The organism is Paracoccus sp. SY, from assembly GCF_002901215.1.
GTDB classification, from domain to species: domain Bacteria; phylum Pseudomonadota; class Alphaproteobacteria; order Rhodobacterales; family Rhodobacteraceae; genus Paracoccus; species Paracoccus acridae.
On record NZ_NWMQ01000013.1, the window covers coordinates 1 to 55,213 of the forward strand.

Annotated in this window: 57 protein-coding genes, 2 tRNA genes and 1 pseudogene (1 of these 60 cut by a window edge); 35 read left to right on the forward strand and 25 right to left on the reverse strand. The window is 63.5% G+C overall.

All coding sequences use genetic code 11. The annotated features are described in order from the left end of the window. Positions 1-386: 386 nt before the first annotated feature. Positions 387-701, reverse strand: coding sequence for a hypothetical protein (locus CK944_RS23625; protein ID WP_192877756.1), 315 nt, complete (start codon positions 699-701; stop codon positions 387-389). On the opposite strand from CK944_RS23625, the pseudogene CK944_RS11705 reads away from it, so the two are divergent. After that, positions 609-1,117 (forward strand): annotated as a pseudogene (locus CK944_RS11705) (transposase); the annotation flags it as partial. The gene CK944_RS23625 and the pseudogene CK944_RS11705 sit on opposite strands and share 93 nt — an antisense overlap. 160 nt (positions 1,118-1,277) lie before the next feature. Here CK944_RS11705 and CK944_RS22890 read toward each other — a convergent pair. After that, a complete protein-coding gene (locus tag CK944_RS22890; RefSeq protein ID WP_146038647.1) occupies positions 1,278-1,748 on the reverse strand; it encodes a hypothetical protein in 471 nt (156 codons plus the stop codon). Positions 1,749-2,423: 675 nt separating this feature from the next. Between CK944_RS22890 and CK944_RS11715 the strand changes: the two genes are divergently transcribed. The 15 genes from CK944_RS11715 (at position 2,424) to CK944_RS11780 (ending at position 12,109) form a co-directional block, all read left to right on the forward strand. Continuing rightward, complete coding sequence (locus tag CK944_RS11715; RefSeq protein ID WP_103173248.1) at positions 2,424-3,680, forward strand: site-specific integrase; 1,257 nt, start codon at positions 2,424-2,426, stop codon at positions 3,678-3,680. Next, complete coding sequence (locus CK944_RS11720; RefSeq protein WP_103173249.1) at positions 3,677-4,312, forward strand: hypothetical protein; 636 nt, start codon at positions 3,677-3,679, stop codon at positions 4,310-4,312. Before CK944_RS11715 ends, CK944_RS11720 begins: the two co-directional genes overlap by 4 nt. Positions 4,313-4,426: 114 nt before the next feature. After that, complete coding sequence (locus CK944_RS11725) at positions 4,427-4,645, forward strand: AlpA family transcriptional regulator (protein ID WP_103173250.1); 219 nt, start codon at positions 4,427-4,429, stop codon at positions 4,643-4,645. 1,072 nt (positions 4,646-5,717) lie between these two features. Further along, entirely contained in the window at positions 5,718-6,152 is a 435-nt protein-coding gene (locus CK944_RS11730; RefSeq protein WP_103173251.1) for a hypothetical protein, read from the forward strand. A gap of 96 nt (positions 6,153-6,248) precedes the next feature. After that, positions 6,249-6,563 carry a hypothetical protein gene (locus tag CK944_RS11735; protein WP_103173252.1) on the forward strand — a complete coding sequence of 105 codons (315 nt, stop codon included), beginning with the start codon at positions 6,249-6,251 and terminating at the stop codon, positions 6,561-6,563. 1 nt (position 6,564) lies between these two features. Beyond that, entirely contained in the window at positions 6,565-7,119 is a 555-nt protein-coding gene (locus CK944_RS11740; protein WP_103173253.1) for a hypothetical protein, read from the forward strand. A gap of 160 nt (positions 7,120-7,279) precedes the next feature. Beyond that, complete coding sequence (locus CK944_RS11745) at positions 7,280-7,777, forward strand: hypothetical protein (protein WP_103173254.1); 498 nt, start codon at positions 7,280-7,282, stop codon at positions 7,775-7,777. Then, positions 7,770-8,051, forward strand: coding sequence for a hypothetical protein (locus tag CK944_RS11750; protein WP_146038648.1), 282 nt, complete (start codon positions 7,770-7,772; stop codon positions 8,049-8,051). Before CK944_RS11745 ends, CK944_RS11750 begins: the two co-directional genes overlap by 8 nt. After that, positions 8,048-9,109, forward strand: a complete 1,062-nt coding sequence (locus CK944_RS11755) for a S49 family peptidase (RefSeq protein WP_103173256.1) — start codon at positions 8,048-8,050, stop codon at positions 9,107-9,109. Before CK944_RS11750 ends, CK944_RS11755 begins: the two co-directional genes overlap by 4 nt. A 2-nt stretch (positions 9,110-9,111) precedes the next feature. Next, a complete protein-coding gene (locus tag CK944_RS11760) occupies positions 9,112-9,510 on the forward strand; it encodes a hypothetical protein (RefSeq protein ID WP_103173257.1) in 399 nt (132 codons plus the stop codon). 2 nt (positions 9,511-9,512) lie between these two features. Next, on the forward strand, positions 9,513-9,875 hold the full coding sequence (locus CK944_RS11765; RefSeq protein WP_103173258.1) for a head decoration protein: 363 nt from the start codon (positions 9,513-9,515) through the stop codon (positions 9,873-9,875). A gap of 4 nt (positions 9,876-9,879) precedes the next feature. Then, positions 9,880-10,173: a hypothetical protein gene (locus tag CK944_RS11770; protein WP_103173259.1), complete on the forward strand. Its 294-nt coding sequence runs from the start codon at positions 9,880-9,882 to the stop codon at positions 10,171-10,173. After that, a complete protein-coding gene (locus CK944_RS11775) occupies positions 10,170-11,417 on the forward strand; it encodes a hypothetical protein (RefSeq protein ID WP_103173260.1) in 1,248 nt (415 codons plus the stop codon). Before CK944_RS11770 ends, CK944_RS11775 begins: the two co-directional genes overlap by 4 nt. After that, a complete protein-coding gene (locus CK944_RS24195; protein WP_256388121.1) occupies positions 11,417-11,542 on the forward strand; it encodes a hypothetical protein in 126 nt (41 codons plus the stop codon). The genes CK944_RS11775 and CK944_RS24195 overlap by 1 nt, the downstream gene beginning before the upstream one ends. Positions 11,543-11,608: 66 nt before the next feature. Next, on the forward strand, positions 11,609-12,109 hold the full coding sequence (locus tag CK944_RS11780) for a hypothetical protein (RefSeq protein ID WP_146038649.1): 501 nt from the start codon (positions 11,609-11,611) through the stop codon (positions 12,107-12,109). A gap of 67 nt (positions 12,110-12,176) precedes the next feature. On the opposite strand, the gene CK944_RS22895 is transcribed toward CK944_RS11780, so the two are convergent. The 3 genes from CK944_RS22895 to CK944_RS23210 all read right to left on the reverse strand — a co-directional run bounded on the left by CK944_RS22895 (position 12,177) and on the right by CK944_RS23210 (position 13,404). Continuing rightward, positions 12,177-12,395, reverse strand: coding sequence for a hypothetical protein (locus tag CK944_RS22895; RefSeq protein ID WP_146038650.1), 219 nt, complete (start codon positions 12,393-12,395; stop codon positions 12,177-12,179). Between the two features lie 30 nt (positions 12,396-12,425). Then, positions 12,426-12,641: a hypothetical protein gene (locus tag CK944_RS11785; protein ID WP_103173262.1), complete on the reverse strand. Its 216-nt coding sequence runs from the start codon at positions 12,639-12,641 to the stop codon at positions 12,426-12,428. A gap of 586 nt (positions 12,642-13,227) precedes the next feature. Beyond that, on the reverse strand, positions 13,228-13,404 hold the full coding sequence (locus CK944_RS23210) for a hypothetical protein (RefSeq protein ID WP_158247994.1): 177 nt from the start codon (positions 13,402-13,404) through the stop codon (positions 13,228-13,230). A 174-nt stretch (positions 13,405-13,578) separates the two neighbouring features. On the opposite strand from CK944_RS23210, the gene CK944_RS11795 reads away from it, so the two are divergent. Next, the gene (locus CK944_RS11795; RefSeq protein ID WP_103173264.1) at positions 13,579-13,944 is read left to right on the forward strand and encodes a hypothetical protein; all 366 of its coding nucleotides are present in this window, start codon (positions 13,579-13,581) and stop codon (positions 13,942-13,944) included. 68 nt (positions 13,945-14,012) lie between these two features. On the opposite strand, the gene CK944_RS11800 is transcribed toward CK944_RS11795, so the two are convergent. The 3 genes from CK944_RS11800 to CK944_RS11820 all read right to left on the reverse strand — a co-directional run bounded on the left by CK944_RS11800 (position 14,013) and on the right by CK944_RS11820 (position 17,414). Beyond that, positions 14,013-14,978 carry an Abi-alpha family protein gene (locus CK944_RS11800; RefSeq protein WP_103173265.1) on the reverse strand — a complete coding sequence of 322 codons (966 nt, stop codon included), beginning with the start codon at positions 14,976-14,978 and terminating at the stop codon, positions 14,013-14,015. 1,441 nt (positions 14,979-16,419) lie between these two features. Beyond that, positions 16,420-16,494, reverse strand: a tRNA-Asn gene (locus tag CK944_RS11815). 59 nt (positions 16,495-16,553) lie between these two features. Next, complete coding sequence (locus tag CK944_RS11820; RefSeq protein ID WP_103173268.1) at positions 16,554-17,414, reverse strand: MBL fold metallo-hydrolase; 861 nt, start codon at positions 17,412-17,414, stop codon at positions 16,554-16,556. A 34-nt stretch (positions 17,415-17,448) separates the two neighbouring features. Here CK944_RS11820 and CK944_RS11825 point away from each other — a divergent pair, with 34 nt between their 5' ends. The 5 genes from CK944_RS11825 to CK944_RS11845 all read left to right on the forward strand — a co-directional run bounded on the left by CK944_RS11825 (position 17,449) and on the right by CK944_RS11845 (position 23,249). Beyond that, positions 17,449-18,795, forward strand: a complete 1,347-nt coding sequence (locus CK944_RS11825) for an ATP-binding protein (protein WP_103173269.1) — start codon at positions 17,449-17,451, stop codon at positions 18,793-18,795. Positions 18,796-18,940: 145 nt separating this feature from the next. Then, positions 18,941-21,355 (forward strand): endopeptidase La, encoded by a 2,415-nt coding sequence (lon, locus tag CK944_RS11830; protein ID WP_103173270.1) that lies wholly within the window; start codon positions 18,941-18,943, stop codon positions 21,353-21,355. A 102-nt stretch (positions 21,356-21,457) separates the two neighbouring features. Further along, positions 21,458-21,850: a DUF2147 domain-containing protein gene (locus CK944_RS11835; RefSeq protein WP_103173271.1), complete on the forward strand. Its 393-nt coding sequence runs from the start codon at positions 21,458-21,460 to the stop codon at positions 21,848-21,850. Positions 21,851-22,035: 185 nt separating this feature from the next. Next, a complete protein-coding gene (locus CK944_RS11840; protein ID WP_103173272.1) occupies positions 22,036-22,755 on the forward strand; it encodes a cytochrome c oxidase assembly protein in 720 nt (239 codons plus the stop codon). Beyond that, positions 22,752-23,249 (forward strand): CopD family protein, encoded by a 498-nt coding sequence (locus CK944_RS11845; protein WP_103173273.1) that lies wholly within the window; start codon positions 22,752-22,754, stop codon positions 23,247-23,249. The genes CK944_RS11840 and CK944_RS11845 overlap by 4 nt, the downstream gene beginning before the upstream one ends. On the opposite strand, the gene CK944_RS11850 is transcribed toward CK944_RS11845, so the two are convergent. Beyond that, positions 23,237-23,758: a DUF2231 domain-containing protein gene (locus tag CK944_RS11850; RefSeq protein WP_103173274.1), complete on the reverse strand. Its 522-nt coding sequence runs from the start codon at positions 23,756-23,758 to the stop codon at positions 23,237-23,239. The genes CK944_RS11845 and CK944_RS11850 overlap by 13 nt on opposite strands. Here CK944_RS11850 and CK944_RS11855 point away from each other — a divergent pair. Genes CK944_RS11855 through CK944_RS11865 form a run of 3 tightly spaced genes read left to right on the forward strand, consistent with a single transcriptional unit; the run spans position 23,699 to position 27,263 of the window. After that, the gene (locus CK944_RS11855; RefSeq protein ID WP_239986052.1) at positions 23,699-24,448 is read left to right on the forward strand and encodes a cytochrome c oxidase subunit II; all 750 of its coding nucleotides are present in this window, start codon (positions 23,699-23,701) and stop codon (positions 24,446-24,448) included. The two genes, CK944_RS11850 and CK944_RS11855, sit on opposite strands and share 60 nt — an antisense overlap. Further along, on the forward strand, positions 24,445-26,952 hold the full coding sequence (gene ctaD / locus CK944_RS11860) for a cytochrome c oxidase subunit I (RefSeq protein ID WP_239986053.1): 2,508 nt from the start codon (positions 24,445-24,447) through the stop codon (positions 26,950-26,952). Before CK944_RS11855 ends, ctaD begins: the two co-directional genes overlap by 4 nt. Beyond that, positions 26,952-27,263, forward strand: coding sequence for a hypothetical protein (locus tag CK944_RS11865; protein ID WP_103173276.1), 312 nt, complete (start codon positions 26,952-26,954; stop codon positions 27,261-27,263). The genes ctaD and CK944_RS11865 overlap by 1 nt, the downstream gene beginning before the upstream one ends. A gap of 7 nt (positions 27,264-27,270) precedes the next feature. Here CK944_RS11865 and CK944_RS11870 read toward each other — a convergent pair whose 3' ends face one another. Next, complete coding sequence (locus CK944_RS11870; RefSeq protein ID WP_239986054.1) at positions 27,271-27,753, reverse strand: Lrp/AsnC family transcriptional regulator; 483 nt, start codon at positions 27,751-27,753, stop codon at positions 27,271-27,273. Between the two features lie 115 nt (positions 27,754-27,868). On the opposite strand from CK944_RS11870, the gene hppD reads away from it, so the two are divergent. The 7 genes from hppD (at position 27,869) to CK944_RS11905 (ending at position 32,463) form a co-directional block, all read left to right on the forward strand. Next, positions 27,869-28,981, forward strand: a complete 1,113-nt coding sequence (gene hppD, locus CK944_RS11875) for a 4-hydroxyphenylpyruvate dioxygenase (protein ID WP_103173277.1) — start codon at positions 27,869-27,871, stop codon at positions 28,979-28,981. Between the two features lie 48 nt (positions 28,982-29,029). After that, positions 29,030-29,383 (forward strand): Rieske 2Fe-2S domain-containing protein, encoded by a 354-nt coding sequence (locus CK944_RS11880; RefSeq protein ID WP_103173278.1) that lies wholly within the window; start codon positions 29,030-29,032, stop codon positions 29,381-29,383. 60 nt (positions 29,384-29,443) lie between these two features. Continuing rightward, positions 29,444-29,731, forward strand: a complete 288-nt coding sequence (gatC, locus tag CK944_RS11885) for an Asp-tRNA(Asn)/Glu-tRNA(Gln) amidotransferase subunit GatC (RefSeq protein WP_103173279.1) — start codon at positions 29,444-29,446, stop codon at positions 29,729-29,731. Beyond that, positions 29,728-31,209 (forward strand): Asp-tRNA(Asn)/Glu-tRNA(Gln) amidotransferase subunit GatA, encoded by a 1,482-nt coding sequence (gatA, locus tag CK944_RS11890; protein WP_103173280.1) that lies wholly within the window; start codon positions 29,728-29,730, stop codon positions 31,207-31,209. The genes gatC and gatA overlap by 4 nt, the downstream gene beginning before the upstream one ends. Before the next feature lie 28 nt (positions 31,210-31,237). Continuing rightward, complete coding sequence (locus CK944_RS11895; RefSeq protein ID WP_103173281.1) at positions 31,238-31,591, forward strand: hypothetical protein; 354 nt, start codon at positions 31,238-31,240, stop codon at positions 31,589-31,591. Further along, positions 31,588-32,253, forward strand: a complete 666-nt coding sequence (locus tag CK944_RS11900; RefSeq protein ID WP_256388122.1) for an N-acetylmuramoyl-L-alanine amidase — start codon at positions 31,588-31,590, stop codon at positions 32,251-32,253. The genes CK944_RS11895 and CK944_RS11900 overlap by 4 nt, the downstream gene beginning before the upstream one ends. Positions 32,254-32,388: 135 nt before the next feature. Then, positions 32,389-32,463: transfer RNA gene (locus tag CK944_RS11905), tRNA-Glu, on the forward strand. A gap of 274 nt (positions 32,464-32,737) precedes the next feature. On the opposite strand, the gene CK944_RS11910 is transcribed toward CK944_RS11905, so the two are convergent. The 5 genes from CK944_RS11910 to CK944_RS11930 all read right to left on the reverse strand — a co-directional run bounded on the left by CK944_RS11910 (position 32,738) and on the right by CK944_RS11930 (position 37,999). Then, complete coding sequence (locus CK944_RS11910) at positions 32,738-33,583, reverse strand: ATP-binding cassette domain-containing protein (RefSeq protein ID WP_103173282.1); 846 nt, start codon at positions 33,581-33,583, stop codon at positions 32,738-32,740. Further along, the gene (locus tag CK944_RS11915) at positions 33,580-34,419 is read right to left on the reverse strand and encodes an ABC transporter ATP-binding protein (RefSeq protein ID WP_103173283.1); all 840 of its coding nucleotides are present in this window, start codon (positions 34,417-34,419) and stop codon (positions 33,580-33,582) included. The genes CK944_RS11910 and CK944_RS11915 overlap by 4 nt, the downstream gene beginning before the upstream one ends. Before the next feature lie 3 nt (positions 34,420-34,422). Then, the gene (locus CK944_RS11920; RefSeq protein ID WP_103173284.1) at positions 34,423-35,322 is read right to left on the reverse strand and encodes an ABC transporter permease subunit; all 900 of its coding nucleotides are present in this window, start codon (positions 35,320-35,322) and stop codon (positions 34,423-34,425) included. After that, the gene (locus CK944_RS11925) at positions 35,319-36,326 is read right to left on the reverse strand and encodes an ABC transporter permease subunit (RefSeq protein WP_103173285.1); all 1,008 of its coding nucleotides are present in this window, start codon (positions 36,324-36,326) and stop codon (positions 35,319-35,321) included. The genes CK944_RS11920 and CK944_RS11925 overlap by 4 nt, the downstream gene beginning before the upstream one ends. Positions 36,327-36,397: 71 nt before the next feature. Next, on the reverse strand, positions 36,398-37,999 hold the full coding sequence (locus CK944_RS11930) for an ABC transporter substrate-binding protein (RefSeq protein ID WP_103173286.1): 1,602 nt from the start codon (positions 37,997-37,999) through the stop codon (positions 36,398-36,400). Positions 38,000-38,582: 583 nt separating this feature from the next. On the opposite strand from CK944_RS11930, the gene CK944_RS11935 reads away from it, so the two are divergent. Further along, positions 38,583-41,918 carry a M10 family metallopeptidase C-terminal domain-containing protein gene (locus CK944_RS11935; protein ID WP_103173287.1) on the forward strand — a complete coding sequence of 1,112 codons (3,336 nt, stop codon included), beginning with the start codon at positions 38,583-38,585 and terminating at the stop codon, positions 41,916-41,918. 61 nt (positions 41,919-41,979) lie between these two features. Continuing rightward, positions 41,980-42,360 (forward strand): hypothetical protein, encoded by a 381-nt coding sequence (locus CK944_RS11940; RefSeq protein WP_103173288.1) that lies wholly within the window; start codon positions 41,980-41,982, stop codon positions 42,358-42,360. A gap of 59 nt (positions 42,361-42,419) precedes the next feature. On the opposite strand, the gene CK944_RS23630 is transcribed toward CK944_RS11940, so the two are convergent. The 5 genes from CK944_RS23630 to CK944_RS11960 form a co-directional block, all read right to left on the reverse strand. Beyond that, on the reverse strand, positions 42,420-42,587 hold the full coding sequence (locus CK944_RS23630; protein WP_188714023.1) for a hypothetical protein: 168 nt from the start codon (positions 42,585-42,587) through the stop codon (positions 42,420-42,422). A 4-nt stretch (positions 42,588-42,591) separates the two neighbouring features. Further along, positions 42,592-43,950, reverse strand: coding sequence for an amidase (locus CK944_RS11945; RefSeq protein WP_103173289.1), 1,359 nt, complete (start codon positions 43,948-43,950; stop codon positions 42,592-42,594). Continuing rightward, positions 43,934-45,358 carry a TRAP transporter large permease subunit gene (locus CK944_RS11950; RefSeq protein WP_103173290.1) on the reverse strand — a complete coding sequence of 475 codons (1,425 nt, stop codon included), beginning with the start codon at positions 45,356-45,358 and terminating at the stop codon, positions 43,934-43,936. The genes CK944_RS11945 and CK944_RS11950 overlap by 17 nt, the downstream gene beginning before the upstream one ends. A 45-nt stretch (positions 45,359-45,403) precedes the next feature. Further along, positions 45,404-45,988 (reverse strand): TRAP transporter small permease subunit, encoded by a 585-nt coding sequence (locus CK944_RS11955; protein ID WP_103173291.1) that lies wholly within the window; start codon positions 45,986-45,988, stop codon positions 45,404-45,406. A 67-nt stretch (positions 45,989-46,055) separates the two neighbouring features. Beyond that, on the reverse strand, positions 46,056-47,192 hold the full coding sequence (locus tag CK944_RS11960; RefSeq protein WP_103173292.1) for a TRAP transporter substrate-binding protein: 1,137 nt from the start codon (positions 47,190-47,192) through the stop codon (positions 46,056-46,058). 204 nt (positions 47,193-47,396) lie between these two features. Here CK944_RS11960 and CK944_RS11965 point away from each other — a divergent pair, with 204 nt between their 5' ends. Beyond that, positions 47,397-48,362 (forward strand): D-glycerate dehydrogenase, encoded by a 966-nt coding sequence (locus tag CK944_RS11965; RefSeq protein WP_103173293.1) that lies wholly within the window; start codon positions 47,397-47,399, stop codon positions 48,360-48,362. Between the two features lie 23 nt (positions 48,363-48,385). Here CK944_RS11965 and CK944_RS11970 read toward each other — a convergent pair whose 3' ends face one another. The 5 genes from CK944_RS11970 to CK944_RS11990 all read right to left on the reverse strand — a co-directional run. After that, positions 48,386-48,709 (reverse strand): cytochrome c, encoded by a 324-nt coding sequence (locus tag CK944_RS11970; RefSeq protein ID WP_103173294.1) that lies wholly within the window; start codon positions 48,707-48,709, stop codon positions 48,386-48,388. A gap of 54 nt (positions 48,710-48,763) precedes the next feature. Beyond that, positions 48,764-50,125: a PQQ-dependent sugar dehydrogenase gene (locus CK944_RS11975; protein ID WP_103173295.1), complete on the reverse strand. Its 1,362-nt coding sequence runs from the start codon at positions 50,123-50,125 to the stop codon at positions 48,764-48,766. 268 nt (positions 50,126-50,393) lie between these two features. Beyond that, complete coding sequence (locus tag CK944_RS11980; protein WP_103173296.1) at positions 50,394-50,921, reverse strand: sterol desaturase family protein; 528 nt, start codon at positions 50,919-50,921, stop codon at positions 50,394-50,396. Next, on the reverse strand, positions 50,918-51,643 hold the full coding sequence (locus tag CK944_RS11985) for a fatty acid desaturase (RefSeq protein WP_205049026.1): 726 nt from the start codon (positions 51,641-51,643) through the stop codon (positions 50,918-50,920). Before CK944_RS11985 ends, CK944_RS11980 begins: the two co-directional genes overlap by 4 nt. A gap of 360 nt (positions 51,644-52,003) precedes the next feature. Continuing rightward, positions 52,004-55,213, reverse strand: partial view of a vitamin B12-dependent ribonucleotide reductase gene (locus CK944_RS11990; RefSeq protein ID WP_103173297.1) — the 3' portion only. Its footprint extends 378 nt past the window's final position; only the last 3,210 of its 3,588 coding nucleotides appear in the window; its start codon lies beyond the right edge, outside the window; the stop codon is at positions 52,004-52,006.

Sequence of the window (55,213 nt, forward strand, 5' to 3'; positions counted from 1 at the left end):
CTGAAAACGAGGGCGCCAAGTTCAGGACACTCCCCCTGCATCCCCTGCCTGTTGTGCTGCAAGCAGCCGCCCGGATGACAGGGGTCACATCTGTCGGCTGGTGTAACTCTCGGATTGCCCATCGATCCTGAACCAAGCCGTGGTGTCTCGACAGCTATCGCATATAATGCATCGTTCGCGACCGCTGAGCGGGAACTGGGAGCATCTCGGAGGGCCCTAAGCAAGCGCAACGTGCGGGCACAATCTTTCTTCAGCTAAGAGTTTCTCGAACTCCCGTTTTGCCTGGGGAGCCTTCTTATCCAAGATGCGCTATATCAGAAACACGTACGAACTTGATCGAGTTCGGGTGTTCAACACGGATTATGAGGCCTAATCGCGCTTCATGCTCAAGCCTGTTCGCCACAAACCAAATCCTGACCTACAACCAGAAATCCCATACTTTCCCCAGCCTCCCGTAACAGGGAGGCTTTCTGATGTCCGAACACATTCTCCGCACCCACTCCCAAGTCCAGGATCGCCGCAAGCAAACCAACAAGCTCAATGTGCTTGACCTGCTCTCGGAATTCCCTCGCCGTCATGTAGAGTCTGTCCCCTGAAGAGCAGACGAAATAAGGAAAAGCCGGTTCACCGAGGCGCAGATTATCGGGATGATCAAAGAGCAGGAGGCTGGTTTGCCCACTGCTGATCTCTGCCGGAAACATGGAATCAGCCCCGCAACCTTCTACAAACTGAAGGCTAAATATGGCGGAATGGACCTGTCCGATGCCAAACGGCTGAAGCAGCTTGAGGACGAGAATGCAAAGCTGAACCGCCTGCTGGCCAATGCCATGCTCGATAACGTGGTGCTGAAGGATTTGCTGGGAAAGCCCGTACGACGCCGATGCAACGGCGGGGCGCAGTGTTGCAGGCAGTGCGCGATTATCCGATTTCTCAACGCTGGGTTTGCGTACTGATCGGCGTCGATCCGAAAACGGTACGGCGCGAACAGCCGCCCGATAAACCGGAGATCCGTGAGGACATGCGCAAGATCGCCGAGAAGCGTCGCCGCTTTGGCTATCGGCGCGTACCCTGTCTGCTTGACCTCGAAGTAGAGCGCGAATTCCTCATCGACAGTCATCTCCCAGGGGTTGAGCAGGCGTTGTCGCGCCTGATCCGTCAGAACGTCGAGGTTGATCCGCGTGATTGTTGGCGCACTATTCATGCTTTAGAACCCAGCAGTCGCTGCTGTCGGAACCAAACCGCCGGGCGGAAACGCGATTTTCTCGCCCATGGGGCTTTCAGACGCTTCTATCCTGGCAGCTTTCGGGCTGAAGCGCGGGGCATTCTCGCAATGTGCTGGTGGAGGAACGTGTTCGAGACTCTGCGGCACGGGGGGAGTCTAGGGGTCCGTCGAAGGCATCGGCCAGCACATTCTGCCTGGGGGGCGTCAAGAATGCGTCGGTCGGGAGCGCGTCAGGCACGTCCCTGGCAAGTTCGGACAGGATCGAGGCGGTGCCGTAGTCTCCAGTCTCCCGGCGTGCGCGTTCTGCGCTGACTTCCATCAGGAGGCGGTTGGTCTGGTGCGCGAGTACCCAAGTATCAGGATCGGAGTCATGCAGGTCGATGTTCAGGGCCTCGGCAACCTGTTTCAGAACATTCAGGGCTGGTTCGCGTTCGCCCAGAGCAATGGCCTGGCGCAAGGCGGCCTGAATTTCAGCTTCACGATGCTGGGCGGCACAGATGTCAGATGGTATGCGGGCGGGAGCCATGGCGCGCGCCCTCTTATGGCGGCGGATCTCCTGATCCCGCACCGCTCTGAGAATCGTCACAATGGTTTTCGCCGATATTGGCATGCCTGTCGCCGTCCTCGCGGCGAAGAGCGCATCGCTTATGGCGGTCAGCCTGTGAGCACGGTTCTTCGCCTCGCGGACGAAGTGAGTCTCCAGCGACAGGCAGACAAAAAGTTTGGGAGCGTTTTTTTTGACCGAGCCGGGTCTGCGGATGGCCGGCTCAGCGCTACAGGCAGGCGACAGCGGAAATAATATCCGGTCGGGCGGCGTTCAAGATAGGGGTAGGCGGCATGGGGTATGCCAGGGACTCCGCGCCGCACAAGTGCCGAGGTTGCGCCGAGGCCTGTGTCAGAGTCTGTGCCAGAACGCGAAAAGCGGCCCCAGCAAGGCCGCTTTCCGAATGATCTCAAAGACTTGCGAGATATCTGGCTCCGGCGGTAGGGATCGAACCTACGACCAATTGATTAACAGTCAGCTTCCCGGCCAAAACTTGGCATAACAATGTAAAACTATCTGAACTGACGACGCCCTGTATCTCCTTGCCGTAGAGAGAAACGTTGGGCTATGTTAGTAACGCCGGGTAACGGTAGCTATCTTTGGATTGCGTTACCCCTGTGTTACCCGGCTGATATTTTGACCGTTGAAAGTGTGTAGATGGCGAAGGCGCTGACGACCAAATCTGTGGAGAACGTGAAGCCTGATCCTGCCAAGCGGTTGGAGCTTCCTGACGCTGCCCTGACGGGCCTTTACTTGGTGGTTCAGCCAAGCGGCGCGAAGTCCTGGGCATTGCGATACCGCCATGCCGGCAAGCCAAAGAAGCTTACCCTAGGCAAGTGGCCAGTCATGGGGCTGGCTGATGCACGCGCTGCGGCATCTGAAGCAATTGAGGCGGTAGAGCATGGCTGCGATCCGTCTGCGCAGAAGAAAGCGACGAAGGCCGCAAAGAGGAACGCCGAGCTTTCGGAGCGGGACAAGGTTAAGACGCTGATCGACCAGTTTGACAAGCGGCACCTCTCCGGTCTCAAGAGCGGCGATCATGCGCGGCAGTTCCTAATCCGCTTCGTCATTCCTGCTTGGGGTGATCGAAACATCCACGACATCACACGCCGGGATGTTCTCGACCTGCTCGACCGGATCGCTGACAGCGGCAGGCTGACAACGGCGAATCGCGTATTGGCGCACGTGCGCAAGTTCTTCAACTGGTGCGTCGAGCGCGACGTGATCCAGACCGCCGCGACCAACGGCGTTAAGCCTGTAGCGAGAGAGGCCAGCAGGGACCGTGTGCTGACGGACGACGAGATCCGGTGGCTGTGGCAAGCCTGCACCCAACTGCGGCAGCCGTGGGGACCAATGGGCCAGATGCTCTTACTGACCGGGCAGAGGCTTAACGAGGTTGCTCGGATGACCAGGGGCGAAGTTCAGGCGGATTTGTGGCGCTTGGCGGCGAGCCGCACGAAAAACGGCCGATCGCATGACGTGCCGCTGTCCCGTGCAGCACAGGACGTGCTGGCAGGCGTGGAGCGGGTCGAGAATAATGCCGGGTACATCTTCACCACAAACGCCAGAACGCCTGTCAGTGGCTTCCACAAGGGACGGGAGCACATCGCCAGGCAGATGGAGGCGTTTGCGGCAGAAGAACGGGGTGAACCTGTCCAGATACCGAAATGGGGCTTCCACGATCTACGGCGGACGGCCGCCACAGGCATGGCTAGGCTCGGGATCCCCGTGCGCGTAACTGAGGCTGTACTGAACCATGTAAGCGGCACCGGCGGCGGGATTGTCGCAGTCTACCAGCGCCATGATTATGCGGACGAGAAGCGCGCTGCCCTTGAGGCTTGGGCACGCTTTGTCCTGCAACTGGTCGAAGGCAAGGTCGATAACATCGTGTCGATCAACGAGGCGAAGCGATGAACGAGCAGGATGATTGGCTCCGAGCTATCTTGCGCGCTTCGGCACCACAGGCGATTCCGCTGATCGAAGACAATGTAGCGATGGTCGAGATAAAGGCTGTCTATTACCCATGGGCATTGTCGGTCATGTCCGCAGACCAAGCCCCCCGCGTTACAGCCGCCGCACTCTTTGGCTCCTCCAAGGGAAGCGATCGTAAGAAGTCCGGTGCCCTTTCGCAGCTGGAAGAGATGAAGCGGCAACTTGAACAGATCGAGAATCTAGCAGCCGAGACACGAGCATCGTTTGCATGGGCCAGCAACGATTTTATCACACCGCTTGCATATCAATTCCACGCTGCAATAGCCGCGGCGCGCGATAATGTCGCGCAGGCTCTTGCCGCCTTGCTGGTGATCGATGACGAACTGGCGAAGACAAAGAAGAAGTTTGGTCCCGGCTCACTGGCTGACAAGCAGCGCGGGTCGTTCGATGAGGTCGCGCGCGAAGTTATGTTCCAGTGGCGCCGCATGGATCTCCCAAAGCCCGTCGGCAACAAGCGCGACGGTGGGTTGATCGACTTATTGGATGCGTTACATCAAGAAGCCGGAGCTGGTCCGCTCAAATCGATCCCAGCGCTCATGGCGAAGCTGCGGTAGAAATCGGAATATTTCCGATTACCCCCCCATCTTGGGGGGACTTCGCGTATTTTCTGGATCGGGCTTCTAATGTGAGAGAAATGGTTAGGCACCGTTTCAATCACAGGTGCCAACATGAAAGACCACCAGGAAGAACCCGACCGCCTGATGCCCGCCACCGAGGTGCGCGAGATATTCGGTGTGTCGGATATGTCCATCTGGCGCTGGCTTGCCGATGAACGAATGGCATTTCCTAAACCGATCATGATCCGCCGTCGCCGGTACTGGCGTCGCGGCGACATTGTTGCCTTTCAGCAGCGCCAGGCGAATGCCGATCAATCGGCAGTGTCGTGAGGTGTCGTCATGCCACAGAACAGAAACGCCGCCCTGCCGGGGCGGCAGGGCGGCGGTGATAGGCAGGGGCGCGGCGATTATCACCACGATCAAGAGAACCAGGCAACTCTGCATCCGAGTATTTCCGATTGGCTGAACCGTGTCGAACTCGCGGCCGGAACGGGCAATGCTGCCCGGTCGGAGCGGCGACTTGGCCGAGCGCTTGTTGATCTACTGCCGGATGGTCGTGACAGCGTTGTGGCCTCCATACCTGACATTGCGGCCGCCGCAGAGTTAGGCCCCGATGCAGTTCGCGCGAGCCTTCGACGTCTTGTGGAGAAGAGGCTGATCTTCTTCGACAGCCAGCCTGGGCGAGGTCTGCGGACGGTCGTCAGCTTGCGGCTTCAGGGGAGCCGCAGATGACACGAACAGTCCGGGACCAGGTTCGTGTCGGCAGTTTCTGTTTGCACTGGCTGCGCGCTCTGCAGGATGCGATTTCGCGCGCCGGGCATCTGCGAGCAGCAGCCCGTAATGAAGGCAAAGCCGTAGACGGCCCTGATCGATTGCTGACAGCAACGGACCTGCAGATCTGCGTTGCTGCCACCAGGTGGATTGTCGATGACAGCCTGACCTTCTTTCGGTCGCAAGATGACTTTGCCGCCGACTGCGGCATTACGAACAAGGGCGCTGCCAAGTGCCTGCACCGTATCATTGAGAACGGATTTCTTGTGGAAGTTCCCGGCTTGAAGCGAGACGACTTGAAGGGCCGTCCGGCAAAGTCATATCGGGCGCAAATTCCGGATACTCTCCGTAACGGCCGTTCCGGAAAGTCCATATCACCTTTCAGGAACGGCAGTAGGGGAAAGCATGGGGACTTTCCGGAACCACGAGGTGAGAAAGGTCAGGGGGTACTTTCCGGAACCACGGTAGGGGGACTTTCCCCTACCCGGGTATCCCCCATCTTGAGGGACTATACGACAGAGGTAGCCGACGCGCCCTCGGGCGCGCGTCGGCCTGCACCATCACCGGATCCTGACACGAGGTCTGACAGACATCATCGCGAGGAGGCATCAGCAGTTTCAGAGGATGAGCCATGGCGCTGAGGTTGGAACAGTTTCAGGCTGCGGCTGATGTCCTGCTGCGCCAGAACGATCATGATGCGCTTGCGGTGGGAGAGGCTCTGGCTGGCTGGATCAATGGCGGCGGGCAGCGGGCGGCATGGGCCGCCCTGGCCCCGCTTGTGCAGCGTGGTGGCGACCTTGGACGGGGAGACGCGATTGCCGAGTCGGAGACGATCTTGCGAAAATGGCGACGCAAGCGGGAAGATCGTTCTGATACCGGCTGGGCGATGGACTTCCGGCGCGACGCTTGCAGATATTTATACGAGAACTTTCTGGATAATCAGGAAAGCGGAAGCATTCCCGAAGATGAATATCTTAGAGATATTCATCGCATGATTGATGGCGGCGCGATCTTTGTTGGCGGAAAGATCATTTCCGACACAACGATTATCCGCCGCCTCAAGTAATCGGAAACCCTCCTATTCAATCATTAAAAGGTTGAATGCCGAATTGTCGGCTTCTGGACACCGGATCATGTTCGCCCGAACCACAAGAGGTGGAACATGCGCCAGACCTTCAGGAAATCAAAACTGCCAATCGACCGTGATCGCCTGCGCCAGGTGATCGCGGATGGCATCTCCGCTCAAACAATGCTGAGAGGCCGTGACGCGGCCTTGCTCATCGAGACAGACATGGGACGCATCTCTCCGTCGATGCAGCCGATCGGACCCGATACTCCTATGCCTGATGAGCAGCACGCAGCTGCTATTGCCCGCGTCGCAACAGCCCGACGCTGCGCCATCTACGCCGATCAGCAAGGTGTCCGCGTCGATGGTTCGGACCGGTTTATTCCGAACGCAACCTGGCAGGGCTTCTGACATGGCAATCTTGGAAAAGTTCCGTAAGGCTAAGGCGTCGGCCAGCCAAGCATTGACGGCCGCACGTTCTTCTCTGGCGGATATTCGCAGCCAAATAGCTTCAAAGCAGACCGAATTAGAAGGTCTTGACCAGCGCCCTGTTGCGTTTGCAGAAGCCGTTGCCGCGCTGGATACCAAGCTTCGTGAGCAGTGCGAGATCGGTGAATATGCTTTGAAGCGGATGGCACATGATCTGTCCGGCCGTATCGATGGATACAGCGTCTTCCGCACCACTCACATTGAAGGCCGCGAGATCGCTCTGCAGACACTGCTTGCCGGCTCAGCTTTCCGCGACGCACTGATTGCTCAACTCGAAGCGGTCTACGGCAATGATCCTGGCCTGACCTCGGAGGAGCGGGCGGCGGAACGTGAGCGCATCGAGGGTGAACTCGATGACCTCGAAGCCATGGAGGAAATGCTCATCCGCGAGGGAGCGAAGGCGGGCATCCCCATTGCCCGGCGCAAGGACGCGCATCCGGGCGCCTTGCTGGCACCCGACAGCGCGCTGCCAGCATGAGGGGCGGAGGCGATCAGCGCAGCGGTCCGATGGGAGGTCCCCCCTTAGGGACCGAACTCCGGCTGCATCCTAAGCGGGGGCGCGGCTCCCCGGGTTTTGAGCGTGTTCCTGATTTTTCAAAATCGGTTTCGCTTCGTTTCGGCAGTGGGATTTTCAATCAATGACAAAGAAAATCGATCCCGATCTAACGCTCAGCGCTGCGGAAATCGCAACCATGACCGGCCGCACCGTCCGCTGGGTCCAAAGCATGGCCAAGGACGGTTACTTCTCGAAAGACGGGCGCGGTCGCTACCGACTGGAAAGTGTCATCCAAGGATTGCTTCGCCACGAGGAAGACCAAGCCGCGAAGGGTAACCAGGCAGCCGCCGCTTCTCGGGCCACCGACGCTCGGACGCGTGAAATTGACCAGCGGATGGCAATCCGGGATCGTCAGCTGATCCCGATCGAGGATGCGATCATGGCGCTCGACACCGTCTGTGGTGTCGTGAATACCCAGTTGACCGGTCTTCCGGCCCGGATCAGCCGCGACCTAGGGATCCGCCGCAAGGTGGAAACTGAAATTCACCGGGTGCGGCAGGCGATCAGTGACGCACTGGCCGAAATGTCGAGAGCTTCCAAGACCGGCGTTGGGCTGGATGACGGAGGCGCCCATGGCTGACCTGACCGGCATCCCGCTGCGTGAGCCTACCGGGGCCGACGTCGATGCAGCCGTCCAACTGGCCACGGAATACGGATGCCAGATCGGCCTGCGCCGCGAGTTGGTTCAGCTCCTGGCGGCACCCGGGGTCGACATCGATGACTATCATGACGCCATCGTCGAAGAGGCGGCAGACGCTGCAGAGCACGCGCTCTGGTATCGGCTTGAGACCGACCTCGCGGCCCGCCGGGCTGAGACGGGCCCGATCCGCAAGCCGCGCAGGAGGCGCAAATGACCCATTTGCTTCACTTGGCCGATCGCGCGCTGAATCGCCCTTTGCTTATTCATCCAGACAAGGCTGCGATCATCCTCGAGGTTCTGGCCGGCCGGATCGGGATCGATGCTTCGCCGCTCGTGCCCGCTGCGAGCCGCTTCGCCGCGCGCAGTCGCGCCGGCGAGCGGCAGCTCGTTCCGGTTTCTGGTGGCGTCGCGGTCATTTCGATCATCGGCACGCTGGTGAACCGCGGCGCTTGGGTTGGGGCCAGTTCCGGCCTCGTGTCCTATGAAGGCATCTCGGCGCAGCTGCACGAGGCCGCAACGGATCCTGCCGTACATTCTGTAATCCTCGACCTCGACACTGGAGGCGGAGAGGCGGGCGGCATCACTGGCGTGGCAAAACAGATCGCGGCTCTCGCGAAGCAGAAGCGAGTGGTGGCCGTGGTGAACGACACAGCCTGCAGCGGTGGCTACTGGATCGCATCGGCCGCGAACGAGATCGTGGTAAGCGAAACCTCGATGGTAGGCTCGATCGGCGTCGTCGTCCTTCACGTCAATCGCGCTGGTGAGATGAAACAAAAAGGCTGGGAGCCGACCTTCATCTACGCCGGCGCACACAAGGTCGACGGTCACTCGCTCGCTCCCTTGTCGGACAGCGTGCGGGCTGACGTCCAAGCCTCGATCGATGCGCTCTATCGATCGTTCTGCCAGGGCGTCGCCGTTGGACGCGGCTCGCGCCTGACAGAGGCCGCCGCGCGAGCCACAGAGGCGCGCGTGTATCTGGGCGCTGATACCATAGCCGCTGGGTTGGCAGATCGTGTCGATAGCTTCGATGCCGTGCTCCGCTCCCTACAGCGAGCCGTCAGCGCCCCTAGAGGCCACCGACGCACACAGGCAGGGCCTGCCACCCAGCGCCCACCAAAGGGCGCTGCAGCGGTTGCTCCGCCGGGATGGTGCGCGACGGGGGTCAAGCTACTGCCGCTAATCGGAAAGCAAGCTTCGGCAAAAAAGGAAGACGTCGCTGCAATTCTTACGCGGTCGATAGAGAGAATTAATCAGCAAAGAAACAGGAGCTAAACATGTCTTTCACCCAAGAAGAATTGGACTATGCCGTGAAAACCGCCCGCGCCGAGGGGGCAACGGCAGAGAGGCAGCGCATCGCCGGCATCATGCAGTGCGACGCCGCCAAGGACCGTCCGATCGCTGCGAAGCAGATCGCGATGGCTACCACAATGTCGGCCGAGGACGCCGCGATCTTCCTCGCCGGCATGCCCGCTGAGAGGCGCATGTCTGGTGGCTATCGCAACTTCGCTGAAATGGCAGATGACCAGATCGCGATCGGTGCCGCAGCCGAGGCCGCCGCCCAGAAAGCCTCGTTGGCTGGGCTGCCGCAGGAGGCGCAGGATCAGGGCGTTGACCAAATCAACCATGCCCGCAGCGGCGACGGCTTCACCGCCGGTCCTATTTGGGAGAACTGATCATGGCACCTCTCATCGATACCGGCATCCGTCCACTCGCTTGCCTTCTCTCAGAGGCGTCCGGGCACCGCTCGCGCGAGAACATCGCGCTGAAAGCTGACAGTGGCATGATTGCGCCCAACACCGTCCTGGCAGAGGACGCAACAGAGCCGGGCAAGTATGTTCCGGCCGCTGCTGGCGCGACCGCGATAGGCATCGCGCTTTACGGTGGTGATACGAGCGAAGGTGAGGTGTTTGTTCCTGGCCTCATGCGAGATGCTGAGGTCAACGTTCACACCCTGATCTTCGCGCCGGATGTCGATACTGCTGAAAAGCGGGTCGCGAAGATCGCCCAGCTGCGCGCTGTCGGCATCATCGCGCGGTGACGACATGGCGGGCTTCGCAACAAGGCGATCGAAGGCCAAGGGCAGCACGCGCGAAGTCCGCACCATCGAGCGGCGCCTGCGTGCTTGGCTGCGCAACAACTTCCCCGATCGGAACTGTGACGACCTGATGGATGCGGTTTGTTCTCAAGCGCTGACCGCAGCGCGCAATGGTGTTCGCGGCACCGGTGCAGACGGCGCGGCCGCCCGCGCTGAGGGAAATTGGTACTTCGCAGATCTGGCGACGGCGATCACAGCGGCCATTGCCGCAGGTATAGGCCTGAAGGAGGCGCAATCATGAGCTCGGATATCGTTGCGGGCGTTTCCGCTCTTGCGGCGGCTATGGGCGCCGCAGTGGGGAGCGTGGACGCAAAAGTGTCCCAAGCGAAGGCTTCCGCAGGCCCTGGCATAGCCGAATACGACAGCCTTGCCGCAGCCGTTGCCGCCAATCCCAATGGGTCGGTGCGGATCAACTACGACGAACAGGCATTGCCAGCCGACTTTGCGGGCGTGCTGCTAGAATACACCAAGCAGTCACAGAACCTGAACATACAGCAGACCGGGCTTGGACCCTACAAGTCGATGCGGTTGCTGCGAGGTCAGTTCCCCAAGGAACATACTGGCTTCCAGATGAACGGTTTCGGCATCGAGATGCTGTCCCATGGCAGCGGGGTAAACGGCCCCACGACCGTGGAAAACGGCATGGCGATCAACGTGGCTAAGAAGGGCTTTGCCACCGGCAATGCAAAAAGCGGGGCGATCAATTGCCTTTACCTGTTCGGGCGTCAAGACGGCGACAAGGGCTTGCCGGTCAATGATCCAGGACGCAGCGACATTGGCGGTGTCATCGCAGGCCTGACGATTGTCGAGGACGCGGGCTGGTGTGGGGTATGGGAAAGCACCACCACGCAGATCAACGGACCTGTCGCCAAGAATGGCTATGCCGCACATGAGCAGATGCGGCAGTTGCAGCTTGCTTTCGGCGTCATCTACAGCGCGGTGGATCGCGGCGACCGGGCTTATGGCTTCTCGGTGGTCGCCAATAAGGGCAACGACTTGACCGCCGCGTTCTACGCAGGCAAGGCCAGCACGGCTTCGTGGGACGCGGTTCTGATGGGGCAGGATGTCGTCAAGATCGACGGCAACGGCAATTACAGGTCGTTGCATCACGCATGGCCGGACGGGGCGCTGAACCTAGAACGTGATAAGGTTCTGGCGAACGGGAACGCCACGCTCCTCCATCGTGGGACGGGTGCCCTGCGCATCCTTGCGCAAGAGGGTGGAACCATCGGCTTCGGCACGGGCGGAGCAATCCGCGTGCGGCTGGATACCGATGGCGCACTGATCCCTGCGACCGCAAAAGGGAACGGACTTGGACGCCCTGCTGCCCGCTTTAGCGGGGGCTACTTCGGGGCGCTCGATGCTGACGGTGCCGTCATCTTCGGTAGCCTGCCCGTTTACGCCGACAATGCAGCAGCCTTGGCCGGTGGCCTGACCTCTGGCCGCCTTTATCAAACTCCTTCCAAGCAAGTGATGATTGTCTGATGCACGAATACACCTTGATCCTCGACGACCAAGACCTCGCCGCGATCAGCGCGGCTCTGGGCAAGATGCCCATCGAGTTGGTGGTTCTTACCTTCAACAAGATCGACCAGCAGGTGAAGGACTAGCAGAAGCCAGCGGAGCCTGCCGTAGAATGACGGCCCGCCACGACCTGCTTGCCATCCCGAGGCTGCATGTTTGATCATCGCCCAGCGCCGCTGCCCCCGCACACCTGGACATCCCGGCTGGTCAAGGACGTGCTCCTAGAAACCATGACATGGGCGCATTTCACCGCCGGTCAGGTTGGCCCCAGAGGCTTCGCGCGTGTCGCGCAGCTTCAGTGGTCTCCCACGCTCGAAGATCATCTTAAGGAGGGCTGGGGACTGCCCGAGAAGACCGATGAGACCGAGGTCGAGGATCGGGCTATCCCGACCTTCAGCCAGGCGCAGATCAAGCTTCACAGCCAGGCGATGCTGTGGCAGGCCCGATACCTCTACCCGGACAATGTCGGCTCATCACGCATGTTGGCGCTATGGCTGCGCACTAAGGTTCGGCGCGGTGCTTTCGATCGAGCAGTAGAGAAAATGGGCGTAAGCCGTGGCCACGCCTATCGATTGCGGGACCGCGCATTAGGCCTGATCGCCGCAGGCCTGACGGCAGATCGCGTGTCGGTCCCGGCGCCTGTTAGCCTATAGCTTCCACCGAGCGTATGATCTTCACGGCTAAGCGCATTTTAGCGCACGCGAAAGCCTGAACGTGACCTCAGGAGAAAGTCACTTGTCCAGGCTTGCGCATAGCGATGCCTTGAAGTTCAAGAGCGCTGAAGCCGGCACAATTGTGAACCCGCAAGGTGGCTCCCGTTGTCAGACGCATCGCAACACCTTGCAGTTCGAGAGCAGAATAGCGCGCGCCGTCGACTTCTAGGCTACCGCCCCTCATAGCAATTCCTTGCAGCTCAAGTGCTGATAAATGGTTGATCATTTTGAGTAATCCTTGAACGGCTACAGCGCCTTAAAAAATTCGTGCGGTTGTTGTGCGCGGCTTGGTCTCACCTGCATGCGCTGTTTGTGCGGCTTCAATCAGAAGGTTCAATTCAGCTATTTGACGTCCGGCATCCTCGGCGGTCACCTCTTCGCGCCAGAACTTCCGCAGGATGTCGCGGCGGCGCTCCTTCAGGATGTCGCGTAGGTTCTTTGAGATGTTCTCGTAATCAGGTTCGTCGCTCATGTCTCATCCTCCGGAGATGAGGGAGCGTTGCAACCTAAGCGGCGCGAGTCAAGCGGCGGCCATGAACAACAAAGGTCAGATCAAAACTCAGCCGAGGGTGCGTGTCAGCCAGCTTTTCCCATCCGGCTCGCCAACCTCAAGGCTCAGATAGTAGACAGCCTCTTCTCCCGGCTTAGCTGTCAGATCAACACGAAACATTCGGCTTCTAACTTGGCAGAATTGCCTGTGCGCCTGGTCAAGCTCGAGGACAAGAATGTCGCCAACTTGCGGAACGAGCTCGCTCTCAAACTCTTGCAGGGGTTCCCTACTGCCGCCTTCAATAACTCGGATGTACATAGTATTTCTTTCCTCGGCCCGTGGTTACGCGAACGGTAGGCTTACTGCTCCAAAACAGCCATGAGAATGGCAAAGCCGAGCATGAACAGCCCGGAGATGATGACTACTACCAGCGCTGCGTCTCGGTCTTCACCCTTCGGAATTACGACTGGTCCGCCGCATTTAGGGCAAGCGCGGGACACGTTCTTCAGAGCGCGCTTTGATCGCCAGCCGCAGGACGTGCAGACGCAAGCAAAGGTCGGACGGCCGCTCATGTGGACCTTCTAGCCTCAATAATCTGGCGGATGAACTCGGGCCGGGACGGCTCGGGGTCGAGCTTTGCCCGCTCTGCGTCGAGCCATGACAGCAGGTCCGGTGCGAGACGAAGATTGATCGACGTTGAGTTGATCGGCGGTCGACCAACCCTCTTCTTTTCTTTTTCAGGCACCAGAAACTCCTTGACGGCTGCCCGTTTACGGTGCCAGAAATAAAACGGGCGGACAAGGTGGTACCCACACCAAGCCGCCCTAACCACAACCCGATCTCAGGAGGATCGAGAATGGCTGAGAATTGCCATAACACCCCCGGCATGCCTGGGGAAAGAGCATCTGCGTCCGGCAACATGAACCGCCGCGGCATCCTGGCTGCCCTGCCTATGGCTGGCGCGGCGCTGGTCTTACCGGCCCCGGCGGATGCAGCGCCTGGCGGCGACACGCCGATGATTGCAGCCTATCGGGAATGGCGCGCCGCCTATGACCGCATCGGAGAGACCCAGGGGGACAACGCGTACGAAGAAGCCTGCAACCGCTTGGACCCGATCGAAGAGCGCATGGCGACATTGCCTTTCTGGAACGCCATGGACGTCTTGGCCTTCCTGGCCGCAACAACACGCTGGGGTGACCTAGACCGGAGCTGGCGCTATGACATGCCCGCGCAAGGGTTGGCGTTGGTCGAGGCGGCGCTGGGGCCTGAACTGCTCAAGACCTGAGCGACGGGGGGATGGGGAGGCTGATGCCTCCCCATGGGCTTAGAACGGCCTCTGTCGGTCGTCCAGCCTTAACCCTCGCTGATATCGCCCGTGTCTTCCTGGATTTGTTTAATCAGCTCCGCGGGAGCTTTGATCCTACATGCCTCCACAAGACGTATGCCTCTGGGGGCTAAGTGAAATGAGAAGGTCGGAAGTCGTCCGGGTGAGTATTGAATAGGGCGCTTCTTCCATTGAGCCATCTCCTCAACGGGCAGGGTAATCGCTCCAATAATGTTTCCAATGATGGCCATGGGATCGGACCTTGGGTGCATTGCTAGTTTCTTCAAGGCGTCATTAGTTCGCCTTTGATCGCCCATTTCTATTAATCCAAGGCTCAATAAGTTTTCGACTGAAACGACATGGCGTCCTTCTGATAAGAGCGGACCGATCTTTTGATCGACAAAATCTATACTAGGCCTCAAAACCGCTTCGCTCCTTTCCTGCAGGATCTTTAATGCTTCTTGCAGGACTGGGTCATCCATCTTCCGATTGATGGGCACTGTCTTGGTGAGCCTACGCCCCCTGGCCTCGGCCGCACTCTTGATTTCACTAGAAACAACGTACGCGTTCAGGAGCAGTGCATCTTCTTCGGTCATACTTCTCAGTGTCGCGACCAGGTTCTTGTCTGCTGTTCGCTCGTTCTTGGGGTTCATTGCGTCAGTAAGGAGGCCTGCCCAAAGCTCTGCCAACTCCTCCTCATCAACGTCCGAAATACCTGCGATGACTTCAGTAACCTCGCGCATAGGGAGAGGCTTCAGCTCATCCGTCGAGATACCTTCCTCGCGCAACTGCTGCACAACCTTGTGCGCAATACGTACTCGACATTTGTGGCGGTAGGCCTTCAAGCGGTCGCCCAATAAACCGAAGGTATCCGCCAGGATGCCACCCGCTTCATCAGCTGCACCGCCCAGCGCACGGGTCAACACCTCAGCAACGGCCTTGTCGATTTCGCCACCAGGCAGCCTTGTCTCAACTTTGATAAGGCCTTCTGACATATTTTCTCCTGCTTAAAAGGTCAGTTCAGCGCTGGCCCATTCTGTCCATAGGTGCCATGCTTTCCGCAAGCTCCAGCCGTCGTCTTGGCGGCAGGTGGTCAGTCGGACGGTGCACCGCGAAACAACCCCGACAGCACGCGGCCTTCGCTCCTCGAGGACGCGGCGCGCGGAGCCCCGGCCGCAAGTCCGGGGCTCGACCACGTGAGCCGGCCAGTTCTTGGTGCGACCGTATGCCTGGATGCCAAGGCATGAAAAAGCCCCGCCGGAGCGGGGCCTGTGCCAGTGGCGATCCGACTTCAAATCTCAAGAAGTAGATCAACAAAAGTCCGCTTTCGGGTGGTCTGCTGCCGTATCTGTTTGGCGGCTTCTTCTGAGTCAATCTTATGATCCCGAAACTGCTTGTAGACGTCGCGCGACACGGCCCGCACATTTGCGAGATCCAAGTCATCTCGGGACGCTCCCCGCTTGGGCCTCTTACAAACATTCGAGTGAAAGTGCATCGTAACTCCTCCTCACAATGATTCGTTGATCATCTCTATGATCGAGTTGCAGTTTCCGATGATCGCCCGGCTTCGGTTGCCGTAGAAGGCGAACGGCTGTTGGGCGTCTATCGATAAGAATCCTACCATCCTTTTCTCGCCGTTGCGCGATGTTTCGAGTGGTATGATTAAAAAAGACCTATAGCTTGGCGATGACTCGGTAGGGCTGCGCTGAAAGTGCTTCTGCATTCGGCTCATGTCATGCACCACCTTAGGACCAGTCCCTTCTTGGCAGGCTAGATGCCCCAAAACAGTATCGATTGGGGCGTTCAGCAGGCCAACGCGCCGACCGTTGCCTACGTTCCGATGTCTGATCTGCATCCGAGTTTTTGATGATCCGCAATATGTGCAGACGCTGACAGAAACCGTGTGTGGGGGAAGCTTGGCAAGTACTGAGACATACTGCTGAATCAGCCCTAGGCCCGAGCAGATGGCGGTATCCTTATCTCGCTGGTTCGCCGGTGCCCGCATCATAGCAATAATCTCGCCTGACCGAATGGCAATCTCACCGGGGCGCGGATTGTTCTTAGACCTCTGACGCCGCAGGTTCTCGAGCAACGACAGGATAAGATGGCCAGAGAGAAGCGCTAGGCTGCCATAGACCGCATACTCAAAAAGGTCTTTAGGGGCGTCCGGATTGCGCTTTGTGGTGTAGTACGCAACTAGCGGCCCGCAGGCCGCCAAGCTGATTCTGAGAGCCTCACTAAGGACTGCCAGCGGCCTAAAGGATCGAGGGATCCTGTTGTGCCAAATCGCCAGAACTTTCTCATAGAAAGCATCTGGGTGATCAACCCAACTGGAGACAGAGCCACCTTCTGTTACCCCGCTTGTTACCCCACTGGCTGAACGAGACGCAGAACGAGCCACAAGCAATCTTATCTTGCTGAAAGATATTTATAATTTGGCTCCGGCGGTAGGGATCGAACCTACGACCAATTGATTAACAGTCAACTGCTCTACCGCTGAGCTACGCCGGAACACGGGGGCCGTATAGCAATGGTGTTCGGGGTCGTCCAGAGGGAGGATGACGATTTTTTCACAAAGGCATGAATCTTGTGCCCGGACCAAGTGGATCAAGCACAGCCACGGCGCCGAGATCGGCCAGGGCCAGAAGATGCGCCAGGACGTTGCGCGTGGCGGCGGGCATCAAGGCAGGGGCTACCTCATAGATGCGGGCTGCCAGTGTTGCGGCGTCGGCAGGGCCGTCGCGCAGGGCGGCCAGGATCTGGGCGCTGCGCTGGCGCCGGTGGGCGGCCAGGTCGGTCAGGCGGGCCAGCGGATCCTCGATGGGATCGCCGTGGGCAGGAAGCAGACAGCGCGGCCGCGATTGCGCCAGCCGGTCCAGGGACCGCAGGTAATCGCCCAGATCGCCGTCGGGGGGCGAGATGATGGTCGAGGACCAGCCCATCACCAGATCGCCGCAGAAGATCTGGTCGTCCCACAGCAGGCTCAGATGGCCGCCCGCATGGCCGGGGGTATGCAAGGCCACCAGTTGCCAGCCGTCGCCTTGGACCACATCCCCGTCGCGCAGGCGGATGTCCGGGGCAAAGGACAGGTCCAGCCCCTCGCCCCCGCCGACACCCTGGCTCGCCAGCCGTTGCATCATGGGCGACCGGCCCGACAGCGCATCGCCATAGGCCAGGATCGGCGCCCCCGTCATGTCGGACAGCCGGCGCGCCCCCCCGCTGTGATCCAGATGGGCATGCGTGACAAGGATGTGGCTGATCCGGCCCTGACCGGCCTGCACGATCGCGTCCAGGTGGCCGGGATCGTCGGGGCCGGGGTCGATCACCGCGACCTGGGCCTGGCCCAGCAGGAATGTCGTCGTGCCCGGCCCGGTCAGCGGCGAGGGGTTCGGGGCCAGGATGCGCAGGGGGTCTTTCGTCCGTCCGTCCATGCCATTAGCCTTAGCACGACGGACAGGGGTTTCCATGGCAAACCAGGCAGAGGGCGGCTGGCTGAAGGGATTTCTGCCGCGCGGGCTTTACGGGCGCGCGGCGCTGATCCTGTTCCTGCCGGTCGTCGTCGTCACGCTGGTGGTCAGCGTCATGTTCCTGCAGCGTCATTTCGAAGACGTGACCCGCCAGATGACCAGCAGCATGGCGCGCGAACTGGCCTTCGTCGTGGCGCGCATCGACCGCGCGGGGGGCCAGCGGGACGCCGGCCGCGAAATCGCCGTGCCGCTTGACGTGACCATCAGCGAGCCGATGGGCGACCGACAAGGCGACAGCCGCCGGTTCTATGACTTTTCGGGCCGCATCGTGATCGAGGTGCTGCGCGAGACCCTGCCCGCGATCCAGGCGATCGACCTTGCAAGCGACGAAAAGCGGGTGATCGTCACGCTTGACGGGCAGGCCGGACCCTATGCCCTGGCCTTCGACCGCCGCAGGGTCAGCGCGTCCAATCCCCATCAGTTGCTGGTGCTGATGGTGTTCACATCCTTCCTGATGACGGGGATTGCGACGATCTTCCTGCGCAATCAATTGCGTCCTATCCGGCGGTTGGCCGAAGCGGCCGAGGATTACGGCAAGGGCCGGATCGTGCCCTATCGTCCATCCGGCGCGTCCGAGGTGCGCAGCGCGGGCACGGCCTTCCTGGACATGCGCAACCGGCTGGAACGCCAGAACGAGCAGCGCAAGTTGATGCTGTCGGGCATCAGTCACGACCTGCGCACGCCGTTGACGCGACTGCGGCTGGGGCTGTCGATGATGTCGCCCGACATGCCGCCCGACGACGAGGATCTGCGCGCGATGGAAACCGACATCGCCGAGATGAACCGCATGGTCGATGCCTTTCTGGATTACGCGCGGGACGAGGCCCAGGACAGCCCGCCCCAGCCCGTCCCTGTGGCCGAATTCCTGGAAGCCATGCTTGCCGATGCGCAGCGCGCGGGTCAGAAGGTCACGTTGCGCGGTCTGGACGGCGACGCCGCCGGGCGCGCGACCTTCCGCCCCGACATGCTGCGCCGCGCCCTGGAAAACCTGATCGGCAATGCCGCGCGCTATGGAACGCGCGCGGAACTGGACGCCACGCTTGGCCCGCGCAGCCTGCGCATCGGGGTCGAGGACGACGGCCCCGGCATCCCCGACGACAGCCTGGACATGGCGCTCCGTCCCTTCACCCGGCTGGACCCTGCGCGGGGACGAAACAGCGGTGGCGGCGCGGGCCTGGGCCTTGCCATCGCCGCCGATGTGGCGCGCGCGCATGGCGGACAGTTGCGGCTGGGACGGGGACAGCGCCTGGGGGGGCTGCGGGCCGAAATCGTGATCCCGCGATAGGTGGTGGTGCAGGTGCGGACAGCGGAAATATGCGGTATTCTTTGCATCATATTGAACGTGGCATGACGCACCCCTAGATTGTCAGCACGCAGGGGCCGTGTGTCGCCATGACGGGGCCACGGCTTCGGGCAGAAAGGAACGCCTAATGAACGAATTTGCATCTTCGACCTATCCGGTGCTGCCGCTGCGCGACATCGTGGTCTTTCCGCACATGATCGTTCCGTTGTTCGTGGGCCGCGAGAAATCGGTCCGCGCCCTGGAAGCCGTGATGGAATCGGACAGCCCCATCCTGCTGGCCGCGCAGAAAGACGCCTCGGTCGATGAACCGGCGGAAGACGGGATCTTCCGCGCCGGCGTGCTGGCCAATGTCCTGCAACTGCTGAAGCTGCCTGACGGCACCGTCAAGGTGCTGGTCGAGGGGCGCGAGCGTGTGCAGATCACCGACTTCGTCCCGAACGACGACCATTTCGAAGCCACCGCTATCATCCTGGCCGAAACGCCGGGCGACGCCGCGACCGTGACCGCCCTTGTCCGCACCGTGGCCGAGGAGTTCGAGCGTTACGTCAAGGTCCGCAAGAACATCCCCGAGGAAGTCGTGACTGCCGTGGCCGAGGCGAGGGAGCCCGGCAAGCTGGCCGACCTGGTCGCGGGCCATATGGGCATCGCGCTGGACAAGAAGCAGGACCTGCTGGACACGCTGGACGTGGCCGAGCGGCTGGAGAAGGTCTATTCCCTGATGCAGGGCGAGATGTCGGTCCTGCAGGTCGAGAAGAAGATCAAGTCGCGCGTCAAGACCCAGATGGAGAAGACGCAGCGCGAATATTACCTGAATGAGCAGATGAAGGCCATTCAGAAGGAACTGGGCGACGGCGAGGACGGCCAGAACGAGATCGCCGAGCTTGAGGAGCGCATCAAGAAGACCAAGTTCAGCAAGGAGGCCCGCGACAAGGCCGAGGCTGAGCTGAAGAAGCTGAAGTCGATGTCCCCGATGTCGGCCGAGGCGACGGTCAGCCGCAACTACCTCGATTGGCTGCTGGCGCTGCCCTGGGGCGTGAAGTCGCGCACCCGCAAGGATCTGGTTGCGGCCGAAAAGGTGCTGGACGCCGACCACTATGGCCTGGAAAAGGTCAAGGAACGGATCGTCGAATACCTGGCCGTGCAGACCCGCAGCCAGAAGCTGAAAGGTCCGATCCTGTGCCTCGTCGGCCCTCCGGGCGTTGGCAAGACCTCGCTGGGCCGTTCGGTCGCCAAGGCGACGGGACGCGAATTCATCCGCATCTCGCTGGGCGGCGTGCGTGACGAATCGGAAATCCGCGGCCACCGCCGGACCTATATCGGGTCGATGCCGGGCAAGATCATCCAGGCCCTGAAAAAGGCCAAGACGACCAATCCGCTTATCCTGCTGGATGAGATCGACAAGATGGGTCAGGACTTCCGCGGCGACCCGGCAAGCGCGATGCTGGAGGTGCTGGATCCCGAACAGAACGCGACCTTCGTGGACCACTACCTCGAGGTGGAATACGACCTGTCGAACGTGATGTTCGTGACCACGGCCAACAGCTACAACATGCCAGGGCCGCTGCTGGACCGGATGGAGATCATCAGCCTGTCCGGCTATACCGAGGACGAAAAGCGCGAGATCGCGCGCCAGCACCTGCTGCCCAAGCAGATCGCGGCGAACGGGTTGCGCAAGAACGAGTTCGAGGTGACAGACGAGGCGCTGACCCATGTGATCCGCTACTACACGCGGGAAGCCGGGGTCCGTTCGCTGGAACGCGAGATCGCCAAGCTGGCCCGCAAGGCCGTGACCGAGATCCTCAAGGGTCAGGTCAAGTCCGTGACGGTCGATGCCGCCAAGGCCGAGGAATACCTGGGCGTGCGCCGCCACCGTTACGGCCTGGCCGAGAAAGAGGATCAGGTCGGCGTGGTGACGGGCCTGGCCTGGACCTCGGTCGGCGGTGACCTGCTGCAGATCGAGGCGCTGAAGCTGCCGGGCAAGGGCCGGATGAAGACGACCGGGAAACTGGGCGACGTGATGAAGGAATCCATCGACGCGGCCTCCAGCTATGTCCGGTCGATCGCGCCGCAGATCGGGGTCAAGCCGCCGAAATTCGATGCGCTGGACATCCACGTCCACGTCCCGGACGGCGCCACGCCCAAGGACGGTCCTTCGGCCGGTCTGGCGATGGTGACCTCCATCGTCTCGGTCCTGACGCAGATTCCGGTCCGCAAGGACATCGCCATGACGGGCGAGGTGTCCTTGCGCGGCAATGCGATGGCCATTGGCGGGCTGAAGGAAAAATTGCTGGCGGCGCTGCGGGGCGGCATCAAGACCGTGCTGATCCCGGCCGACAACGAAAAGGACCTGGCCGACATCCCGGCCAACGTCAAGGAAGGCCTGACCATCATCCCGGTCAACCACGTCCGCGAAGTCCTGAAGCACGCCCTGGTGCGGATGCCCGAGCCGGTCGAATGGGACGAGGCGGCCGAGGAAGCAGCGGAAGCGGCACGCATCGCCGCGACGCGCGATGATCGGTCGACGGGCACCGTCGCCCACTGAACAAGGAAAGGGCCGGGTCGCACCGGCCCTTTTTCATTGGGCTGCATGCCCCTGTGCCGTCTTGCACGTTGCCAATGGCTGCCGACCCGCTAAGCTGGGGCCATGACACGCATCCTTGCCCTTGTAGCCCTTGCCCTGATCGCCCAGCCTGCCTGGGCCACCGATCCGCTGGCCGGAACCTGGCGCACCCAGCCTGGCAAGAACGGCGGCTTCGGCCATGTCGAGATCGTGCCCTGCGGCGGTGCCTTGTGCGGCACCGTTGTCGAGACCTTCGATGCCAGCGGCCAGCCCGTCGCAGCAAATGACCTTGGCGCCGTGATCCTTGACGGGGTCGCCCCGACGGGCGGCGGCGGCTATGGCAAGGGCCGGATCATCAACCCCGAAACCGGACGCGGCTATACCGCCCGGCTGGTCCTGCGCGGGGACGCGCTGGACATCGGCGGATGCGTGATGATGATCTGCCGCAATGCCGGGACATGGCAGCGGGTCAGGTGATGGGCAGCCCGCGCTGACTTCGTGGCCGGAACTGTCACCGCCGGTGCCCGCGCCTAGGCTGGCCCATGCCCTTTTCACTACAATGCACGCAACGCGGCACGAAACCCGAGGGGGGTGTTCGGGTTATCCTTCTGACCCGCCATGGGTCTGAACAATCGCACCGCCACCGATGACAGCGAGGAACAATGGATCAGCCCTATTGCGGACCCGGTGTTGCCCCTGACGGTTTGTGGACCGCCTGGAACACCGATCCGCCGTTGCTGATCGGGCTTGCGGTGCTGGCTTGGGCGATGTGGCGGCGCGGTGCGGGCAGGGCAGGGGGCATTGCGATTATCGCGCTTGCGGTCGCCTTCGTGTCGCCGCTTTGCGCGTTGACGGTCTCGCTGTTTTCGGCCCGCGCGGCGCATCACCTGATCCTGGCCGGCGTGGCTGCCCCTGCGTTGGCATTGGCTTGGCCCGTGGCCCGGCGCCTTCCGGCGCAGGTCGGTGCGGCGGGAATGGCCGCCGCCATGGCGGCGTGGCACCTGCCGTCCGTTTACGATGCGATCTGGCGGTCGGACGCGATCTATTGGGCCATGCAGGCGGCCCTGCTGCTGCCCGCCTGGGCCTTCTGGTCCGTCGTGCTGACGGACAGGGAAACACGATCCTTGGGAACCCAGGCGCTGGGCCACAGCTTCCTGACCCTTGGCCTGGCCGGGGTCATGGGCTTCCTGGGCGCGATCCTGACCTTTGCGCCGGGGGTGCTGTATCTTCAGCATGTGGACGGCGCTGCCCTGTGGGGGTTCAGCGCGATCGACGATCAGCGCCTGGCCGGCCTGATCCTGTGGGTGCCGGGCTTCCTGCCGATGGCGGCCCTGGCGGCCTGGATGTTGCGGCGAAGCTGGCGGCAGGGCTTTGCCGCATGATCGCGGCGCTGAAAGCGGTTCATATCGCGGCGATGCTGTGCTGGTGCGCGGGGCTGGTTGCCCTGCCGCTGCTGCTGATCACCTATGGGCACGCCCAGCGGCAGGTCCGCTATACCGAATTTCGGATGCTGACCCATTACGGCTATGTCGGTTTCGCGACGCCGGCCGCCGTGATCGCGGTCGTTGCCGGAACCGCGCTGATCTTCGCGGCCGAGGTGTTCGACCTGTGGCTGATCGCCAAGCTGGCCTTTGTCAGCGTGATGGCGATGGCCCATGCCTGGATCGGCCATCTGATCGAACAATCGGGCCTTCAGCGCCATGGCCAAGGCGACGATCCGACGCGCGGTTACCGGATGCCCTATCCGGGCATCGCGCTTGCCGTGATCCTGCCCGCGATCGCCGCGATCCTGTGGCTGGTGCTGGCCAAGCCGGACCTTGCCTGGATCGCCGAGATGCTGCCGTTCATCCAGGAACCGCGGGGTCAGGTGCCATGATCCCGCTGCGTCCCGATCTGATAGTCGAAGACCAGCTTGCCGCCGTGCCAGCCGGTGATCGTGGTCATCAGCAGCCCCAGGGCCGAGATCAGGATACCCACCGGCAGCACGGCTTCTTGCGGGTCGGGCAGGCGATAGCCCCAGTTCACGCCCAGAACCGACAGCAGCGTGCAGGCCAGGATGAAATGCGTCCAGCTTGGCGCGCGAATGCGGATGCCCGGCACGATCAGCAATTCGACCGTGCCGCTGATCCCCGCGACGACGCCCATGATGAAACCGATGCCCGCCGTCCAGACCGCCGCGCGCGGCCAGAATTCATCGCCCGTCCACCAGAACATCGCATCGGCCCCGAAGGTCAGGAAGGCCAGGGCGACAGGATAGGTGATCAGCATCGCGTGCAGCGGATGGCCCGCGATCGCGAACTTGGATTCGGTGTCGTTGAAGGCGGCGTGTTCCTCGATCGGGTCGGAAAGCCTGCGGCGCTGTCGCCAGGTTCGCTTCTGTCGCATCGGCACTGTCCTTTCGGTTCGCGCAAGGGGAAGGCCTGGCCCGCGCTTGCGGTTCCCCTTCTGGCCGCCTGCGAGGGCGATGTCAGCACCCTTGCCCCTGCCGGACCGGCGGCGGCGCAGATCGCCACCCTGTGGTGGGCCATGCTGATCGGATCCGGGCTGATCACGGCCCTGGTGCTGACGCTGGCGGGTCTTGCCATCTGGCGCGGCCCGCGGCCTTCGGACGAACGGCGCTGGATCATCTGGTGGGGGTTGGGCTTCAGCATGTCGGTGCTGGCCGTGCTTCTGGCCTTCGCGCTTTGGACGGGCGAACGGATGATCGCGCGCGACGACGGTGCCCTGCAGGTCCAGGCCGAGGCGCAGCAATGGGGCTGGCGCTTTACCCAACCCGGCCCAGGCGGCCCCGTGGTGACCGAGGGCGTGCTGTATGTCCCCGCAGGCCAGCCCTTCGACATCGTGCTGACCAGCCGCGACGTGATCCATTCCTTCTGGGTGCCCCAGCTTGGCGGCAAGATGGACGCCATCCCCGGCCATCGCAACGTCCACCGCCTGATGGCCGACGCGCCCGGCACGCACGAGGGCCTGTGCGCCGAGTTCTGCGGCATCGGCCATGCCGCCATGCGCTTCGAGGTGGTGGTCTATGACCCCGCCGACCCGCCGCCCTTCGTTTCCGCCGAAAGCCTTCCATGACCGAGAAGATGCACCCCTTCGCGCCGAACCCGCCTCGGAAGGCCCTGCTGCTACACCGGCAGATGCAGCGGGTCTGGTCCGACCTGCCGGGCTGGCGGGGGACCGTCTGTTCGGTCAACCACAGCACCATCGGGCTGCGGTTCATGGCGACGTCCTTTTTGTTCTTCGCCATCGGCGGCGTGCTGGCGATGCTGATCCGGGCGCAGCTTGCGACGCGCGACGGGGCCTTCCTGGATACGCAGCTGTATAACCAGATCTTCACGATGCACGGCAGCATCATGATGTTCCTGTTCGCCATTCCCATGCTGGAAGGGCTGTCCATGTGGCTTCTGCCCAAGATCCTGGGCTCGCGCGACATGGCGTTTCCGCGGCTGGGGGCGCTTGGCTATTGGTGCTATCTGTTCGGGGGGCTGATCATCCTGTCCTCGCTGCTGTTCGGCGTGGCCCCGGACGGCGGCTGGTTCATGTATGTGCCCCTGTCGGGCAAGACCTATACCCCTGGCATCAACGCCGATGTCTGGCTGCTGGGCGTGACCTTTGTCGAGATTTCCGCCGTCGCGGCGGCGGTCGAGATCATCGTGACCATCCTGCGCCTGCGCGCGGCGGGCATGGCGCTGACGCGGATGCCGCTGATGGGCTGGTACATGCTGGGCACCGCCGCGATGATGCTGGTGGGCTTTCCGCCGCTGATCCTGGGATCCATCCTGCTGGAACTGGAACGCGCCTTCGACTGGCCCTTCTTCGACATCCTGCGCGGGGGCGACCCGCTGCTGTGGCAGCACCTGTTCTGGCTGTTCGGCCACCCCGAGGTCTATATCATCTTCCTGCCCGCCGCGGGCGTTCTGTCCACGATCATCCCCGTATTCGCGCGCACGCGGATCCTGGGCTATGGCGCGATCGTCGCGGCGATCGTGGGGCTGGTGTTCCTGTCCTTCGGGCTTTGGGTGCATCACATGTTCACGGTGGGCATCCCGCATATGGCGCTGGCCTTCTTTTCCGCCGCGTCGGCCCTGGTGGCGGTGCCGACCTCGGTCCAGATTTTCGCATGGATCGGGACCATGTGGGCGGGGCGGGTGGAACTGCGCCTGCCGATGCTGCATGTCATCGGCTTCTTCGTGACCTTCGTGATGGGCGGGCTGACCGGCGTGATGGTCGCCATGGTGCCCTTCAACTGGCAGGCCCATGACACGCATTTCGTGGTCGCGCATCTGCACTATGTCCTGGTGGGCGGCTTCGTCTTCCCGATGATGGCCGGGATCACCTATTGGATGCCGATGATCAGCGGCCGTTTCCGCGTCCGCGCCTTGGGCGAGGCCGCCTTCTGGCTGATCTTCCTGGGCTTTCACGGCACCTTCTTCGTGATGCACCTGACCGGGCTTCTTGGGATGCCGCGCCGGATCGACCGCTATCCTGACAATCCCGAATGGGAATGGCTGAACCTGGTATCGTCCATCGGGGGGATGGTCATGTCGGTGGGATTTGCGCTGTTCGTGCTGGACATCGCGATGCAGTGGCTGTTCGGGCGGCGCAGCCACCGCAACCCGTGGAAGGCGAACACGCTGGACTGGGCCATGGCGCTGCCCGCGCCGCCCTACAACTTTTCCTCGCTGCCCAGTCCGGGGCGCGACGATGCCACCGCGATCCTGCCCCTGGCGCGGGGCGAGGGGCTGCTGCCCGGCGCCCCACGCCCCCGGCGCGAGGTTCTGGTGACGGATGCCGGCACCGGGCGACCCGACCATGTGGCGGTGGTGCCGGGCAATACCGCCCTGCCGATCTGGACCGCCGCCGCGCTTGGCAGCTTCTTCCTGCTGATGCTGGCGGGGCTTTATGTCGTGACGCCCCTGGCCATCGCCGCGATCCTGTGGGCGGGGTGGCGATGGGGCGGCTTCATGGGCAGCAGGGCCGATGCGCCTGACATCCCCGTCGCGCCGGGGCTGTCGCTGCCCGAACACTGGCAAGTCCGCCAGACCCTTGCCTACAGCGGGACGGTCACGCTGCTGGTCGCGGACGGCACGCTTTATGCGTCCCTGTTGTTCGGGGTGGCGTTCCTGACGGTCATCGCCCCGAACTGGCCCGCCCCCGACAGCGGCCTGGGTCTGGGCGCGCTGCTGACCGCAGGGGCGGCGTTGCTGGCCATGGTCCTGGCCACCCTTGCCGCGCGGCTGGCCGAAACGTGGCGGGCCACCCCTTCGGGCATGGGCGCGGCTTTGGCGGGCGTTCTGGCCGCCGGGCTGGCGCTTGTGCTGCTGGGGGGGCTGGCGATGCTGCTGGACGATCCCCGCCGCCATGCCCGCGATGCCCTGCGCGCGGTGTTGCTGGGCTATTCCGTCTTCCACGCGGTCGTGGCGCTGATGCTGGGGCTGCGCAGCCTGTGCGACGCCCGTCAGGGACGAACCAGCCACCAGCGTCGGGGCGCCGCGCCCGTCTGGCAGTTGTTCCAGGCCTTCTGGCTGGCGACATCCGCCCTGTCCTTCGGCGTCGTTGCCCTGCAGGAGATCGGCTGATGCTCTGGGTCGCACGGATGCTGGCCGGCCCGATGCTGTGGGGAGGGCTGTTTTCCGCCGTCTATGGTCTGCACGGCCTGGGTTGCGCCCTGGGCTGGCCCGACCGTCCGACGCCCTTTGGTCCGCTGCATCCGGGCGGGATGATCCTGCTGTGGCTGGTGGGGCTGGGCCTGCATGGCCTGCTGATCGCACTGAACCGGGCAGGGTGCAGCGACAGGCAAAACCTGCTGGTCCGGTCGGGCAACTGGATCGGCGCCGTCGCCAGTGCCGTGACGCTGCTTCCCGTGATCGTCACCTCAAGCTGCGGCTGAGGCGGTTTCAGGGAACGGCGACCGGCGGCAGCCCCCGGTCGTCCTTCAACGTCTTCAGCACGATTTCCGACCGCACCTGGGACACTTGGGGATGGGGCAGCAGGTGACGGTGGACGAAGTCCGCAAAGGCGTCCAGGTCGCGCACCCGCACGTCCAGCACATAATCCGCATCCCCCGACACCGAAAAAGCCGACCGGATCTGGGGGTGGCTTTCCACGAAGCGGGCGAAGTCGTCATCCTTGCCCTGTCCGTGGCTGGCCAGGTTCACGCGGATGATGGCGCGCAGCCCATAGCCCAGCCGGGCCGCGCTGAGCCGCGCCGCATATCCCTCGATCACGCCGGCCTGTTCCAGCGCCGCCCGCCTGCGCGAACATTGCGACGGGGACAGATTCACGACTTCGGCCAGGGCGGCATTGGTCATGGACCCGTCCCGCTGCAAGGCGGCAAGGATTGCAATGTCGAAGCTGTCCAGGCTTGCAGCCTGCATCATTTGCCGGTTTCCTGCACGATCCGTGCAAATCTTGGCGGAAGTTGGGGTGTTTCGCAAGCATCGTGCAAGTCCCTTGTGACATTCTTGTTGCACGCGCAACGAACAGGAGGATGCCATGGGACCGTTCCCGCACAACGCCCCCTTGGCCACGATCAGCGACATCAATCCCGCCGGGACCGATGGCTTCGAATTCGTCGAATTCGCCCATCCCGACCCGCAGGTGCTTGACCGAATCTTCCGCCAGATGGGTTTCGTCCCGGTCGCAAGGCACAAGACCCGCGACATCACGCTGTATCGCCAGGGCGACATCAACTATCTGCTGAATGCCGATCCCGACAGCCATGCGGCTGGCTTCGTTGGGGAACACGGCCCCTGCGCCCCGGCGATGGCCTGGCGCGTGGTCGATGCCCAAGTGGCGTTGAAACGCGCGCTGGATCTGGGCGCGACCGAATATACCGGACCGGGCAAGTCGATCTCGGCCCCTGCCGTTTACGGCATCGGCGGATCGCTTCTGTATTTCATCGACAGATACGGCGCCGAAGGCAGCGCCTATCGGGCCGACTATGACTGGCTGGGCGAACCCGATCCCCGTCCCGAAGGTTTCGGCTTCTACTACCTCGATCACCTGACCCATAACGTGATCCGGGGCAACATGGACACCTGGTACAAGTTCTACCACGACACGTTCAATTTCCGCGAGATCAAGTATTTCGACATCAAGGGCAAGCAGACCGGCCTTGTCAGCCGGGCGCTGACCAGCCCCGACGGCAAGATCCGCATCCCCATCAACGAATCCACCGACGATCACAGCCAGATCGAGGAATACCTGCGCGAATACAAGGGCGAGGGGATCCAGCACATCGCCATCGCGTCCGAGGACATCTATGCCGGCACCGACCGGATCCGGGACGCGGGAATGGAGTTCATGCCCGGACCGCCCGACACCTATTACGAGATGTCGCACAAGCGGGTGAAGGGCCATCAGGAACCCATCGAGCGGATGAAGAAGCACGGCATCCTGATCGACGGCGAAGGCGTGGTCGGCGGGGGCGAGACGCGGGTTCTGCTGCAGATCTTCTCGAAAACCGTGATCGGGCCGATCTTCTTCGAATTCATCCAGCGCAAGGGCGACGACGGCTTTGGCGAGGGCAATTTCCGCGCCCTGTTCGAATCCATCGAGGAAGACCAGATCCGCCGTGGCGTCCTGAACGCCGCGCCTGCGGAGTAAGGCCAAGGCCCGTCCGCATCGCGCGGGCGGGTTTCTGGTGGATGCCCGATGGCCTGGACCGATTATTCCTCCGCCCCCGCGCCGGGCACCCCCGTCTGCGAGGCGGCGCAGGTGGGCGACGTGCTGTCCCTGTCCGTGACGACGGACCGGGGCGCCTTTCCTATGCTGATCCTGCGCGCGGGCGGCGATCTGCGCGCCTATGTCAATGCCTGCCCCCACCAGTATCTGCCGCTGGATTACCGCAGCGACCGGCTTGTCTCGGCCGACGGGACGATGCTGATGTGTTCGGCCCATGGCGCGCGCTTCGACATCCTGACGGGCGCGGCCGTGGCGGGCGCCGATTGCGGCCTGGACGCGGTGCCCGTCAGGATCGTGGACGGGATGGTGGTGATCGGGGGCTGAGGCGCTTCTTGCGGGGGCGTGTCGGGGGCTGTAAACCCGCGCCCAACGAAAGGAAACGTCATGTCGATCACCGAGGATCAGGCCCGAAAGGTCGCCCATCTGGCACGCATCGCCGTCGATGACGCCGCCTTGCCCGCGTTGGCGCGCGAACTGAACGGCATCCTGCATTTCATGGAACAGTTGAACGAAGTGGACGTCACCGGCGTCGAGCCGATGACCGGCGTCACCCCCATGCGCCTCAAGCGGCGCGAGGATGTCGTGACCACCGGCGACATGGCCGACCGCATCCTGTCCAACGCCCCCGACGCGCGCGAGGGGTTCTTTGCCGTCCCGAAGGTGGTGGAATGACCGATCTGAACACGCTGACCATCGCCGACGCGCGCGACGCACTGCGCAAAGGCGACACCACCGCCGTCGAACTGACCGAGGCCTGCCTTTCGGCCATCGACGCCGCGGGCGCGCTGAACGCCTTTGTCCATCACACGCCCGACATGGCCCGCGACATGGCCCAGGCGGCGGATGCCCGGATCAAGGCGGGCAATGCCGCCCCGCTGACCGGCATCCCCTTGGGCATCAAGGATGTCTTCTGCGTGAAGGGCGTGCCCAGCCAGGCCGCCAGCCGCATCCTGGAGGGATTTCGCCCGGAATATGAATCCACCGTCACCCAGAACCTGTGGAACGCGGGCGCGGTGATGCTGGGCAAGCTGAACCAGGACGAATTCGCGATGGGTTCGGCCAACGAATCCAGCTGCTATGGCCCCGCCGTGAACCCCTGGAAGGTCGATGACCGGCAGTTGACGCCGGGCGGATCGTCCGGCGGTTCGGCGGCGGCGGTGGCGGCTGATCTGTGCCTTGCGGCGACCGGAACGGACACCGGCGGGTCGATCCGCCAGCCTGCGGCCTTTACCGGCATCGTGGGGCTGAAGCCCACCTATGGCCGGGTCAGCCGCTGGGGCGTGATCGCCTATGCGTCGTCCTTGGACCAGGCCGGGCCGATGACCAAGACGGTGCGCGACGCGGCGATCATGCTGGGCGCGATGGCATCCGTCGATCCGCAGGATTCGACCAGCGCCGACCATCCCGTTCCCGATTATGAATCCCTGCTGACCGGCGACATCCGCGGCAAGCGCATCGGCATCCCGCGCGAATACCGCTTGGACGGGATGCCTGCCGAAATCGACGCCCTGTGGCACAAGGGCGCGGAAATGCTGCGCGACGCGGGTGCCGAGATCGTGGACATCAGCCTGCCGCATACGAAATACGCGCTGCCCGCCTATTACGTGATCGCCCCGGCCGAGGCGTCGTCGAACCTCGCCCGTTACGACGGGGTGCGCTATGGCCACCGCGCCAAGCTGGGCCAGGGCGACGGCATCACCGAGATGTATGAAAAGACCCGCGCCGAGGGCTTCGGCCTCGAGGTGCAGCGCCGCGTGATGATCGGCACCTATGTGCTGTCGGCGGGCTTCTATGACGCCTATTACAACCGCGCCCGCAAGGTCCGCGCGCTGATCAAGCGCGACTTCGACAATGTCTTCGCCGAAGGGATCGACGCCATCCTGGCGCCGACCACGCCGACGGCCGCCTTCGGGATCGGGGCGATGGACAGCAGCGACCCGGTGCAGATGTATCTGAACGATGTCTTCACGGTGACGCTGAACCTGGTCGGCCTGCCCGGCATCGCGGTGCCCGTGGGCCTGGACAAGAAGGGCCTGCCGCTGGGCCTGCAGATGTTCGGTAAGCCCTTCCAGGAAGACGAGCTTCTGAACCACGCGCTTGTTCTGGAACGCGCTGCCGGATTTGTGGCAAAGCCCGAACGCTGGTGGTAGGGTCGCCCCAGTGGCATATCCAGGAGGCATGATGCGCGGCTGTCTGATCCTTTCGGTGCTGGCGCTTGCCGGCTGTGGCGAACACCTGGGCTGGAACCCGAACTACAACTTCGGCCCGACCCGCTATGGCGAATACCGCGCCACGCGAGAGGCTGCCTTGGTGACGGCCACGGAATCGCCCAGGACCATCCCGGTCGCGCGGCCCTTCTATGCCCCCACCGGCGCGGACATCGCCGGCCAAAGCCCCGTGCCGATCCCGCCCACCATGGGCGTGGACAAGGTCCGCGTGGTCAGGCCCGCGGCCGTTCCCGCGTCCCGTTCCGGCGAACCTGTCGTGATCGTGCCCCCATCCATGCGCACGGGCGACCAGCCCCCGCTGTGAGCGAGGGCTTCCCCAGCCCCAACCACGGCGACAGGCGCGGTCAGCGTCCCGAACTGATCGTCCTGCACTATACCGGCATGGCCGACACGGCCGAGGCCCGCGCGCGCCTTTGCGACCCTAGGGCCGAGGTCAGCGCGCATTGGCTGGTCCACGAGGACGGTCGCACAGAAGCCCTTGTCCCCGAGGATCGCCGCGCCTGGCACGCGGGCGCCGGGTCCTGGCAGGGCCGGGACGACGTGAACTCGCGCAGCATCGGGATCGAGATAGCCAATCCCGGCGACCGTCCCTTTCCCCTGGCCCAGATGGATGCGGTCGTTGCCCTGCTGCGCGACATCATGGCCCGCTGGTCCATCGGCCCCGGGGCCGTGATCGCCCATTCCGACATGGCCCCCGGCCGCAAGATCGACCCCGGCCCCCGCTTCGACTGGCAGCGCCTGGCGCGGGAAGGCCTGGCGGTGCCAGGGGGGCAGGGACCGGACCTGCCGTTGGCCGACAGCCTGACCCGTATCGGCTATCCGCCGGTCGATCCCGGCCTGCGCCTGGCCGCGTTCCGCCTGCGGTTCCGTCCATGGGGGAAGGGGGCCGAATGCACTGCCGACCGCCGCTGTGCGGCCTTCGTGGCCGCCTTCCTGACCGCATCCGAGGATGGCGCCGGGGTCTGACATCCGCGTTCCGCAAGCCTTGATCGGCGGCCCAAAGATTTTTGCAGATCCCCCGAAATTTCCGCTTGCACCCCCCTGCGGCATTGCCTAAACACCGCTCCACGCCACCCGGACAGACGGGAAGCGAAACACAGTGGCCCGTTCGTCTATCGGTTAGGACGTCAGGTTTTCAACCTGAAAAGAGGGGTTCGACTCCCCTACGGGCTGCCACTACTTCCTTTGAATTTGCGACGACGTGCCTTGTCCCTTGGGACAGAGGGTTGGCTTATCAAAGCCTTGGTCCGGCCGGTCAACGCATGCGAAGCTGCTTGCCGCGGCTTGATTGCGCTCCAGCCTCGATGGGAATGGCGGCCGGTCGTATGGATGCGCAGCGCGACCACCAAAGGCGGACACAAGCGTGTCTGCGTCTCTACCCCGAGGCAGATGCGGCCCCCCTGTCTTTCGACAGAGGGGCCGGATCACCGTACATCTTCCGACTGGCAGCCTAGGCGACTGCGCCCTGCCGCGCGGCCTTGCGGCGGGCGACCCGTGCCCGGATCGCCTCGACATCGGTGACGGGGGTCGCCGCGAACAACTGCCGCGTATAGGGATGGGTCGGGTTGGCAAAGATCGCCTCGCGCGTGCCCTGTTCGACCGCCTCGCCCTTCGAGATCACCATCACATCGTCCGCGATATAGCGCACCACCGACAGGTCGTGGCTGACGAAGACATAGGTCAGGCCCATCTCGTCCTGGAGGTCGGCCAGCAGGTTCAGCACCTGCGCCTGCACCGACAGGTCCAGCGCCGAGACGGGTTCGTCCAGCACCAGCAGTGACGGGTTCAGCATCAAGGCCCGCGCGATCGCGATCCGCTGCCGCTGCCCGCCCGAGAACATGTGCGGATAGCGGTTGTAATGCTCGGGCATCAGCCCGACCTTCTGCAGCATCGCCCGCGCCCGGTCGCGGCGTTCGGCGGCGGGCACGTCGGTGTTGATGACCAGGGGCTCGGTCAGCACGTCGCCGATCTTCTGGCGCGGGTTCAGGCTGCCATAGGGGTTCTGGAACACCATCTGCACCTTGGATCGCAACTCGGGGCCAGGGCGGCGGGCGGAAATGTCCACGCGCTGCCCTTCGATCAGCAACTCTCCACCCGAGGCCGGGTCGATCAGCGCGATGATGCGGGCCAGCGTGGACTTGCCGGACCCGGATTCGCCGACGATGGCCAGCGTCTTGCCCTTTTGCACGCTGAAGTCGATGCCCTTGACCGCGCGGACATTCCTGGCGCGGCGCAGCATGTTGCCCGGAACGTGGTAATCGCGGACGATGGCGCGTCCCTCGACGACGGGGGTCATCGCACGGCCTCCTTATCGAAAAAGTCTGACACGGTGGGCAGGCGGTCGCCGGTCGCGTGTTCCGGCAGGGCCGCCAGCAGCGCGCGGGTATAGGGGCTTTGCGGGTTCTCGAACAGGTCAAGCACCTCGGCCTCTTCCATCTTGCGGCCCTTGTACTGGACCACCACGCGGTCGGCGGTCTCGGCCACCACCCCCATGTCATGGGTGATGAGGATCAGGCCCATGCCGTAATCCTCTTGCAAGGACATCAGCAGGTCCAGGATCTGCTTCTGGATGGTCACGTCCAGGGCGGTCGTGGGTTCGTCGGCGATCAGCAGCCGGGGGTTCGAGGCGATGGCGATGGCGATCATCACCCGCTGGCACTGCCCGCCCGACATCTGGTGGGGATAGGCCTTCAGCTTCTCCTCGGGTTCCGGGATGCCCACGGCGCGGAACAGTTCCAGCGCGCGGTTCCGCGCGGCCTTGCCCGACAGGCCCAGGTTAAGGCGCAGGACCTCCTCGATCTGGAAGCCCACGGTGAAGGACGGGTTCAGGGACGCCACAGGTTCCTGGAAGATCATCGTGATCTCGCGCCCGATCAACTTGCGCCGCTGGGCCGGGGTCATGGCCAGGATGTCCTGGCCGTCATAGGTCATCTGGTCGGCGGTGACGGTGGCGGTGTCGGGCAGAAGCCCCATCACCGCCAGCATCGACACCGACTTGCCGGACCCGGATTCGCCGACGATGGCCAGAACCTCGCCCCGGTCCACGGACAGGTCCACCCCGTCCACGGCGGTGAAGCTGCCGGTCGCGGTGGCGAAGCGGACGGTCAGGTTGCGGATGGTCAGCAGGGACATCGGTCAGCTCCGCTTCAGTTTGGGGTCGAGCGCGTCGCGAAGCCCGTCGCCCATCATGTTGATCGCCAGCACCGACACCAGGATGGCCAGCCCCGGCAGGGTGACGACCCACCAGGCGCGCAGGATGAATTCGCGCGCCTCGGCCAGCATGGTGCCCCATTCCGGCGCGGGCGGCTGCGCGCCCATGCCCAGGAAGCCAAGCGCGGCCGAATCCAGCACGGCCGAGGAGAAGGACAGCGTGGCCTGCACGATCAGCGGCCCCAGGCAGTTGGGCAGGATGGTCTTGAACATCAGGCGCAGGTTGCCCGCGCCTGCCACACGCGCGGCGGTGACGTATTCGCGCTGCATTTCCCCCATCACGGCGGCGCGGGTCAGGCGTGCGAAATGCGGCTGATAGACGATGGCGATGGCGATCATCGCATTGGTCAGTCCCGGTCCCAGGATGGCGACCAGCACAAGCGCCAGCAGCAGCGACGGAAAGGCCAGGATCACGTCCATCACCCGCATGATGACCGCATCGACCCAGCCTCGGAAGAAGCCGGCGATCAGCCCGATGATGACGCCGCCCACCAGGGCGATAGCCACCACCACGATGCCGATGAACAGCGAATACTGCGCGCCGAAGATCAGCCGCGACAGCATGTCCCGGCCCACGGCGTCGGTGCCCAGCAGGAACTCGGCCCGGCCCCCTTCCTGCCAGACGGGCGGCAAGAGGAAGGCGTCGCGATATTGCATGGTCGGATTGTGCGGCGCCAGCACGGGCGCGAAGATCGCGGTCAGCACCAGCAGGACAAAGACGAACAGCCCGGCCACGGCACCCCGGTTCTGGCGGAAATAGAACCAGAACTCGGCCAGCATCTGGCGGCGGATCGCGCTGCTGGACAGTTGGACGGTATCGCTCATGACGCGCGGATCCTCGGGTTGATAAGGCCATAGGTCAGATCGACCAGCAGGTTCACCACCATCACCATCCCGGCGATCAGCAGCAGGCCCGACTGCACGACCGGATAGTCGCGCCGGGAGATGGAATCGATCATCCACTTGCCGATGCCCGGCCAGGAAAAGATCGTCTCGGTCAGGATGGCGCCCGCGATCAGCACGCCGATCTGCAGGCCGATGGTGGTCACGACCGGGATCATCGCGTTGCGCAGCGCATGGACGCCGATCACCCGACGGCGCGGCATTCCCTTGGCCCGGGCGGTGCGGACGTAATCCTCGCCCATCACCTCAAGCATGGCGGACCGGGTCTGCCGCGCGATCACCGCCAGCGGGATCGTGGCCAGCACGACCGATGGCAGGATCAGGTGGCTGACGGCCGATGTGAACGCGCCCTCTTGCCCCGAGATCAGGCTGTCGATCAGCATGAAGCCCGTCACCTGCGGGAAGTAGTACATCAGGCTGATCCGCCCCGACACGGGCGTCCAGCCCAGGAAGCCGGAAAAGAAGATGATCAGCAGCAGGCCCCACCAGAAGATCGGCATCGAGAAGCCGACCAGGGCCGAGGTCATCGAGATCTGGTCGAACCAGCTTCCGCGCTTGATCGCGGCCAGAACGCCGACCGGCACGCCGATCAGCGTGGCGATCAGGATCGCGCAGAGGCCCAGCTCGACCGTCGCCGGGAACAGGGCCAGGAATTCCGTCAGCACGGGCTTTTTCGTGACCAGCGAATTGCCCAGGTCGCCCTGCAGCAGGCGCCCGAGGAAGTCGAAATACTGCATCACGACCGGCTTGTCGAAACCCAGCTGCGCGCTGAGTTCGGCGTGGCGTTCGGGCGAGACGCCGCGTTCGCCCGCCATCAGCAGCACCGGGTCGCCCGGCAGGATGCGGACGAAGCCGAAGGCCACGATGGTGATCCCCAGGAAGGTCGGGATCAGATACAACAGCTTTGAAAGCAGGAAACGGACCATATGCCTTGTTCCTTTGGGAACGCGCGGGTTTTCGGCCCGCGCGTTCGTCTGTCAGACAATGTGATCCAGGCTTATTCGGCCAGATCCACGGTTTCGAAGGTAAAGTCGCCCAGGGGGCTCATGACGAAGCCCGACACCTCGGACCGCATCGGCACGTATTGCGTCGAATGGGCGATGGTCAGCCAGGGGGCCTGGTCCTTGAAGATCACCTGGGCCTGTTCGTACAGCTTCGTGCGCTCTGCCTGGTCCGAGGTCACCTTGGCCTGCTGCAGCAGGTCCGAGAATTCCTCGTTGCACCAGAAGGCGCGGTTCGCGCCGCCTTCCTTGGCGGAATCGCAGGACAGCAGGACCGACAGGAAGTTGTCGGGATCGCCGTTGTCGCCGGTCCAGCCCAGGATCACCGCGCCGTCGCGGCCGGGTTCCATCGACTTGGACAGGTATTCGCCCCATTCATAGGACACGATCTGCGCGTTGACGCCGACCTTGGACAGGTCTTCCTGCATCAGTTCGGCCGTGCGGCGGGCATTGGGCATATAGGGCCGCTGCACGGGCATCGCCCAGATGTTCATCGACAGGTTCGTGACGCCTTCGGCCTCCAGCATGGCCTTGGCGGCCTCGGGATCATAGGGGTCGTCCTGGACGGCGTCGTTATAGGACCACATGGTGGGCGGGATCGGGTTCTTGGCCGGTTCCGCCGCGCCCTGGAAGACGCCCTGGATGATGGCTTCCTTGTTGATGGCCATGTTCAGCGCCTTGCGGACCTTCGGGTTGTCGAAGGGCGCGACCGTGGTGTTATAGGCCAGATAGCCCACGTTCAGGCCCGGCTGTTCGTCCAGCTTCAGGCTGTTGTCGGCCTTGATCGATTCCAGATCCGCCGGCGAGGGATAGGGCATCAGGTGGCATTCGCCGGCCTTCAGCTTTTGCAGCCGGACCGAGGAATCGGGCGTGATGGCGAAGATCAGGTCGTCGATCTTGGGCGCCTCGCCCCAGTAATCGGCGTTCTTCTGGTACCGGATCACCGCGTCCTTCTGATAAGCCACGAAGCGGAACGGACCCGTGCCGATCGGCGTGTTGTTCAGGTCTTCCTTGGTTCCGGCGGCTTCCAGGGCGTCAGCGTATTCCTTGGACACGATGGACGCGAAGGGCATCGCGATATTGGCCAGGAACGGCGCTTCGGGCTGGTTCAGCGTGAACTTGACGGTATAGTCGTCAACCTTCTCGACCGACTTCACCAGGTTCGGCATGTCCATCGAGGTGTAGTATTCATAGGTGATGCCGGGAATGTACTGGTGCCAGGGGTGGTTGGGATCACCCTGCCGCTGGAAAGAGAAGACCACGTCGTCGGCGTTGAAGTCGCGCGTGGGCGTAAAGCGGTCGTTCGAATGGAACTTGACGCCCTGGCGCAGCTTGAAGGTGTATTCGGTGCCGTCCTCGGACACTTCCCAGCTTTCGGCCAGGCCGGGCTCGACCTCGGTCGTGCCCTTCTTGAACTCGGTCAGGCGGTTGTAGATCGGGTGGCCCGACGCGTCGAAGGTGGTGCCCGACGTATAGGGCGAGGGATCGAAGCCTTCGGGCGAGGCTTCCGAGCAATAGACGAAGGTCTTTGCTTCGGCAAAGGCGGTCGTCAGCGCCAGCGCCGATACGGCCAGAAGGCCATGGGACAGATATTTCATGCGAATGATCCTTTCGCTCTCTGTTGATCTTGCGACCGCGTTGTCGCCGGGCTTCGCGGTGCGTATTTCTTGGGCATGTTTCCGATGAGGCAAGTTGCGCCACCAGCAACAGCCTGTAAAGCCGGTTCCCTTCACATGCTGCAAGCCGGACGTAAGGTCAATCGTCCTTACCCAAACCGCAGCCTTCCTCTTCCACCGCAGACCGATCCGGTTGCCAGAAGCACCCGCTTGGTTTCCAGAGCGATTCTGCACTTTTAGGTTGAACAACATTGGCGGCCGCGCGAGCGCCGCCCCATCAAGGTTCCCTTAATTTTCCGCAAAGGCGAGGATCTGCGCATCGTGCAATTCCCGAAGGCGCCCTTTCGCCGATGGATTTTCCATGATCACGCAAGCCGATGTTATCCCACGTCTTCCGCAAGCCTGGGCTGATCTTTTGAATCGTGGACAGGTTTTGGTGCCAGCATCATGATCAACTTCAGTGATAGGTTCTTGAAGCAGCACACGCCTTGCGTGCCGGGTCTTCAGGGCATCGCTCCATGCAACATTCACTACCCGAAGTTGCTGAACAGGGAGATCCAGTCCTATGCCGACCACGACCCAGACCAGCGAAGAATGGTGGATCAACGACCAGACGCCCGACAATCCTTTCGGGAAAAGCGAAGACTACGAGGCATTCCTGACCTATGTCGGTGCCTTGAACCGCAGCCTGACGCCCGCGATCGCGGCGCAGCCCCTGCGGATCAACGTTCATGAACTGAACAACCATCCCGACTACAAGGCTGCGGCCATCGGTGCCCTGGATCTCTGGTCCTCGGTCACGCCGCTGCGGTTCGAGATCGTCGATGACGCGCCCTTCGACCGCAACAAGGACTGGATGCAGGTGGTCAGTCCCGAACTGGGCGAACCCAGCGACGGCAGCGCCTTTTCCAGCAACCGCTATGTCAGCATCGGCCAGCGGTTCCACGACACCGAGCCGAACCTGACGGATATCGGCGGCTATGTGTTCGATTCCTTCGTTCACGAATTCGGCCATGAATTCGGCCTGAACCATCCCGGCCTTTACAACTACAGCGGCCCCGGCGGCGTGCAGATCAACTATCTGAACAACGCCACCTGGATCTATGACCGCCAGCAATACAGCGTCATGTCCTATTTCGACGGGATCGACGTGGGCGAGGAAAGCCGCTGGTCGGCCGTGACGCCGCTGATGGCCGATATCGAGGCGGTGATCCGCCGGTTCTTCTCGACGGTGGGCGAAGACGGGCAGCGCGTCTATCAGACGATCGACCTGAACACCGGAAACGATGTCTATGGCTTCAACAGCACGGTCTATGGATACGAGCTGACCTTGACCGGGATGCAGCGCGATATCGGCTTTGTCATCCACGACACGGGCGGCGACGACACGATCGACTTTTCCGGATCCACGGCGGGCACGATCCTGGATCTGCGCGCGGGCCAGTTTTCCAGCGTGAACGGCCACAGCAACAATGTGTCGATCTTTGCCGGGCATAATGCGGACCAGACCGAATACTATGTCGAAAAGGGCATCGGCAGCCGCTTTGCCGACATCCTGATCGGCAATGACGGAAACAACGTCCTGGACGGACGCGGCGGCGGTGACCGCATGGCGGGCAATGGCGGCGACGACATCTATTTCGTCGATTCTGCCGATGACATCGTGCGAGAGGAAGCCGGCGGCGGAAACGACACCATCATCGTCATCGCCGAGGGCCTGGACCTGGGCGACGTCGCCAATGTCGAGAACATCGTCTATGCCGGCGGAACGGTTGTCGATCCGGGCGATGACGTCGATGATGGTCCCGCAGGTGGCCCGGCCCTGGGCAGCATCCTGATCGGCCAAGCGGGCGCTGACATCCTGAACGGGGGTGCGGGCGGCAACACGATCTTCGGCCTTGGCGGTGACGACCTGATCATCGGCGGGCGCGATTCGCTGGCCAGCCGCGACATCAACAACACGATCCCCATCGCGGACCTGGAGGATCAGACCGAAAGCGACGACGGGGACGACGCGCTTTATGGTGGGGACGGCAACGACACCATCTTCGGCGGTGCCGGCGACGATACGCTGGACGGCGGCAACGGCGACGACCTGATGATGGGCCAGGACGGCGTCGATGTCTTCCGCGGCGGCGCTGGCAGCGACACGGTCGATTTCAGCCGGGAAAGCCCGTTCCAGTTGCTGGTCAACCTGGAAACCAACACCGCCAGCGGCGGCACCGCGTCGGGCGACACCTTCTTCAGCATCGAGAACCTGATCGGCTCGGACGACCGGATCGACCGGTTCATCGGCACGGCGGACGCGAACCACTTCCGGGGTCAGGGCGGCGGCGATTATTTCAACGGGCGCGACGGCAACGACCTGCTGGACGGCGGCAACGACGGCGACATCATCTATGGCGAGGGCGGCGACGACACGGTGATCGGCGGCGCGGGCCAGGATTACCTGGACGGCGGCAGCGGGATCGACACGGTCGTCTATGAAGGCAGCTCGGCCGGGGTCAGGATCGACCTTGCCGACGGTTCCGCCCGTGGCGGCGATGCCGACGGTCCGGTGCAGATCGTGGGACGGGGAACCGTCATCCGCCACGACATCCTTGTCGGGTTCGAAAACGCCGTCGGGTCGGTCTTCGACGACCACATCATCGGCACCGACGGGGCCAACGTCCTGTCCGGTGGTTCGGGCAACGATACGCTGTCGGGCGGCGAAGGCCGCGACACCCTGATGGGCGGCGCGGGGCGCGACACGGCAGATTATGCCGATGCCGCGGCCGGGGTCCGCATCGGCCTGGCCGGCGGGCAGTCCGAAGGCGACACCTATGTTTCCATCGAGAATGTCGCGGGTTCGGGCTGGAACGACCGGCTGACCGGGGATCGTGGGGCCAATGTGCTGACCGGGCAGGGCGGCAATGACGACCTGAAGAGCGGGGCCGGCGACGACACCCTGATCGGGGATTTCGCCGATCAAGGCCCTGCCGTTCCGCGCCCCGGCCTGGGCAGCGGCTATGCGACGCTGGGACCCGACGCGACCAACGGTTCGATGGCGACCGCCTTTGACATTTCCGACAACTTCTCGCTGACGGCGGATCCGGACATCTTCGACTCGACCACGGTCCTGCATACCACGGTCAACGCCACCGGGACGGGCGCGGGAGGATACTACCGCATCGACCTGGCGGCGGGCACGCTGATCACCATCGACATCGACGGCATCGCCGACCCCAATGTCCATGACAGCTGGGTCAGGCTGCTGGACAGCCATGGAAACGTCGTCGCCGAAAACGACGATGGCGGCGGCGATCCCGGATCGAACAGCAGCCGGGATTCCAGCACGGTCTTCACCGTCGAGAAGACGGGGACATACTATATCCTGGAAGGAAGCTGGTCGCCCACGGCGCCGGGCGGTGGCTGGTCGCCGTCCGTCGCCGAAGGTTCGACCTACAAGCTGAACGTGTCGGTGGAGTTTCCGACCGAACCGGTCCAGCCCGGCGTCGCGGGCATGGACACCCTGCGCGGCGGGGCCGGCAGCGACCTTCTGGATGGCGGGCTGGCTGCCGACTTCCTGATCGGCGGCGCGGGCGAGGACAGCTTCCGCTTCTCGACGGCGCTTGGAAATGGCAACATCGACCGCATCTCGGACTTCGACGTGGCCGAAGACCTGATCCTGTTGGCCAGCGACGTCTTCGACGCGATCGGCGGGCTGGGCACCCTGGCCTTCGGGGCGTTCCGCAGCGGTCCCGGCGGTGCCGCGCAGGATGCGGATGACCGCATCGTCTATGACAGGAACAGCGGCTTCCTGTCCTATGACGCCGATGGCACCGGTCAGACGGATGCGATCAGGTTCGCGCGGCTGGGCTCGAATCTCAATCTTTCGGCCGAAGACTTCTATATCGTCTGAGAACGCCTGGAACGGGGCGCGATCCTGCGCCCCGTTCCCCCGAAGCATCAAGGAATACCTCATGAAGCGGCTTGCAGGTTACCGCATGATGATGCTGGCCGCCGCCACCGCAGCGGTCGGGGCGGGTGCAGGCGCGGACACGACGCGCCCCGGCAATATCCAGATCACGATCGGTTTCGAGGAGGGCAAGGCCATCCCCGAGGGACAACTTGTCGTTCACTTGGACGACCCTGCCGGTCGCCGCCAGACTGGGACGACCGCCGAAAGCGACGGCAAGGCGACGAGGATCAGCCTGTCCCTGCCACCCGTCCCCGACAGGTCTTCGCCCCGGCAGGTCGTGGCGCAGTTGCAGCGTGCCGACGGCTGGCTGCTGGCGCGGGGCAGCGGGCAGCTTGAAGGCGACGCGCCGGTTGCCATCACGCTCTATACCGTCATGTACTGAAGGAACCGTCCGGCTGACGGCAGGCGGCGCGACCCGGCGAAGTCCCAGTCCCCCGGCTGTTACCGGGATCCGCCCTTTGACCGGAACGTGGTGAAAAGATCCCAGGCGCCCAGGGCGACTGTAAGCCCCACCACGCAAATCAGGTCGGTGCGAGGAACGTGGATCACCAGGATGGCCAGGAAGGCCACCATGACGACGAAGGCGAAGATCGCCAGGAACAGGTTCATGTTGTCATCCTCCGTGACCCGAGGTTTCAAGATGCGCGGCCAGCCAGCGGGCCGTGCGCAGCAGCCTTGCGTCGTCGCCCCGCCGCCCGACAAGCTGGATGCCCATCGGCAGGCCGTTTTCGGCCCGGAACACCGGAAGCGTCACCGCCGGCATCCCCGTCAGCGTCCATAGCCCGTTGAAGATCGCGTCCCCGGTACCGGCCAGTCCCGCAGGCGCTGGCCCCGGCGCCGCCGGGCACAGAATCGCGTCGCAGCGTGCGAACACCGGCTCCATGGCGGCGTTCAGAAGCATCCGCCAATCAAGCGCCGCGATATAGTCGCGCGCGAGGACCGCCTTCCCTTCGTCCATTGCGCCTTTCAGGATATCCGACATCCGGTCCCGCCCGCGCCTTTCTAGGGCATGATAGCACTTTGCCATTTCGGCGAAGTTGATCCGGCGGCGGATCGCGGCGGCGTCCTCCAGTCCGGGGACGGTCACCTCGAAGCACTGATCGCCCAGGAAGGTCGCCAGTTCCCGCACCGCCGCCGTGGTCTGCGGATCCGCCTGGTCCCAGCCGGGGGGCTTCAGGAAGGCAAAGACGGGGGTCACGGGAGGCGGGGCCTGGGCGATATCCAGCAGGGGCGGGGCGGGCAGGGGCTCGGTCGCCTGGTCGGCGGGATCGTGGCCCGCAAGCACCTGGGCCAGAAGCGCGCAATCGGCGACGCTGCGGGCGAAGACGCCGACCGTGTCCAGCGTGGGCGACTGCATCAGGATGCCGGTCCTGGGAATCAGGCCGAAGCTGGGCTTCAGTCCGACGACCCCGCAGAAGGCGGCGGGGCGGATCACGGAACCGCCGGTCTGCGTGCCCACCGCCAGCGGCACCATGCCAGCGGCGACGGCCGCGGCCGACCCTTGGGACGATCCCCCGGGCGTATGGTCGGGATTGTGCGGGTTGCGGGTCCGTCCCGGATGCAGAAAGGCGCATTCGGTCGTCACCGTCTTGCCCAGGATGATCGCGCCCGCCGCGCGCAGGCGCGCGACGATCCAGGCATCCTCGGCCGGAACCCGGCCCGCGTCGATGGGCGTGCCGTTTTCGGTGGGGATGCCCTTTGTGTCGATCACATCCTTCAGGCCCACCGGCAAGCCGTGCAGCGGTCCCAGGGGCCGCCCGGACTGGCGCCATTGGTCAAGCCGTTCCGCCTGCGCCAAGGCATGATCATTGTCGATCCAGGCCCAGGCGCCGATCTGGGGTTCCAGTTCGGCGATGCGGGCCAGGCAGGCGCGGACCAGATCGGCCGCCCGCAACGCGCCCGAGGCCAGGCGGTCGCGCAGTTCGACCGCATCGAGGCCAAGCACAGCCTGCATCTTAGCGCGTGGGGCCATAGACGGCATCCGGCAGGCTGAAGACGATTTGCGGGAACAGATACATGATCACCATGGATATGATGACCAGCCCGCAATAGGGAAGCATTCCCGCGAAAATCTCGGTCAGCTTGACGTTCTCGGGCGCGATGCCCTTGAGGTAATAGGCGCTCATCGCCATGGGGGGCGTCAGGAAGGCGGTCTGCAGGTTCAAGGCCACAAGAACGCCGAAGAACAGCGGGTCGATGCCGAACATCGGCAGAAGCGGCAGGAAGATCGGCACGAAGATGATGATGATCTCGGACCATTCCAAGGGCCAGCCCAGCAGGAAGATGATGAGCTGGGCCATGATCAGGAACTGGACGGGGGTCAGGTCCAGGCCTGCCACGAAGTCAGCGATGACCTTCTCGCCGCCCAGATAGCTGAAGACGGCCGCGAACACGTAAGAGCCGACGAACAGCCAGCAGACCATCGCCGTCGTCCGGACGGTCAGATAGACGCTTTCGCGAAGCCGGTCGAAGGTCATCGCGCGATAGGCGGCAGCCAGAAGAATGCCACCAAGCGCGCCGATCGAGGCCGCCTCGGTCGGAGTGGCAAGGCCGAAGAGGATCGAGCCGAGAACCGCCAGGATCAGCGCGGCCAAGGGAATGAAGCTGGTGGTCAGCAGCCAGATCAGCTTGCCCAGGGGCATGGAAGGGACTTCATCCTCGGTCGGACGCGGCGCGAGGCTTGGGTTGATGATGGCCCGGGTCACGATATAGATGAAATACAGGCCGACCAGCACCAGCCCCGGCAGCAGCGTCGCGGCATAAAGCCGGACGATGGACACGCCCGAGGTCGCGGCATAGACGATCAGCATGATGGATGGCGGGATCAGGATGCCCAGGGTTCCGCCCGCGCAGATGATGCCCGCCGCGAAGCTGTGGTTGTAGCGCATCTTCAGCATCTGCGGCAGCGCCAGAAGGCCCAGCAGCGTGACGACCGCCCCTACGATCCCCGTCGCCGTCGCAAACAGCGCGCAGGTGATCAGGGTCGCCACGCCCAAGGCGCCCGGCAGGTTCCGCGTCGCCACCGCAAGCGTGCTGAACAGCCGGTCCACGATATTGGCGCGCTCGACGATGTATCCCATGAACAGGAACAGCGGCACGGCCGTCAGAACCTCGTTCGAGATGACCGTATAGGTCTGGTTCACGAACAGGTCGAAGATCCTGTTGTTGTAGAACCCTTCAAGCCAAAGCTGCGTCGATTCCCAAAGCCCTGCGTCTTCTTCAAGCCGGTTGTATGACCGCCACATCCGGCCCGGATCGTAGTAAGCGTAATAGCCGAACCCGATGCCGATGGCCATCAGGGTGAAGGCGATGGGAAAACCCAGAAACACGCAGAAAATGAAGATGCCAAGCATGAACAAGGCGATCTGGGGATCGGTCACGACGCTAGCTCCAGCTTCGGGGTTGGCAAGGGGGACATGCCGGCGTCAGGCCGGACCGTGCGGATGTTCGTTGGCTTCCTGCTGCATCAGGATCGTCTCGGTTTCCTCGACATCGTGGTCCAGCGGGGGCCAAGCGCCGGTGCGGATGCAGATGATGCAGCGCATGACCTGCGCGATGCCCTGGAAGAACAGCAGGATCCCTGCCGCGACGATCACCGTCTTGAACTGATAGATGGGGATGCCGGCGGGGCTGTTCACCGACACCTCGCCATAGCTCCAGGATCGGGCAGCGTATTTCCATCCGGCAAAGATCAGCGCCAGGATGCCGGGAAAGAAGAAGATCAGATACAGCACAAGATCGACCCGCGCCTGGGTCCTGTCAGACCACAGCCGGTACAGGAAATCACCCCGCACATGGCCGCCGCGCGACAGGGTATAGGCGCCGCCCATCATGAACAGTGTGCCATACATCATGAAGCTGATGTCCAGCGCCCAGGGTGTCGGCCGGTTGAACAGATAGCGGACCATGACCTCATAGCTCATCCCGACGGTCATCAGGATGATCAGCCATGCGAAGGCCTTGCCGAACCAGGCCGAAAGGGCGTCGGCGAACTGGATGTACTTCTGCATTGCGCAAAGCTCCTGGCAGCCACGTCACGGGGTGGGCGGGCGCGGGGACATCCCGCGCCCCTGACGGTCACAGCTTCAGCTTGCCGGGATAGTAATGCTCATAGGCAAGCCCCAGGTCGGGCGCGTTCATCAGTTCGTAATAGGCCACCTGTTCGGTCCAGGCGCGCTGGCTGTCCATGACCTTCTTGTTGAAGGGATCGGCTTCCAGATCCACGATCAGCTTGTCCCATGCCTCGATCTGGGCGGCCAGGATCTCTTGCGAGGTGCGGTGGACGGTGACGCCGCCCGCGGCCAGTTCGGCCAGATCCTTCGAATACTCGCGCATCGCCAGGGCCAGGTTCGCCGTCGCCGATGCCTCGACGCCGTATTTCAGGATCGCCTGCAGATCCTCGGGCAGGTCGTCCATGAAATCGCGGTTGAAGATGAACTCGAAGGATTCCGAGGCCTGATGGTACGATGCCAGGTAATAGTTCTTGGCCACGTCCTGCGCGCCGAAGCGGCGGTCGGAGGTGGGGTTGTTGAATTCGAAGGCGTCGATCACGCCGCGCTCCATCGCGGGGACGATCTCTCCGCCCGGCAACTGGGCCACGGACATGCCCATCGCCTGCAACAGGTCGGCGGCAAGGCCCACGGTGCGGTATTTCAGCCCCTGCACGTCGGCGACGGCGTTGACCTCGTTCTTGAACCAGCCGAAGGGCTGGGCCGGCATCGGCATTCCCATATAGCCATAGACGTTCAGGCCCAGGATATCCTGGGTCAGTTCGCGATACAGTTCAGCGCCACCCCCCTGATAGAACCAGGCCAGCATCGTCGAAGCCGAGCCGCCGAAGACCGGGCCGGTCCCGAAGAAGGACGCGGCCTTCGACTTGCCGTACCAATAGACCGGCACGGTATGGGCCGCGTCGATCACGCCGTCATGCACCGCATCCATGACCTGGAAGGCACCCACCACGGACCCGGCGGGCAACAGGTCGATGGTCAGCCGACCCCCCGACATCTCCTCGACCCGCGTCACATAGTCCTGCGCCATCTGCTGCCAGATGTCCGAGGCGGGCCAGGACGTCTGCATCTTCATGACGATCGGGGCTTGCGCAAGCACGGGCGGCGCCGCCAGGGCCACCGCTGCGGCGGCTGTTCCGCCCATGGCGCCCGTGCGCAGGAAAGATCGGCGCGAAAAACGCGCTGAATCGACAGTGTCGGTCATCGGTGTCCTCCCAGACAATGAAGCCGCTTGGCGCGACATTTTATTGCCTGCTCAATAGGAACGACGAAACGGATTTGCGCAACTGTACTTTTGTGGGACATTTTGCATTTTTTTGATCTATTGCACATTTGCCGCGCCTAGATAGCCGTGGATGACTTGCGGCCCGCCCGGTCCCTCCGGCAGGGCCAGGACTTACAGGGGACCATGATGACCAAGCCCAGACTGGTGATGACCCGCAGGTTCCGCCCGGCGGTCGAGCAAAGGGCCGCGCGCGATTACGACGTCGTCCTGAATCCCGATGACAGGGTGCTGTCCCCGCAAGACCTTATCGCAGCCTGCATGAAAGCCGATGCGGTGATGGCCTGCCATTCCGAACTGTTCGGCGCCGACGTCATCCGCGCCCTTGGTCCCCGCCTGAAGATCATCGCCAATCATTCGGTAGGCACCGACCATGTGGATCTTGCGGCGGCTACGGCGGCAGGCATCACGGTCACGAACACGCCCGACGTGCTGTCCGACGCGACGGCGGAAATCGCGATGCTGTGCATGTTGGGCGCCGCCCGGCGCGGCGCGGAAGGGGACGCCCTGGTCCGGTCCGGTCAATGGAACTTCTGGTCGCCCGACTTCATGGTCGGCCGCCAGGTTACGGGCAAGCGTTTCGGCATCCTGGGAATGGGCCGGGTGGGCCAGGTCGCCGCCGAACGCGCGCGCGGGTTCGGGATGCAGGTCCATTACCACAACCGGCGGCGCCTGCCGGCCCATCTGGAAAAGGGCGCGGTCTTTCACGACAGCCTGGAAAGCCTGCTGTCCGTGTCGGACGTTCTCAGCCTGCACTGCCCCGCGACGCCCGAGAATGACGGGATCATCAATGCCCAGACCCTGGCGATGCTTCCCGACAGGGCCATCGTCGTGAACACCGCGCGGGGAATGCTGATCGACGAGGATGCGCTTGTCCAGGCGCTGCGATCAGGCCGGCTCTTCGCCGCCGGCCTGGATGTGTTCAGGACCGAACCCGGCGGCAATCCCGCACTGGCAGCCTTGCCCAATGTCTTTCTGCTGCCCCATATCGGGTCCGCCACCGAAGAAACCCGCGATGCGATGGGGTTCAGGGCGCTGGACAACCTCGATGCGTTCTTTGCAGGCCGCGAGCCGTCGGACCGCGTGGCCTGACGGGGCAGGGCCTGCGGCGCGGATCACTGGGGCAGGGCATAGGTCGCGGTGATCGAGCCATACCAGTCGGACAGGGCCTTGATGTCCTCATCCGTCAGGTCGCGCGCGATGATGCTCATCTGCGGATCCTCGCGCCTGCCCGCGCGAAAATCCTGCAACTGCTTGGACAGATAGTCCGCGCTTTGCCCGCCGATATTGGGGATCATCGGGTTGGTCCCCATGCCGTCAAGGCCGTGACAGACCCGGCAGGTCTGGGCCTGGCCCGGCGGGGTGGCCGTCTGCGCCAGAGCGGCCCCGGCGCCCAGGCCGAACGCGGTGACAAGAACCGCGCCGAACAATGATTTCATGATGTGATGCCTTCGTGGAGGGATGCGGGGCGGCGGACGCCGCCCCGGCCTGGATCAGTTGGCAGGCGCCGGGGGCGGTGTTTCCGCCGCGCCGCCATCGGGGTCGTCCGCTGCCGCATCGGCGGCCTGCGCATCCGTGCCACCGGCGGCGCTGTCCTGCGTCGAAGCGTCCCCTGTATAGGCGATCCGCCAGATCGCGCCGGCAAAGTCGTCCGACACCAGCATCGACCCGTCGCGCAGAAAGGCGATGTCCATCGGGCGGCCCCGGTATTCGCCGGTCTCGCTGTCCAGCCAGCCATCGGCGAAGACCTCGGTCCCGGCTGCATTGCCGTCGGCGTCAAGCCGGGTGAACATGACCCGCGCGCCGATAGGCGTGGTCCTGTTCCAGCTGCCGTGCTGGGCCGAGAAGATGCCGCCGCGATATTCCTCGGGGAACGAGTTTCCGGTATAGAACCTCATGCCCAGGTCCGCCGCATGGGCGTCCATCTTGACCTGCGGCTCGACGAATTCGACCCCCTCGGGGCGCGGGACCTCCTTGTAGTCGGGAACCTCGACCTCGGCATTGGTCCAGGGGAAGCCGAAATGCTGGCCCGCTTCGGTCTGGCGGTTCAACTCGCCCGGCGGGATGTCGTCGCCCAGACCGTCCACCTGGTTGTCGGTGAACCACAGATCGCCGTTGGCCGGGTTGAAGTCATGCCCGACCGAATTGCGGACGCCCCGCGTGAAGACCTCTCGTTCGGTGCCGTCGATGTTCATGCGGATGATGCCGCCGATGCCGATCTCGTCGTATTTTTCCAGCTTGTCCTGGGGCTGCACGTTATAGGGCTGGCCCAGCGAGATATAAAGCTTGCCATCCGGGCCGATGCGGCAGACGCGGGCGGTATGGTTGAAGCTTTCCTCCTCGGCCGGGATCAGCTGGCCTTGGGACACCACGGTGCCCACGGCAGGGTCGGGGCCTTCGAAGAAGAATTCGGCCGCCGGGAACTGCAGCACGCGGTTGCGTTCCGCGATATACAGGAACCCGTCGGGCGAGAAGCAGGGACCGTTCGGAATGTCGAAGGTCAGCGAGGGGGCGAAATCCATCACCTCGTCGGCGACCCGGTTGCGGTCGCGGTCCACGACCGACCAGACCTTGTCCTTGCGCGTGCCGACAAAGACGACGGTGCCCTGCGGCGCGACCGCCATCGACCGCGCGTCCGGGACGACCGCGTAAAGGCTGACCTCGAAGCCGTCGGGGACATTGATATGCGGCACGATCGCCTTCAGCGATTCCGCGTTCGGGCCGCCCTGGTCGATGCGGGTGAAGGTGGCGTCGGTGCGCTGCATTCCCTGCAGCGTTTCCAGGTTGTCCTGGGCAAAGGCCGGCGTTGCAAGGGCAGTCGTCAGAAGCAGTCCGCAAAGTCTTGCGTGTCTCATGGTGTCTCCTCCCTGATGCAGTCCAATGTCTTGAACGATCGGGCGGCGCCTCCTCCAAAGGCCACCCATCGCAACGGTCAGGACCGACCCGTCTAGCGAACGGAATTCGCGGTTCTTCTGATGTTCAGGCGTGTCGGTGCCTGACCGGGTATGATCTATGATGGCGTAGGCTTTTCAACAGCTTTGTTGAATCCATCAGACCAAATGATGCCACGCCAGGCGCAAGGCAGCACATACCGATCATCGGACCGCAGGACGTCTTGGCGGCTCAGTCTTCGGCGCGGTCGGCGCGCCAGGCATCGGGATGCTTCGACTGCCGCTGCGCCAGAACGCCCGAAGCCTTGAGCCGCGCCTTCAGATCCTCGACCGGCGGCGCATAGACAAAGCCGAAGGACACGCAGTCGTCCCGCCCCTCGACTGCGTGATGCAGCCGGTGCGCCTGGTAAAGCCTGCGGAAATAGCCCCGCCGGGGAACATAGCGGAAAGGCCACCGCTGGTGGACCAGCCCGTCATGGACGATGAAATAGATCACGCCATAGACGGACGCACCCACCGCCACCCACCACAGCCAGGGCCACCAGGCGCTGCCGATCGCGAACAGCAGGATCGAGATCACGGCGAAGACCACGGCGTAAAGGTCGTTCTTCTCGAAGGGACCGTGGGTTTCCTCGTGGTGCGACTTGTGCCAGCCCCAGCCCAGGGGGCCGTGCATGATCCAGCGGTGGACGGAATAGGCGATGCCCTCCATGGCCGCGACGGTCAGGACGACGATGATAATTGGCATCAGGATGTTCATGCGCCACCCTTTTCCCGGGTCGAGGGCAGCCGCCACCACGGCACCGACGGGTAAAGGTGGTGTTCGTGGTGATAGCCGCCGAAGTGAAAGCAGGTCAGCAGCGACAACGGATCGCCGAACCGCGTGGACCGGGCATTGTGCCGGTCGGGAAAGGCGTCATGCCCCGGCCGGTGCGGCAGCCAGGTGCCGAAGATGAAAAGCTGCATCGAAGCCAGGATCGAGGGCACGGCCCAGAACGCCACATAAGGCCAGCGCGGCCCCAGGATCAGCGCATAGAGGATGACCGAACTGCCCAGCACCCAGAACTCTCGCCAGCCGAAATAGGTGCGCACGAAGTCGATGTACCACGCGACCGGACCGCCATGGCTGAAGTCGGGATCGTCGTCGGTGCCTGCGTGGCGATGATGGGCCATGTGCTTGACGATCAGCTTGCGCCAGGAAAACCCTGCGAAAAGCAGCAGCGCCACGGTCCCGAACGCCCGGTTCATTCGGGGGCTTCCCGGAACGATCGCCCCGTGCATCGCGTCATGGGCGACGATGAACAACCCGACCGACAGCCAGGTCAGCATGATCAGGCAGGCGATCGCCAGAAGGGGCGCATCTGCCGCCTCCAGGTGCCAGACGGCAAAGACATGCACGGCAAGCCAGGCGCAGATCACCCCGGCCGCCAATGCGGCACCTACGAGGCTGGACGAGGGAAAGCGTCGCGCTGTTTCGGACAAGCCCCGGCTCCTTGCTCATGGTGTGTCACCTGCCACAATCTAGGGCGATGCTTCGGCGGATTCCACCCCGGGCGTTGTGGTCAGGGCGCTGGCCTTGGCGCCATTCTCGCCAACAGGCGCAGGCATATTGCGGGGCCATCCTTGTCCTGATTTCCGCAGATCAGTTCACAATTCGTCGAACACTGCCATGCGGTCTGTTGTTTTTCCTTCGGGTGCCTGTCCGGCCCCATCGTGAACAGATACGCTTTTTCCGACGGTGTTGGCCGTTCATGGAATGGCCGCTTCTTCTTGCGAAGCGGTGCGATGAAGTGCAGGGCGGCAAGGGCGCGAAGCTGCAACTTCGCGCCCCACCCAATCTTCTCAGCTACAGCCGCTTGTTCCGCCGCAGGTGTTGCACTTCATGCAGGTCCCGTTGCGCACCAGCGTATAGTTTCCGCATTCCCCGCAAGGATCGCCCTCGTATCCCTGCATCTTGGCCTTCATGCGCAGGTCCATCGCGCCAGGCTCGGCCGCCATGATCGCCGTGGCCGACACTCCGGTCTGCAAGACCATCAGATCCTGGGGCAGGCGCTTGCGCAGGTATCCCGCGCTGCTGATCTGCTTCAGCATGGTCAGGGACTTCAGTTCCGACTGCTCGCTGACGGGAGTGACGTTCAGGTTCTCGCGCTCGCCTCCGCCCATGTCGTCGAAACGCGCGCCCTCGGGTTTGACATGCGCCAGATCGGTGCGGTCCAGATAGGACACCGCCAGTTCGCGGAAGACATAGTCCAGGATCGAGGTCGCGTTCTTGATGCTGTCATTGCCCTGCACCATGCCCGCGGGCTCGAAGCGGGTGAAGGTGAAGGCATCCACGAATTCCTCCAGCGGGACGCCGTATTGCAGGCCCACGGACACGGCGATGGCGAAGTTGTTCATCATCGCCCGGAAGCCCGCGCCTTCCTTGTGCATGTCGATGAAGATCTCGCCCAGCTTGCCGTCGTCATATTCGCCGGTGCGGACATAGACCTTGTGCCCGCCTACGACCGCCTTCTGGGTGTATCCCTTGCGGCGCTGCGGCAGTTTCTCGCGGTGGCTGCGCACGACCTCCTTGACGATGATCTTCTCGACGATCTTCTCGGCCACCATGGCGGCCTTTTCCTGCGCGCTGCCGGTGGCGAGGATCTCCTCGGCCTCCTCGTCATCCTCGACCAAGGCGGCGGCCAGCGGCTGGGACAGCTTGGATCCGTCGCGATAAAGCGCATTGGCCTTGATGCCCAGCGACCAGGACAGCTCGTATGCGGCAAGCGCATCGGCGATGGTGGCGCTGTTGGGCATGTTGATCGTCTTGCTGATCGCGCCCGAGATGAAGGACTGCGCCGCCGCCATCATGCGGATATGGCTTTCGACCGACAGGTAGCGCTTGCCGGTCTTGCCGCAGGCGTTGGCGCAGTCGAAGACGGGCAGGTGTTCGGCGCGCAGATGCGGCGCGCCTTCCAGCGTCATGGTGCCGCAGACATGGTCGTTGGCGGCGTCGATCTGCGCGCGGGTGAAGCCCAGGTGGCGCAGCAGGTCGAAGGTCGGATCGGCCAGCTTGTCGGCGGGGATGCCCAGCGTGCCCTTGCAGAAATCCTCGCCCAGGGTCCACTGGTTGAAGACGAAGCGGATGTCGAAGGCCGTGGCAAGTGCTGCCTCGATCTTCTCGATCTCGGCCAGGCCGAAGCCGTGGCCGGCAAGCGCGGTGTGGTTGATGCCGGGGCAGTTGCCAAGCGTGGCGTGGCCGACGGCATGGGCCACGATCTCCTCGATCTGCGCGGGGGCATAGCCCAGCGTGGTCAGGGCCGCCGGAACAGACTGGTTGATGATCTTGAAGTATCCGCCGCCCGCCAGCTTCTTGAACTTGACCAGGGCGAAGTCGGGTTCGATCCCCGTGGTGTCGCAATCCATCACCAGGCCGATGGTGCCGGTGGGCGCGATCACCGTGACCTGGGCGTTGCGGAAGCCGTGATCCTCGCCCAGGGCCAGGGCCTCGTCCCAGGCTTGGCGGGCGATGGCGACAAGGCGGGCATCGGGGCAGTTGTCACCGTCCAGTTCCACCGGGGCCACGTTGACGCCCTGATAGGCGCCGGTGCCATGGGCCGCCGCGCGGTGGTTGCGGATCACCCGCAGCATGTGGTCGGCATTGCGGGCATATCCGGGGAAGGCGCCCAGTTCCGCCGCCATCTCGGCGCTTGTCGCATAGGCCACGCCCGTCATGATCGCCGTCAGCGCGCCACACAGCGCGCGGCCCTGGTCGCTGTCGTAACCCAGGCCCATGTTCATCAAGAGCCCGCCGATATTGGCATAGCCCAGGCCCAGCGTGCGGAAGTCATAGGAGCGCTGCGCGATTTCCCTGCTGGGGAATTGCGCCATCAGCACGCTGATCTCCAGCGTGACGGTCCATAGCCGGGTGGCGTGGACATAGGCATCGGCGTCGAAGCGCCCTTCGTCGAAGAAGGTCAGCAGGTTCATCGAAGCCAGGTTGCAGGCCGTGTCGTCCAGGAACATGTATTCGCTGCACGGGTTGCTGCCCCGGATCGGCCCGTCCTCGGGGCAGGTGTGCCAGGCGTTCACCGTGTCGTGGAACTGGATGCCGGGATCGGCGCAGGCCCAGGCGGCATGGCCGATCTGGTCCCACAGCTCGCGCGCGCTGACCGTCTTGGCCACCGTGCCGTCGGTGCGGCGGATCAGCTCCCACGGCGCGTCGTCGCGCACGGCCTGCAGGAAGGCATCCGTCACCCGGACCGAGTTGTTCGAGTTCTGGCCCGAGACGCTGACATAAGCCTCACTGTCCCAGTCCGTGTCATAGGTCGGGAATTCGATGCTGTCGAAGCCCTGGCGCGCGTATTGCAGCACGCGGTTGACATAGGTTTCCGGGATCATCGCGCGCTTGGCGGCGCGGATCGCGGATTTCAGCGCGTCGTTCCGGGCCGGGTCCGTCTCGCCGTCGCTGTCGCGGATGGCGGCGAAGATGTCGTTCAGCCGCGCCTCATGCGCCTTGGATCCGGCGACAAGGGAGGCGACCTTCTGTTCCTCGATGACCTTCCAGTTGATGAAGGCCTCGATGTCGGGGTGATCCATGTCGCAGATCACCATCTTGGCCGCGCGGCGCGTGGTGCCGCCTGACTTGATGGCGCCCGCCGCCCGGTCGCCGATCTTGAGGAACCCCATCAGGCCCGAGGACTTGCCGCCGCCCGACAGCCGTTCCCCTTCGCCGCGCAGGGACGAGAAGTTGGTGCCGGTGCCCGATCCGTATTTGAACAGCCGCGCCTCGCGGACCCACAGGTCCATGATGCCGCCTTCGTTCACCAGGTCGTCGCTGACCGACTGGATGAAGCAGGCATGCGGCTGGGGATGTTCATAGGCGCTGTCGGATTTCACCAGCTTGCCGGTCTTGTGATCGACATAGAAATGCCCTTGGCTCGGGCCGTCGATCCCGTAAGCCCAGTGCAGCCCGGTGTTGAACCATTGCGGGCTGTTCGGCGCGGCCATCTGGCGGGCCAGCATGAAGCGCATCTCGTCGTGATAGGCGCGGGCGTCTTCTTCGTTGGAAAA

What these genes read in the sequence shown, in the direction of transcription:
- CK944_RS22895 (WP_146038650.1), bottom strand. Translation starts at nt 12,395, where the DNA reads ATGATCAACCATTTATCAGCACTTGAGCTGCAAGGAATTGCTATGAGG.
- CK944_RS11970 (WP_103173294.1), bottom strand. Translation starts at nt 48,709, where the DNA reads ATGAAATCATTGTTCGGCGCGGTTCTTGTCACCGCGTTCGGCCTGGGC.
- CK944_RS11845 (WP_103173273.1), top strand. Translation starts at nt 22,752, where the DNA reads ATGATCGCGGCGCTGAAAGCGGTTCATATCGCGGCGATGCTGTGCTGG.
- CK944_RS11965 (WP_103173293.1), top strand. Translation starts at nt 47,397, where the DNA reads ATGATGACCAAGCCCAGACTGGTGATGACCCGCAGGTTCCGCCCGGCG.
- CK944_RS11780 (WP_146038649.1), top strand. Translation starts at nt 11,609, where the DNA reads ATGTTTGATCATCGCCCAGCGCCGCTGCCCCCGCACACCTGGACATCC.
- CK944_RS11775 (WP_103173260.1), top strand. Translation starts at nt 10,170, where the DNA reads ATGAGCTCGGATATCGTTGCGGGCGTTTCCGCTCTTGCGGCGGCTATG.
- CK944_RS11835 (WP_103173271.1), top strand. Translation starts at nt 21,458, where the DNA reads ATGACACGCATCCTTGCCCTTGTAGCCCTTGCCCTGATCGCCCAGCCT.
- CK944_RS11745 (WP_103173254.1), top strand. Translation starts at nt 7,280, where the DNA reads ATGACAAAGAAAATCGATCCCGATCTAACGCTCAGCGCTGCGGAAATC.
- CK944_RS11755 (WP_103173256.1), top strand. Translation starts at nt 8,048, where the DNA reads ATGACCCATTTGCTTCACTTGGCCGATCGCGCGCTGAATCGCCCTTTG.
- CK944_RS11895 (WP_103173281.1), top strand. Translation starts at nt 31,238, where the DNA reads ATGATGCGCGGCTGTCTGATCCTTTCGGTGCTGGCGCTTGCCGGCTGT.
- gatA (WP_103173280.1), top strand. Translation starts at nt 29,728, where the DNA reads ATGACCGATCTGAACACGCTGACCATCGCCGACGCGCGCGACGCACTG.
- CK944_RS11915 (WP_103173283.1), bottom strand. Translation starts at nt 34,419, where the DNA reads ATGTCCCTGCTGACCATCCGCAACCTGACCGTCCGCTTCGCCACCGCG.
- CK944_RS11925 (WP_103173285.1), bottom strand. Translation starts at nt 36,326, where the DNA reads ATGGTCCGTTTCCTGCTTTCAAAGCTGTTGTATCTGATCCCGACCTTC.
- CK944_RS11750 (WP_146038648.1), top strand. Translation starts at nt 7,770, where the DNA reads ATGGCTGACCTGACCGGCATCCCGCTGCGTGAGCCTACCGGGGCCGAC.
- CK944_RS11740 (WP_103173253.1), top strand. Translation starts at nt 6,565, where the DNA reads ATGGCAATCTTGGAAAAGTTCCGTAAGGCTAAGGCGTCGGCCAGCCAA.
- CK944_RS11940 (WP_103173288.1), top strand. Translation starts at nt 41,980, where the DNA reads ATGAAGCGGCTTGCAGGTTACCGCATGATGATGCTGGCCGCCGCCACC.
- CK944_RS11785 (WP_103173262.1), bottom strand. Translation starts at nt 12,641, where the DNA reads ATGAGCGACGAACCTGATTACGAGAACATCTCAAAGAACCTACGCGAC.
- CK944_RS11850 (WP_103173274.1), bottom strand. Translation starts at nt 23,758, where the DNA reads ATGCGACAGAAGCGAACCTGGCGACAGCGCCGCAGGCTTTCCGACCCG.
- hppD (WP_103173277.1), top strand. Translation starts at nt 27,869, where the DNA reads ATGGGACCGTTCCCGCACAACGCCCCCTTGGCCACGATCAGCGACATC.
- CK944_RS11840 (WP_103173272.1), top strand. Translation starts at nt 22,036, where the DNA reads ATGGATCAGCCCTATTGCGGACCCGGTGTTGCCCCTGACGGTTTGTGG.
- CK944_RS11975 (WP_103173295.1), bottom strand. Translation starts at nt 50,125, where the DNA reads ATGAGACACGCAAGACTTTGCGGACTGCTTCTGACGACTGCCCTTGCA.
- CK944_RS11960 (WP_103173292.1), bottom strand. Translation starts at nt 47,192, where the DNA reads ATGACCGACACTGTCGATTCAGCGCGTTTTTCGCGCCGATCTTTCCTG.
- CK944_RS11825 (WP_103173269.1), top strand. Translation starts at nt 17,449, where the DNA reads ATGGCAAACCAGGCAGAGGGCGGCTGGCTGAAGGGATTTCTGCCGCGC.
- gatC (WP_103173279.1), top strand. Translation starts at nt 29,444, where the DNA reads ATGTCGATCACCGAGGATCAGGCCCGAAAGGTCGCCCATCTGGCACGC.
- CK944_RS11820 (WP_103173268.1), bottom strand. Translation starts at nt 17,414, where the DNA reads ATGGACGGACGGACGAAAGACCCCCTGCGCATCCTGGCCCCGAACCCC.
- CK944_RS11870 (WP_239986054.1), bottom strand. Translation starts at nt 27,753, where the DNA reads ATGATGCAGGCTGCAAGCCTGGACAGCTTCGACATTGCAATCCTTGCC.
- CK944_RS23630 (WP_188714023.1), bottom strand. Translation starts at nt 42,587, where the DNA reads ATGAACCTGTTCCTGGCGATCTTCGCCTTCGTCGTCATGGTGGCCTTC.
- CK944_RS11735 (WP_103173252.1), top strand. Translation starts at nt 6,249, where the DNA reads ATGCGCCAGACCTTCAGGAAATCAAAACTGCCAATCGACCGTGATCGC.
- CK944_RS11770 (WP_103173259.1), top strand. Translation starts at nt 9,880, where the DNA reads ATGGCGGGCTTCGCAACAAGGCGATCGAAGGCCAAGGGCAGCACGCGC.
- CK944_RS11795 (WP_103173264.1), top strand. Translation starts at nt 13,579, where the DNA reads ATGAACCGCCGCGGCATCCTGGCTGCCCTGCCTATGGCTGGCGCGGCG.
- CK944_RS11715 (WP_103173248.1), top strand. Translation starts at nt 2,424, where the DNA reads ATGGCGAAGGCGCTGACGACCAAATCTGTGGAGAACGTGAAGCCTGAT.
- CK944_RS11720 (WP_103173249.1), top strand. Translation starts at nt 3,677, where the DNA reads ATGAACGAGCAGGATGATTGGCTCCGAGCTATCTTGCGCGCTTCGGCA.
- CK944_RS11910 (WP_103173282.1), bottom strand. Translation starts at nt 33,583, where the DNA reads ATGACCCCCGTCGTCGAGGGACGCGCCATCGTCCGCGATTACCACGTT.
- CK944_RS11935 (WP_103173287.1), top strand. Translation starts at nt 38,583, where the DNA reads ATGCCGACCACGACCCAGACCAGCGAAGAATGGTGGATCAACGACCAG.
- CK944_RS11725 (WP_103173250.1), top strand. Translation starts at nt 4,427, where the DNA reads ATGAAAGACCACCAGGAAGAACCCGACCGCCTGATGCCCGCCACCGAG.
- CK944_RS23625 (WP_192877756.1), bottom strand. Translation starts at nt 701, where the DNA reads ATGTTTCCGGCAGAGATCAGCAGTGGGCAAACCAGCCTCCTGCTCTTT.
- lon (WP_103173270.1), top strand. Translation starts at nt 18,941, where the DNA reads ATGAACGAATTTGCATCTTCGACCTATCCGGTGCTGCCGCTGCGCGAC.
- CK944_RS11945 (WP_103173289.1), bottom strand. Translation starts at nt 43,950, where the DNA reads ATGGCCCCACGCGCTAAGATGCAGGCTGTGCTTGGCCTCGATGCGGTC.
- CK944_RS11930 (WP_103173286.1), bottom strand. Translation starts at nt 37,999, where the DNA reads ATGAAATATCTGTCCCATGGCCTTCTGGCCGTATCGGCGCTGGCGCTG.
- CK944_RS11760 (WP_103173257.1), top strand. Translation starts at nt 9,112, where the DNA reads ATGTCTTTCACCCAAGAAGAATTGGACTATGCCGTGAAAACCGCCCGC.
- CK944_RS11880 (WP_103173278.1), top strand. Translation starts at nt 29,030, where the DNA reads ATGGCCTGGACCGATTATTCCTCCGCCCCCGCGCCGGGCACCCCCGTC.
- CK944_RS24195 (WP_256388121.1), top strand. Translation starts at nt 11,417, where the DNA reads ATGCACGAATACACCTTGATCCTCGACGACCAAGACCTCGCCGCGATC.
- CK944_RS11800 (WP_103173265.1), bottom strand. Translation starts at nt 14,978, where the DNA reads ATGTCAGAAGGCCTTATCAAAGTTGAGACAAGGCTGCCTGGTGGCGAA.
- CK944_RS22890 (WP_146038647.1), bottom strand. Translation starts at nt 1,748, where the DNA reads ATGGCTCCCGCCCGCATACCATCTGACATCTGTGCCGCCCAGCATCGT.
- CK944_RS11730 (WP_103173251.1), top strand. Translation starts at nt 5,718, where the DNA reads ATGGCGCTGAGGTTGGAACAGTTTCAGGCTGCGGCTGATGTCCTGCTG.
- CK944_RS11955 (WP_103173291.1), bottom strand. Translation starts at nt 45,988, where the DNA reads ATGCAGAAGTACATCCAGTTCGCCGACGCCCTTTCGGCCTGGTTCGGC.
- ctaD (WP_239986053.1), top strand. Translation starts at nt 24,445, where the DNA reads ATGACCGAGAAGATGCACCCCTTCGCGCCGAACCCGCCTCGGAAGGCC.
- CK944_RS11865 (WP_103173276.1), top strand. Translation starts at nt 26,952, where the DNA reads ATGCTCTGGGTCGCACGGATGCTGGCCGGCCCGATGCTGTGGGGAGGG.
- CK944_RS11980 (WP_103173296.1), bottom strand. Translation starts at nt 50,921, where the DNA reads ATGAACATCCTGATGCCAATTATCATCGTCGTCCTGACCGTCGCGGCC.
- CK944_RS11920 (WP_103173284.1), bottom strand. Translation starts at nt 35,322, where the DNA reads ATGAGCGATACCGTCCAACTGTCCAGCAGCGCGATCCGCCGCCAGATG.
- CK944_RS11765 (WP_103173258.1), top strand. Translation starts at nt 9,513, where the DNA reads ATGGCACCTCTCATCGATACCGGCATCCGTCCACTCGCTTGCCTTCTC.